General features: G+C 70.1%; 52 protein-coding genes and 1 tRNA gene (2 of these 53 only partly in view). 32 read left to right on the top strand and 21 right to left on the bottom strand.

Translation table 11 applies throughout. From position 1 onward, the window contains the following. The 3 genes in view from JMO03_RS01495 to JMO03_RS01485 are tightly spaced (at most 10 nt apart) and all read right to left on the bottom strand, a layout consistent with a single transcriptional unit that may run on beyond the window. Positions 1-70 carry the start of an EF-hand domain-containing protein gene (locus JMO03_RS01495; protein ID WP_202839504.1) on the bottom strand. 254 nt of this gene lie to the left of the window's left edge, so only the first 70 of its 324 coding nucleotides appear in the window; the start codon lies at positions 68-70; its stop codon lies off the left edge, out of view. A gap of 10 nt (positions 71-80) precedes the next feature. Beyond that, positions 81-1,340, bottom strand: coding sequence for a UDP-N-acetylglucosamine 1-carboxyvinyltransferase (gene murA, locus JMO03_RS01490; protein ID WP_202839501.1), 1,260 nt, complete (start codon positions 1,338-1,340; stop codon positions 81-83). Beyond that, positions 1,340-1,576: a BolA family protein gene (locus JMO03_RS01485; RefSeq protein ID WP_202839499.1), complete on the bottom strand. Its 237-nt coding sequence runs from the start codon at positions 1,574-1,576 to the stop codon at positions 1,340-1,342. Before JMO03_RS01485 ends, murA begins: the two co-directional genes overlap by 1 nt. A 122-nt stretch (positions 1,577-1,698) precedes the next feature. Between JMO03_RS01485 and JMO03_RS01480 the strand changes: the two genes are divergently transcribed. From JMO03_RS01480 to JMO03_RS01405, 16 genes are all read left to right on the top strand, one after another. Then, positions 1,699-2,709 carry a KpsF/GutQ family sugar-phosphate isomerase gene (locus tag JMO03_RS01480; RefSeq protein WP_202839498.1) on the top strand — a complete coding sequence of 337 codons (1,011 nt, stop codon included), beginning with the start codon at positions 1,699-1,701 and terminating at the stop codon, positions 2,707-2,709. Positions 2,710-2,804: 95 nt separating this feature from the next. Then, positions 2,805-3,350 carry a KdsC family phosphatase gene (locus JMO03_RS01475; RefSeq protein WP_337926335.1) on the top strand — a complete coding sequence of 182 codons (546 nt, stop codon included), beginning with the start codon at positions 2,805-2,807 and terminating at the stop codon, positions 3,348-3,350. Beyond that, positions 3,347-3,904 (top strand): LPS export ABC transporter periplasmic protein LptC, encoded by a 558-nt coding sequence (lptC, locus tag JMO03_RS01470; RefSeq protein WP_202839496.1) that lies wholly within the window; start codon positions 3,347-3,349, stop codon positions 3,902-3,904. The genes JMO03_RS01475 and lptC overlap by 4 nt, the downstream gene beginning before the upstream one ends. Continuing rightward, positions 3,888-4,421, top strand: a complete 534-nt coding sequence (gene lptA, locus JMO03_RS01465) for a lipopolysaccharide transport periplasmic protein LptA (RefSeq protein ID WP_202839495.1) — start codon at positions 3,888-3,890, stop codon at positions 4,419-4,421. Before lptC ends, lptA begins: the two co-directional genes overlap by 17 nt. Then, positions 4,421-5,140 carry an LPS export ABC transporter ATP-binding protein gene (gene lptB / locus JMO03_RS01460; RefSeq protein WP_202839494.1) on the top strand — a complete coding sequence of 240 codons (720 nt, stop codon included), beginning with the start codon at positions 4,421-4,423 and terminating at the stop codon, positions 5,138-5,140. The genes lptA and lptB overlap by 1 nt, the downstream gene beginning before the upstream one ends. A 32-nt stretch (positions 5,141-5,172) precedes the next feature. After that, complete coding sequence (locus tag JMO03_RS01455; RefSeq protein ID WP_202839493.1) at positions 5,173-6,630, top strand: RNA polymerase factor sigma-54; 1,458 nt, start codon at positions 5,173-5,175, stop codon at positions 6,628-6,630. A gap of 126 nt (positions 6,631-6,756) precedes the next feature. Beyond that, a complete protein-coding gene (gene hpf, locus JMO03_RS01450; RefSeq protein WP_202839491.1) occupies positions 6,757-7,083 on the top strand; it encodes a ribosome hibernation-promoting factor, HPF/YfiA family in 327 nt (108 codons plus the stop codon). 18 nt (positions 7,084-7,101) lie between these two features. Further along, entirely contained in the window at positions 7,102-7,569 is a 468-nt protein-coding gene (locus JMO03_RS01445) for a PTS sugar transporter subunit IIA (protein ID WP_202839489.1), read from the top strand. Between the two features lie 10 nt (positions 7,570-7,579). After that, positions 7,580-8,548 (top strand): HPr(Ser) kinase/phosphatase, encoded by a 969-nt coding sequence (gene hprK / locus JMO03_RS01440; protein WP_202839488.1) that lies wholly within the window; start codon positions 7,580-7,582, stop codon positions 8,546-8,548. Continuing rightward, the gene (rapZ, locus tag JMO03_RS01435) at positions 8,545-9,450 is read left to right on the top strand and encodes an RNase adapter RapZ (RefSeq protein WP_202839487.1); all 906 of its coding nucleotides are present in this window, start codon (positions 8,545-8,547) and stop codon (positions 9,448-9,450) included. Before hprK ends, rapZ begins: the two co-directional genes overlap by 4 nt. A gap of 132 nt (positions 9,451-9,582) precedes the next feature. Continuing rightward, entirely contained in the window at positions 9,583-9,978 is a 396-nt protein-coding gene (locus JMO03_RS01430; protein WP_202839486.1) for a PTS sugar transporter subunit IIA, read from the top strand. 8 nt (positions 9,979-9,986) lie between these two features. Continuing rightward, a complete protein-coding gene (locus JMO03_RS01425; RefSeq protein WP_149103461.1) occupies positions 9,987-10,256 on the top strand; it encodes an HPr family phosphocarrier protein in 270 nt (89 codons plus the stop codon). A gap of 203 nt (positions 10,257-10,459) precedes the next feature. After that, positions 10,460-12,184 (top strand): phosphoenolpyruvate--protein phosphotransferase, encoded by a 1,725-nt coding sequence (gene ptsP / locus JMO03_RS01420; RefSeq protein ID WP_202839485.1) that lies wholly within the window; start codon positions 10,460-10,462, stop codon positions 12,182-12,184. 184 nt (positions 12,185-12,368) lie between these two features. Next, positions 12,369-13,730 (top strand): magnesium transporter, encoded by a 1,362-nt coding sequence (gene mgtE / locus JMO03_RS01415; RefSeq protein WP_202839484.1) that lies wholly within the window; start codon positions 12,369-12,371, stop codon positions 13,728-13,730. A 19-nt stretch (positions 13,731-13,749) separates the two neighbouring features. Next, the gene (locus tag JMO03_RS01410; RefSeq protein ID WP_202839482.1) at positions 13,750-14,553 is read left to right on the top strand and encodes a carboxylesterase family protein; all 804 of its coding nucleotides are present in this window, start codon (positions 13,750-13,752) and stop codon (positions 14,551-14,553) included. A gap of 87 nt (positions 14,554-14,640) precedes the next feature. Then, entirely contained in the window at positions 14,641-15,117 is a 477-nt protein-coding gene (locus JMO03_RS01405; protein ID WP_202839481.1) for a hypothetical protein, read from the top strand. 2 nt (positions 15,118-15,119) lie between these two features. Here the strand turns inward: JMO03_RS01405 and JMO03_RS01400 are convergent, their stop codons facing one another. The 5 genes from JMO03_RS01400 to JMO03_RS01380 form a co-directional block, all read right to left on the bottom strand. Continuing rightward, positions 15,120-16,055 (bottom strand): aspartate carbamoyltransferase catalytic subunit, encoded by a 936-nt coding sequence (locus tag JMO03_RS01400; RefSeq protein WP_202839480.1) that lies wholly within the window; start codon positions 16,053-16,055, stop codon positions 15,120-15,122. A 96-nt stretch (positions 16,056-16,151) separates the two neighbouring features. Next, positions 16,152-16,613, bottom strand: coding sequence for a Holliday junction resolvase RuvX (gene ruvX / locus JMO03_RS01395; RefSeq protein ID WP_202839479.1), 462 nt, complete (start codon positions 16,611-16,613; stop codon positions 16,152-16,154). Further along, entirely contained in the window at positions 16,610-17,176 is a 567-nt protein-coding gene (locus JMO03_RS01390; protein WP_202839478.1) for a YqgE/AlgH family protein, read from the bottom strand. Before JMO03_RS01390 ends, ruvX begins: the two co-directional genes overlap by 4 nt. Positions 17,177-17,229: 53 nt before the next feature. Continuing rightward, a complete protein-coding gene (locus tag JMO03_RS01385; protein ID WP_202839477.1) occupies positions 17,230-17,688 on the bottom strand; it encodes an FKBP-type peptidyl-prolyl cis-trans isomerase in 459 nt (152 codons plus the stop codon). 480 nt (positions 17,689-18,168) lie between these two features. Beyond that, positions 18,169-18,795, bottom strand: a complete 627-nt coding sequence (locus JMO03_RS01380; RefSeq protein ID WP_202839476.1) for a Fe-Mn family superoxide dismutase — start codon at positions 18,793-18,795, stop codon at positions 18,169-18,171. Between the two features lie 208 nt (positions 18,796-19,003). On the opposite strand from JMO03_RS01380, the gene JMO03_RS01375 reads away from it, so the two are divergent. Further along, a complete protein-coding gene (locus tag JMO03_RS01375; RefSeq protein ID WP_202839474.1) occupies positions 19,004-20,797 on the top strand; it encodes a CehA/McbA family metallohydrolase domain-containing protein in 1,794 nt (597 codons plus the stop codon). A gap of 17 nt (positions 20,798-20,814) precedes the next feature. Here the strand turns inward: JMO03_RS01375 and JMO03_RS01370 are convergent, their stop codons facing one another. After that, positions 20,815-23,388 (bottom strand): glycosyltransferase family 2 protein, encoded by a 2,574-nt coding sequence (locus JMO03_RS01370; protein WP_238345789.1) that lies wholly within the window; start codon positions 23,386-23,388, stop codon positions 20,815-20,817. A 269-nt stretch (positions 23,389-23,657) separates the two neighbouring features. On the opposite strand from JMO03_RS01370, the gene prmA reads away from it, so the two are divergent. From prmA to purD, 6 genes are all read left to right on the top strand, one after another. Beyond that, positions 23,658-24,575: a 50S ribosomal protein L11 methyltransferase gene (gene prmA, locus JMO03_RS01365; RefSeq protein WP_202839473.1), complete on the top strand. Its 918-nt coding sequence runs from the start codon at positions 23,658-23,660 to the stop codon at positions 24,573-24,575. Between the two features lie 300 nt (positions 24,576-24,875). Beyond that, positions 24,876-25,700, top strand: a complete 825-nt coding sequence (locus tag JMO03_RS01360) for a DUF3426 domain-containing protein (RefSeq protein WP_202839472.1) — start codon at positions 24,876-24,878, stop codon at positions 25,698-25,700. Positions 25,701-25,848: 148 nt separating this feature from the next. Then, on the top strand, positions 25,849-26,121 hold the full coding sequence (gene fis / locus JMO03_RS01355; RefSeq protein ID WP_238345788.1) for a DNA-binding transcriptional regulator Fis: 273 nt from the start codon (positions 25,849-25,851) through the stop codon (positions 26,119-26,121). Positions 26,122-26,180: 59 nt separating this feature from the next. Beyond that, positions 26,181-27,767: a bifunctional phosphoribosylaminoimidazolecarboxamide formyltransferase/IMP cyclohydrolase gene (gene purH, locus JMO03_RS01350; protein WP_202839470.1), complete on the top strand. Its 1,587-nt coding sequence runs from the start codon at positions 26,181-26,183 to the stop codon at positions 27,765-27,767. Between the two features lie 22 nt (positions 27,768-27,789). Beyond that, positions 27,790-28,887 (top strand): calcium/sodium antiporter, encoded by a 1,098-nt coding sequence (locus JMO03_RS01345; RefSeq protein WP_202839469.1) that lies wholly within the window; start codon positions 27,790-27,792, stop codon positions 28,885-28,887. Next, complete coding sequence (purD, locus tag JMO03_RS01340) at positions 28,884-30,170, top strand: phosphoribosylamine--glycine ligase (protein ID WP_202839464.1); 1,287 nt, start codon at positions 28,884-28,886, stop codon at positions 30,168-30,170. The genes JMO03_RS01345 and purD overlap by 4 nt, the downstream gene beginning before the upstream one ends. 1 nt (position 30,171) lies before the next feature. Here purD and ygiD read toward each other — a convergent pair whose 3' ends face one another. Further along, positions 30,172-31,035: a 4,5-DOPA-extradiol-dioxygenase gene (ygiD, locus tag JMO03_RS01335; RefSeq protein ID WP_202839462.1), complete on the bottom strand. Its 864-nt coding sequence runs from the start codon at positions 31,033-31,035 to the stop codon at positions 30,172-30,174. Between the two features lie 218 nt (positions 31,036-31,253). Here ygiD and JMO03_RS01330 point away from each other — a divergent pair, with 218 nt between their 5' ends. Next, positions 31,254-33,212 carry an MFS transporter gene (locus tag JMO03_RS01330; protein ID WP_202839460.1) on the top strand — a complete coding sequence of 653 codons (1,959 nt, stop codon included), beginning with the start codon at positions 31,254-31,256 and terminating at the stop codon, positions 33,210-33,212. A 732-nt stretch (positions 33,213-33,944) separates the two neighbouring features. Here JMO03_RS01330 and JMO03_RS01325 read toward each other — a convergent pair. The 4 genes from JMO03_RS01325 to JMO03_RS01310 form a co-directional block, all read right to left on the bottom strand. Beyond that, positions 33,945-34,862, bottom strand: a complete 918-nt coding sequence (locus tag JMO03_RS01325) for a cobalamin biosynthesis protein (protein ID WP_202839458.1) — start codon at positions 34,860-34,862, stop codon at positions 33,945-33,947. Positions 34,863-34,962: 100 nt separating this feature from the next. Then, the gene (gene nudC / locus JMO03_RS01320; protein WP_202839456.1) at positions 34,963-35,865 is read right to left on the bottom strand and encodes an NAD(+) diphosphatase; all 903 of its coding nucleotides are present in this window, start codon (positions 35,863-35,865) and stop codon (positions 34,963-34,965) included. A 5-nt stretch (positions 35,866-35,870) separates the two neighbouring features. Next, positions 35,871-36,233 carry an iron-sulfur cluster insertion protein ErpA gene (gene erpA / locus JMO03_RS01315; protein WP_202839454.1) on the bottom strand — a complete coding sequence of 121 codons (363 nt, stop codon included), beginning with the start codon at positions 36,231-36,233 and terminating at the stop codon, positions 35,871-35,873. A gap of 57 nt (positions 36,234-36,290) precedes the next feature. Then, positions 36,291-37,064 (bottom strand): DUF6776 family protein, encoded by a 774-nt coding sequence (locus tag JMO03_RS01310; RefSeq protein WP_337926334.1) that lies wholly within the window; start codon positions 37,062-37,064, stop codon positions 36,291-36,293. Positions 37,065-37,136: 72 nt separating this feature from the next. Here JMO03_RS01310 and JMO03_RS01305 point away from each other — a divergent pair, with 72 nt between their 5' ends. The 3 genes from JMO03_RS01305 (at position 37,137) to JMO03_RS01295 (ending at position 42,541) form a co-directional block, all read left to right on the top strand. Next, positions 37,137-37,718 (top strand): DUF4126 domain-containing protein, encoded by a 582-nt coding sequence (locus JMO03_RS01305; RefSeq protein ID WP_202839452.1) that lies wholly within the window; start codon positions 37,137-37,139, stop codon positions 37,716-37,718. A gap of 275 nt (positions 37,719-37,993) precedes the next feature. Next, entirely contained in the window at positions 37,994-39,829 is a 1,836-nt protein-coding gene (locus tag JMO03_RS01300; RefSeq protein WP_337926333.1) for an EAL domain-containing protein, read from the top strand. 15 nt (positions 39,830-39,844) lie between these two features. Then, complete coding sequence (locus JMO03_RS01295; protein ID WP_238345787.1) at positions 39,845-42,541, top strand: hybrid sensor histidine kinase/response regulator; 2,697 nt, start codon at positions 39,845-39,847, stop codon at positions 42,539-42,541. A 173-nt stretch (positions 42,542-42,714) separates the two neighbouring features. Here JMO03_RS01295 and bfr read toward each other — a convergent pair whose 3' ends face one another. From bfr to JMO03_RS01280, 3 genes are all read right to left on the bottom strand, one after another. Next, positions 42,715-43,185 carry a bacterioferritin gene (bfr, locus tag JMO03_RS01290; protein WP_202839447.1) on the bottom strand — a complete coding sequence of 157 codons (471 nt, stop codon included), beginning with the start codon at positions 43,183-43,185 and terminating at the stop codon, positions 42,715-42,717. A 114-nt stretch (positions 43,186-43,299) separates the two neighbouring features. Continuing rightward, a complete protein-coding gene (locus JMO03_RS01285; RefSeq protein ID WP_202839445.1) occupies positions 43,300-43,515 on the bottom strand; it encodes a (2Fe-2S)-binding protein in 216 nt (71 codons plus the stop codon). 101 nt (positions 43,516-43,616) lie between these two features. Continuing rightward, positions 43,617-44,198, bottom strand: coding sequence for an RNA pyrophosphohydrolase (locus JMO03_RS01280; RefSeq protein WP_202839442.1), 582 nt, complete (start codon positions 44,196-44,198; stop codon positions 43,617-43,619). Between the two features lie 139 nt (positions 44,199-44,337). Between JMO03_RS01280 and JMO03_RS01275 the strand changes: the two genes are divergently transcribed. From JMO03_RS01275 to JMO03_RS01255, 5 genes are all read left to right on the top strand, one after another. Next, positions 44,338-44,414: transfer RNA gene (locus JMO03_RS01275), tRNA-Met, on the top strand. A 207-nt stretch (positions 44,415-44,621) separates the two neighbouring features. After that, positions 44,622-45,464 carry a hypothetical protein gene (locus tag JMO03_RS01270; RefSeq protein ID WP_202839440.1) on the top strand — a complete coding sequence of 281 codons (843 nt, stop codon included), beginning with the start codon at positions 44,622-44,624 and terminating at the stop codon, positions 45,462-45,464. A 453-nt stretch (positions 45,465-45,917) separates the two neighbouring features. After that, a complete protein-coding gene (locus tag JMO03_RS01265) occupies positions 45,918-46,166 on the top strand; it encodes a helix-turn-helix transcriptional regulator (RefSeq protein WP_202839438.1) in 249 nt (82 codons plus the stop codon). After that, positions 46,163-47,446: a HipA domain-containing protein gene (locus JMO03_RS01260; protein ID WP_202839436.1), complete on the top strand. Its 1,284-nt coding sequence runs from the start codon at positions 46,163-46,165 to the stop codon at positions 47,444-47,446. The genes JMO03_RS01265 and JMO03_RS01260 overlap by 4 nt, the downstream gene beginning before the upstream one ends. Before the next feature lie 105 nt (positions 47,447-47,551). Next, positions 47,552-48,343, top strand: coding sequence for a hypothetical protein (locus tag JMO03_RS01255; protein WP_202839435.1), 792 nt, complete (start codon positions 47,552-47,554; stop codon positions 48,341-48,343). On the opposite strand, the gene JMO03_RS01250 is transcribed toward JMO03_RS01255, so the two are convergent. From JMO03_RS01250 to JMO03_RS01235, 4 genes are all read right to left on the bottom strand, one after another. Then, positions 48,282-49,841 (bottom strand): sodium/sugar symporter, encoded by a 1,560-nt coding sequence (locus tag JMO03_RS01250; RefSeq protein WP_202839434.1) that lies wholly within the window; start codon positions 49,839-49,841, stop codon positions 48,282-48,284. The two genes, JMO03_RS01255 and JMO03_RS01250, sit on opposite strands and share 62 nt — an antisense overlap. A 231-nt stretch (positions 49,842-50,072) precedes the next feature. Next, complete coding sequence (locus tag JMO03_RS01245) at positions 50,073-51,587, bottom strand: sugar porter family MFS transporter (protein ID WP_202839433.1); 1,515 nt, start codon at positions 51,585-51,587, stop codon at positions 50,073-50,075. A gap of 240 nt (positions 51,588-51,827) precedes the next feature. Beyond that, entirely contained in the window at positions 51,828-54,263 is a 2,436-nt protein-coding gene (locus JMO03_RS01240) for a glycosyl hydrolase family 95 catalytic domain-containing protein (RefSeq protein ID WP_202839432.1), read from the bottom strand. 19 nt (positions 54,264-54,282) lie between these two features. Next, positions 54,283-57,046: the 3' portion of a TIM-barrel domain-containing protein gene (locus tag JMO03_RS01235; protein ID WP_202839431.1), read on the bottom strand. The gene runs 95 nt beyond the window's last position; 2,764 of the gene's 2,859 nt are visible here — the last part of the coding sequence; the start codon falls outside the window, past its right edge; its stop codon occupies positions 54,283-54,285.

Raw genomic sequence — 57,046 nt, 5'->3', positions numbered from 1 at the left:
CCAGCAGCAGCACCACGAACGCCAGCAACGCCTTGCGCCTGGGCGAGAATCGCGGCCTCGCGGTGCTCACGCGCGGCGCCTCACGAGATCCGCCGGATCCGCGCGCCCAGGCCCGAGAGCTTGCGCTCGATGCGCTCGTAGCCGCGGTCGAGGTGGTAGATGCGGTCGATCGTGGTGTCGCCCTCGGCGACCAGGCCCGCCAGGATCAGCGACGCCGAGGCCCGCAGGTCGGTCGCCATCACCGGTGCGCCCGTGAGCCTGCCGATGCCCGTCACCGTGGCGCGGTGACCGTCGATCTGGATGTCGGCGCCCAGCCGCATCAGTTCGTTCACGTGCATGAAGCGATTCTCGAAGATCCGCTCGTCGATCGTGCCGGTGCCCTCGGCGATGCAGTCCAGGGCCATGAACTGCGCCTGCATGTCGGTCGGGAAGCCCGGGTGCGGCTCGGTCACGATGTCGACCGCACGCGGGCGCCGGCCGCGCATGTCGACGCCGACCCGGTCGCCCTCGACGCTGATGTCGGCACCGGCCTCGAGCAGTTTCCCGAGCACCGCCTCGAGCGTGTCCGGGCGCGCGTGGGTCGCGACGACGTGACCGCCGGTGATCGCGCCGGCGACCAGGAAGGTGCCGGTTTCGATGCGGTCGGCGATGACGTCGTGGCGTGCGCCTTGCAGCGCATCCACCCCCTGCACCACGATCCGCGAGGTCCCGGCACCCTCGATCCGCGCGCCCATCGCGACCAGGCAGTCGGCCAGGTCCACGATCTCGGGCTCGCGCGCGGCATTGTCGATGGTGGTCGTGCCCTCGGCCAGGGTCGCCGCCATCAGCACGTTCTCGGTCGCGCCGACGCTGACCATCTCGAAGGCGACGTGGCCGCCGCGCAGGCGCCCGGCGCGGGCCTTGATGAAGCCGTGTTCGACCACGATCTCGGCGCCCAGCGCCTCCAGCGCCTTGATGTGCAGGTCGACCGGGCGCGAACCGATCGCGCAGCCGCCGGGCAGCGAGACTTCCGCCGCGCCGTGCTTCGCCAGCAGCGGCCCGAGCACCAGCACCGAGGCGCGCATGGTCCGCACCAGTTCGTACGGCGCCAGGTGGCTGTCCACGGTGCGCGGGTCGACGCGGACGATACCGCCCTCGATGTCGTGGCCGATGCCCGCGCCGAGGCCGCCGAGCAGGCGCGCCGTGGTGCGCACGTCGTGCAGGTGCGGCACGTTGCCGATCTCCATCGGCGCATCGGCCAGCAGGGTCGCGCACAGGATCGGCAGCACCGCGTTCTTGGCGCCGGAGATGCGGACCTCACCTTCCAGCGGCACGCCGCCGGTGACGACGATCTTGTCCATCAGCCGCGCGCCGCCTCGGCCGGGGTGAGCGTCCTCAGCGCGAGCGCATGGATCTCGCCGCCCATGCGCTCGCCGAGCGTGGCGTAGACCATGCGATGGCGCGCGAGCGGCAGCTTGCCGGTGAAGGCCTCGGACACCACCAGGGCCTCGAAATGCACGCCGTCGTCGCCGGACACCTCGACGCGGGCGCCAGGCAGGCCCTGCAGGATCAGATCGCGGATTGAATCGGGGTTCAAGGGGGTCTTCCTGCTGAAGCGCGCATGAGCCGGTCGCCGGCCACCGCCAAGGGGCGGGCCTTTTGCGCCGGGAAGCGCCTAAAATGAACGGCTTAGGTTAACGGAAAGCCTGCCCACCGGATATGGCCACGCAAGCGACATCGTCCCGCGAAGCACCCGCCGGAGCACCGGCCCTCGCCGCCAGCGGTCGGCGCGTGTTCGAGGTCGAGGCGCGCGGTCTGCAGGCGGTGGCCGCACGGCTGGACGGCGCGTTCTCGCGGGCCTGCGAGCGGATCCTCGCCACCCAGGGGCGCGTGGTCTGTACCGGCATGGGCAAGTCCGGCCACGTCGCGCGCAAGATCTCGGCCACGCTCGCCTCGACCGGCACCCCGGCGTTCTACATGCACCCGGGCGAGGCCGGTCACGGCGACCTCGGCATGGTCACCGACGCCGACATCGTGCTGGCGGTGTCGTACTCGGGCGAGTCCGACGAGATCCTGATGCTGCTGCCGGTGCTCAAGCGCCAGGGCAACGCGCTGCTGGCGATGACCGGCCGGCCGCAGTCGACGCTGGCCAGGGCCGCCGACACGCACCTCGACATCAGCGTGCCCGAGGAAGCCTGCCCGCTGCATCTCGCGCCGACCGCCAGCACCACCGCGGCGATGGCGATGGGCGACGCGCTGGCGGTCGCGCTGCTGGAGGCGCGCGGCTTCACCGCCGACGATTTCGCGCGCTCGCACCCGGCCGGCGCGCTCGGCCGGCGCCTGCTGCTGCACATCGCCGACGTGATGCACACCGGCGAGGACGTGCCGCGGGTATCCGGCGACGCCTCGCTGGGCGAGGCGCTGCTCGAGATGAGCCGCAAGCGACTGGGCGTGACGGCGGTGGTCGACGCGCAGGGCGCTCTGCTCGGCCTGTACACGGACGGAGACCTGCGCCGCACCCTCGGCGACCGCCGGGTCGACGTGCATGCCACGCCGATCCGCGACGTGATGACCCGCGACCCGGTCACCATCGGCAGCGACGCGCTCGCGGTCGAAGCCGCGCGGTTGATGGAAACCCGCAAGATCAACGCCCTGCTGGTGCTGGACGCCGACCGCCGCGTGGTCGGCGCGCTCAACGTCCACGACCTGCTGCGGGCGCGGGTGGTATGACCCGCTCCCCGGGCGACGATGCCTGATTCGCCGCAGGTAAAGGCAGGATGCGGTTTCCTGCCTCTGCCGCCTTCTCCCATCCGGACACTCCTCACGTGCCCCACGCCTCCCCCGCCTATTCCGACGAGCTGGTCGCCCGCGCCGCGAAGATCCGGCTGGTCGGCTTCGACGTCGACGGCACGCTCACCGACGGGCGGCTGTGGTTCGACGAGGACGGGCGCGAGTCCAAGGCGTTCCAGGTGCTCGACGGCCAGGGCCTGGTGCAGTTGCGCAAGGCCGGGGTCGCCGTGGCCTTCGTCACCGCGCGCAACAGCACCGTCGCCGCCAACCGCGCACGCGAACTCGGCGCCGAGCCGCACGTCGACTGCAAGGACAAGGTCGCCTGCCTGGGCGCGATCGCCGCGCGCATGGGGCTGACGATGGACGAGGTCGCGTTCATGGGCGACGACCTGCCCGACCTGGAGGTGCTGCGCGGGGTCGGCTTCGCCGTCGCGCCGGCGAACGTGCACCACTGGCTGCGCGGGGAAGTGCACTGGGTCACCCCGTCGCGCGGCGGCGAAGGCGCGGCGCGCGAACTGTGCGACCTGATCCTGCACGCCCAGGGCCGCGTCGAGGCACTGCTTGCCGGGGGCCGTCGATGAACTGGCGCCTCGCGCTCATCCTCGTCCTGTTCGCCGGCGCCCTGCTGAGCGGCTGGTTCGCCTGGCGCGCGCACCAGCCCGACGCGCCGGAGACGGCGGCCGAGGCGCGCTCGGACTTCATCCTGCGCGACTTCGAGGTGGTGACCCTGGACAGCGACGGCCAGGAGTCGTTCTCGCTGCGCGCGCCCGAGCTGCGGCAGACGCCCGGCGCGCGCACGCTGGAGCTGGTGACGCCGCTGTTCCTGATGCCCGACGAGCACGGCAGCCGCTGGGAGGTCCGCTCGCGCACCGGCTGGGTGAACGAGAAGAGCACCCTGGTCAAGCTGCACGGCGATGTCGTCGCCGACAGCCCGATGGGCGCCAGCCGGCCCACCGTGCTGCGGACCGAGCAGCTCGACATCCACCCCGACGACGACCGCGCCACGTCCGCGGCCGCCGTGACCATCACCAGCCCCGGCACTACAATGCGCGGTACCGGGATGGAGGCCGATCTGGCCGGCAAGCGCATCCAGCTCCTGTCCAACGTGAGCCTGACCAATGACCCGAAACGCTGAGCTCGTCCTGGCGATCGCCGCCATCTGCTGCGCAGGCACCGCGATGGCCAAATCCTCCGACCGCCAGCAGACGATGCGGGTGCAGGCCAACAAGAGCGACTGCACGGTCACCGAATCCGGTCCCTGCGTGCTGACCGGCAACGTCCACATCGTGCAGGGCACGCTGGTGATCGACGCCGCGCGCGCCGACATCCGCCAGGGCGACGGCGACATCCAGAGCGCGAAGCTGAGCGGCTCGCCGGTGCGACTGAAGCAGCAGATGGACAACGGCGGAACCATGAACGCCACCGCCGCCCAGGTCGATTACGACCTGCAGCAGGACACCGTGGTGTTCATCGGCGGCGCGGTGGTCCAGCAGCCCGGTCGCGGCAGCATCGCCGGCGAGCGCATCGTCTACAACATGCGCACCGGGCAGGTGCAGGGCGGCGGCGGCACCGACGGCGGGCGCGTGACCCTGCAGTTCGAGCCGCGCAACCGGGCGCCGGCGGCCGAGACCGACAAGGAAGAGCAGGACTGATGCTGGTCGCCGAGGGGTTGCGCAAGCGCTACCGGCAGCGCGAGGTCGTGCGCGACTTCGGGTTGACCCTGGATGCCGGCGAGGTGGTCGGCCTGCTCGGCCCCAACGGCGCCGGCAAGACCACCTGCTTCTACATGATCGTCGGCCTGGTGCCGGCGGACGAGGGCCGGATCGTGCTCGACGGTCGCGACATCACCGCCGAGCCCATGCACCAGCGGGCCAGGCGCGGGGTCGGCTACCTGCCGCAGGAACCCTCGGTGTTCCGCAAGCTCAGCGTCGCCGACAACATCATGTTGGTGCTGGAACTGCGCGAGGACCTCGATCGCGCCGGTCGCCGCCAGGAGCTCGACAGCCTGCTGGACGAACTGCAGGTGTCCCACGTCGCCGACCAGATCGGCGCCAGCCTATCCGGCGGCGAGCGGCGGCGGGTCGAGATCGCCCGCGCGCTGGCGGCACGGCCGCGCCTGATCCTGCTCGACGAACCCTTCGCCGGCGTCGACCCGATCTCGGTGGTCGAGATCCAGCGCATCGTCGAGCACCTCAAGCACCGCGGCATCGGCGTGCTGATCACCGACCACAACGTGCGCGAAACCTTGGGCATTTGCGACCGGGCGTATATCCTCAACGAGGGAAGCGTGCTCGCGCAGGGGGCTCCGGACATGCTTCTCGCCAATCCCGACGTGCGCCGGGTCTACCTCGGAGAGTCCTTCCGTCTGTAGCCGTGCACGTCGTCCAGGGGATCCGCGGGACGATGAAGCCACGCCTCCAGACATCGCTGGGTCAACACCTCGTCCTGACGCCGCAGCTGCGCCAGGCGCTGCACCTGTTGCAACTGCCGGCGATCGAGCTGGAGGCCGAGATCGCCGCGGCGGTCGAAAGCAATCCGCTGCTGGACTGGGCGGAGGACGCGCCGGCGATCGCACTCGACGGCAAGCCGGCGGCGGGCGAATCGAATGCCGAGGCAGACCGGGACCGGGAGAGCGCCGGGGACGACCGCGGCAACGGCGACGACTGGGAGCGGCGGGAGGACGGCTGGCAGGACGGCGGGGGCTTCGAGTACGCCGGATCCGGCGGCCGGGGCGATGACGACGAGAGCGACCCGGCCAACCGCATGGTGCAGTCGGAGACCCTGCGAGACCATCTGAGCTGGCAATTGCATCTGGGCCACCTGTCGCCGCGCGACCGCCGGATCGGCGCCGCCCTGATCGACGCGATCGAGGACGACGGCTACCTGCGGGTGCCCTTCAGCGAGATCGCCGCGGCGCTCGACCCCGAGCCTGCGCCGGGCGACGACGAGGTCCTCGCCGTGCTGCGCCAGATCCAGCGCATGGACCCGGTCGGCGTCGGCGCCCGCGACCTGTCCGAATGCCTGTGGATCCAGCTCGACACCCTGCCGCCCGACACCCCCGGCCGCGCGCTGGCACTGACCATCGCCACCACCCTGATCGACCGCCTGCCCAAGCTCGGCGCGCGCGGCGTGTGCGACCAGCTCGGTTGCAGCGCCGACGAGGCGGATACCGCGCTGCACCTGCTGCGCTCGATGGATCCGCGCCCGGGTTCACAGGTCGGCGACGTGCCGGCGGACAGCTACGTCGTGCCGGACTGCGTGATCGTCCGGCGCAACGGCGTCTGGCAGGCGATGCTGGCCACCAGCTCGCTGCCGAAGCTGACCATCCACCAGGCGTACGAGCGCATGATCCAGCACACCGCCGGCGACGATGCCGGGTATCTCAAGGGTCGCCTGCAGGAGGCGCGCTGGCTGCTGAAGAACCTGGAGGCGCGCGGCGAGACCCTGCTCAAGGTGGTGCGCTGCCTGATCCGGCAGCAGTCGGGCTTCCTCGAGTTCGGTGCGCGCGCACTGCGACCGCTGACCCTGCGCGAGGTCGCGGCCGAGATCGGCATGCACGAATCGACCGTTTCGCGCGCGGTGGCGCGCAAGCACGTGCACACCCCGCGCGGCACGCTGGCGCTGCGCGACTTCTTCGCCTCGGGCATCGACACCGACGGCGGCGGCGAAGCCTCGAGCGTCGCGATCCAGCAGATGATCCGCAGCCTGATCGAGGCCGAGGACCCGCGCAAGCCGCTGTCCGACGCGCGCCTGGCCGAGTCGCTGAAGGCCTCCGGGGTGCCGGTGGCGCGGCGGACCGTGGCCAAGTACCGCGAGGCCCTGCACATCGCCGCGTCGCACGAACGCATAAGAATCGATTGAACGCCTTTTCATGCGACCTGTCCATGATCCGGGCGCTCGCCGGCCCCGTATCCCTGCGTTAACCTGTTTTCAACCCGCAGCGACCCGTTTCGGGCGATGCTGGAGTCCCCAGACAGGAGGCAGCGCATGCAGATCGAAACCTACGGCCACGACATCGACGTGACACCCGCCCTGCGCGAGTACGTGGACAGCAAGCTGCAGCGCCTGTCGCGGCACCTCGACCGTCCGTTCGAGGTGCGCGTGCAGCTCAGCCTGGACAAGCCCAACCACAAGGCCGAGGCCAACCTCACCCTGGCCGGCAAGGCGCTGCACGCCGATGCCAGCGCGATCGACATGTACGCCGCGATCGACCTGCTGACCGACAAGCTCGACCGCCTGCTGATCAAGCACCGCAAGAAGCAGGTCGACCACCATCGCGGCGAGAACGCGGCGCGCGACGGCAGCTTCGGCTGACCGCGAGGCGCCCACTCCATGCCCTGGACCGACCTGCTGAGCGCGGACCGCATCGTGATGCTGGTCGACCCGGGCACGCCGGCGCGGGTGCTCGATGCCGCCGCGCGCCTGCTCTCGGACGGCTCGCCGGCCTCGACCCGCGCCCTCGCCGACGCCCTGCGCCGACGCGAGCGGCTCGGCAGCACCGGCATCGGCCACGGCGTGGCGATCCCGCACGCGCGCAGCGCGGCGTTCCATGCGCCGCGCGGCGCGTTCCTGCGGCTCGGGCGGCCGATCGACTTCGGCGCGCGCGACGGCGAGCCGGTGGACCTGGTGTTCGCGATGAGCGCCACCGACGCCATGCCCGAGCAGCACCTGCAGCACCTGGCCGGCGTCGCCGAGCGCTTCGCCGACGCCGAGTTCCGCGACCGCCTGCGCATGGCGCGCAGCCTGGAGCGACTGCGCCGGGTGCTGCTGGCGCCCGCGCCGACCGCGAGCGCCGCCTGAGCCTTCACCGATGAACCAGAGCCTGACCGCCCTCGACCTGTTCGAACAGCAGCACGAACGCCTGCATCTGCGCTGGCTGGCCGGCCAGCAGGGGCAGTCGCGGATGCTCGAGTCGGTGGAGACCAATGCCCGGCGGCCGTCGCTGGCCGGCTACCTCAACATCATCTATCCCAACAAGGTGCAGATCCTCGGCACCGAGGAACTGCACTGGCTCGACGGGCTCGACTCCCGCCTGCGCTGGGAGACGATCGAGCGCATGATCCAGTACCGGCCGCTGGCGCTGGTGATCAGCAAGAACCAGTCCTGCCCGGAGGATCTGCGCCAGGCCGCCGAGGAGACCCAGACGCCGCTGTGGACTTCGCCCAAGCGCGGCCACGAACTGCTCAACCATCTGCAATACCACCTCGCGCGCGCGCTGGCGCCGCGGGTGACCCTGCATGGCGTGTTCATGGAGGTCTACTCGATCGGCGTGTTGATCACCGGCGAGTCGGGTTCGGGCAAGAGCGAGCTGGCGCTGGAACTGATCACCCGCGGCCACCGCCTGGTGGCCGACGACGCGCCCGAGTTCACCCAGATCGCGCCCGACGTGCTCGACGGCACCTGTCCCGACCTGCTGCAGGACCTGCTGGAGCTGCGCGGCCTGGGCGTGCTCAACATCCGCCAGATGTTCGGCGACACCGCGGTCAAGCGGAACAAGTACCTGCGCCTGATCGTGCACCTGAGCCGGCCCAACGCCGAGCCGCAGCTGCACGAGGACGGTATGGTGCGCCTGACCGGCGACCTCGGCCTGCGCCGCGTGCTCGACCTGGACGTGCCGATGATCACCCTGCCGGTTATGCCCGGCCGCAACTTGGCGGTGCTGACCGAAGCCGCCACGCGCACCCACATCCTGCGCGCCAAGGGCATCGACCCGGCCGCGGCGTTCCTCGCGCGCCACTCTCACTTCCTCGAAAGCGGCGAGGAGTCCACGGCGCCATGAACGCCCGCGCGCAGCCTTCGGCCAACGACGCCAGCGACCGGCCCGCCGCCTCGCTGCTGATCGTCACCGGCATGTCCGGCGGAGGCAAGACGGTCGCGCTCAACACCTTCGAGGATCTCGGCTTCTATTGCGTCGACAACCTCCCGGCGGAGCTGCTGCCCGAGTTCGTGCGCGCCGCGAGCCATCCCGATCGCGCCGAACAGAAACTCGCGGTCGGCATCGACATGCGCAACCGCGGCGACCTGGCCAGCCTGCCCGAATGGCTGTCGGCGGTGGGCGCGATGGGGCTGGAGCCGCAACTGGTGTTCTTCGACGCCGCCGACGCGATCCTGCTCAAGCGTTACGCCGAGACCCGCCGGCGCCACCCGCTGACCCATCTCGGGCTGGCGCTGGCCGATGCGATCGCGCTCGAACGCCAGGCGCTCAAGCCGCTGCGCGCGCTGGCCGACATGGTCGTCGACACCAGCGAGCTCAACGTCCACCAGCTGCGGCACCGGGTGATCACCGAACTGGGGCTGGGCCACGACTCGTCGCTGTCGCTGCTGTTCGAGTCCTTCGCCTACCGGCGCGGCCTGCCCGCCGACGCCGACTTCGTGTTCGACGCGCGCAGCCTGCCCAACCCGCACTGGGACCCGCGGCTCAAGCCGCTGTCGGGCCGAGACGCATCGGTGCGCGCATACCTGGAGGCGCGGGCCGAGGTCAACGAGTACGTCGCCCAGGTATCGGCGTTCCTCGACACCTGGCTGCCGCGGATGCAGTCCGGTACGCGCAGCTACGTGACCGTCGCCTTCGGCTGCACCGGGGGCCGGCACCGGTCGGTGTACCTCGCCGAAACCCTCGCCGAGCACGCGCGCGAACGCGGCTGGACCGAGGTCGCCACGTTCCACCGCGAGCTGGACTGAATCCGCCGCAGGCCGGCACCATCCCGGCACGGCAGGTCGACCGACACGGGAACGGCCGCGCGGATGACGCCGGTACGCAACGTCCGACCTTCGCCGCCAACGGGGGTCGCCGCCGTCTGCTAAGTTGGCGGCATGGCCGTCGGCATCCTCCTTCTCACCCACTCCGGCATCGGCAGCGCGATCGTCGCGGTCGCCACCGGCATGCTGCGCGGCAACCTGCCGCTGCGGCTCGAATCGTTCGAGGTGCCGTTCGAGGCGGATCCCGAGGCGCTGCTGCCGCAGGCGAGCGCGGCGATGCGCCGGGTCGACGGCGGCGACGGCGTGCTGATCCTGACCGACCTCTACGGCGCCAGCCCGAGCAACCTCGCCGCGCGTCTGTCCAGACTGGGCACACCGTCACGCCGGGTCTCGGCGCTGAGCTTGCCGATGCTGCTGCGGGTGATGAATTATGCTGAACTCCCCCTTGAGGAACTCCCCGCCGTCGCCGCCGCGGGCGCGCGCAACGGGGTGATCCTCGACGACGCCTGAGGCCGACGATGACCGAACGCGAACTGCTCATCGCCAACAAGCTCGGCCTGCACGCGCGCGCGACCGCCAAGCTGGTCCAGGTGCTGTCCGGCTACCGCAGCAACGCGACCCTGGTCGCCAAGGGTCGCGAGGTCAACGCCAAGAGCATCATGGGGGTGATGCTGCTCGCCGCCGGGTACGGCACCAGCGTGGTGCTGCGCATCGAGGGCGAGGACGAGGCCGCCGCGATGGAGGCGGCCGCCGCGCTGTTCGAACGCAAGTTCGACGAGGGCGGCTAGGGACTGCCGCCGCCATCGGCACCGGCCACGCCACGACCGGACGTGGGTGGACAAGGAAGAGTGAGGAACGTATGTCGCAACATGCCCGAATGACGACGCGGTTCCACCTACGTCCGGCTGCATCCGGCCGGCTTGCCGCGTCCGGACGCCCGGCAGCCGGGCCCGGAAACATGGCCCGTCCCGGCACCGACGGTCGGCGCTAGATGCGTCACGCGCTCGCCGGCCATGGCGCGTCGCGGGGCAACGCCCTCGGACGCGCCCGGGTCCGCCTGCCGCACGCCCTCGAGGTCGCAGAGGAGCATGTCGCCGCCGAAGCGGTCGAGGCGGAACTGCGGCGGTTGCACACCGCGATCGACGCGGTGCGCGTGGAAATGCGCAACATGCGCGAGCGCCTGCACGGCGCGCTCGCCCACGAAGTCGGCGAATTCCTCGACCTGCACAGCCTGCTGCTCGACGACCCGGAACTGCTGCAGGGCCTGGACGACCTGGTGCGCAAGGGGCGATACGGCGCCGACTACGCCCTGCGCCTGCAGCGCGACCGGCTGGCGGCCGTGTTCGAAGGCATGGACGATCCCTACTTCCGCAGCCGCGTCGAGGACATCGACCACGTGGTCGGCCGCGTGCACGCCATGCTGCACAAGCGCGACGCGGACCTGCAGGGCGTGGCCGGCGAGATCCTGGTCACCGACGCGATCGCGCCTGCCGAGCTGAGCCAGCTGCAGGCGCAAGGGGTGATGGCGGTGGTCACCGCGGGCGGCAGCGCGCTGTCGCACAGCGCCATCCTCGCCCGCAGCCTGCACCTGCCGCTGGTGGTCGGCGCCCCGCTCGCCCTGCAGCAGGTCAACGATGGCGACGTGCTGCTGGTCGACGGCAGCAGCGGCCAGATCATCGTCGAACCCAATGCCGCCGACCTGCGCGACTACCGTGCGCGGCTGCGCGACGAGAAGCGCGAACGCAAGCAGCTGCACCGGCTGCGCAGGGAGCCCTCGCGCACGCTCGACGGGGTCGACATCCGGCTCTGGGCCAATGCCGAGTCGCGCGAGGACGTCACCGGCGCACACGCGCTCGGCGCCGCCGGCGTCGGCCTGTACCGGACCGAGTTCCTGTTCCTGCAGCGCAGCGAGCTGCCGGACGAGGAGGAACAGTTCCGCGCCTACCGCGACGTGGTGCTGGGCATGACCGGGCGCGCGGTGACCATCCGCACCATGGACATCGGTGCCGACAAGGCGGATCGCACCGGCCTGGCGCTGAGCGACGAACCCAATCCCGCGCTCGGCCTGCGCGGCGTGCGCCTGTCGCTGGCGCGCGCGGACGTGTTCGAGACCCAGTTGCGCGCGATCCTGCGAGCCTCGGGCTACGGACCGCTGCGGGTGCTGGTGCCGATGATCAGCGGCCGCGAGGAGGTGCTTGCGGTGGCCTCCCTGCTCAGGCGCATCGCCCGAGACCTGCGCAGCGAAGGCCACGAGATCGCCGAGCACGTTCCGTTCGGCGCGATGATCGAGGTTCCCGCCGCCGCGCTGGCGCTGCCCTGTTTCATCGCCGACGTCGATTTCATCTCCATCGGCACCAACGACCTGACCCAGTACCTGCTCGCCGCCGACCGCGGCAACGACGCCCTGGGCGAGCTCTACTCGCCGCTGCACCCGGCGATGCTCCGGCTGCTGCACCAGGTGATCCGCACCGCGCGGTCGCGGGCCAAGCCGGTCGCGGTGTGCGGCGAGATGGCCGGCGACGCGATGCTCACACCGCTGCTGCTGGCGCTGGGGCTCGAGGAATTCAGCCTGCACCCGGCGACGATGCTGGAGGTAAGGCGCGCCGTGCGCGCACAGCGGCTCGACGCGTTGCGTGCGTCGGCACCGGCGCTGCTGCGCTGCCGCGACCGCGACGCGATCGAGCGTTGGCTGCAGCGTACGCCGGCAGCCGCGTAGGAGCGCCTTCAGGCGCGATGCCTTGCCCGGAAGATGGCGGCGCGCCAAAGCGGTCGCGCCTGAAGGCGCTCCTACGTGAGGACGGGGTGGGCAACCGGGAAGCGCCGGGCGATAATGCCGCCATGAACGCCTGATCCGCCGCGTCTTCCGGCGCGGCAGCCCTTCGCCCACCGGAGCCGCGCGCATGGCCGAAGCCGTCCGCCACGACAAGACCGCGCGCCAGCTGCGCCTGCTGTCGGACGCGCTCGACAGCGGCCGCCTCGGTCCCGTGCGACGCCTGGTCAACACCCTGGCGCCGGCCGAGATCGGCAACCTGCTCGAATCGCTGCCGCCCGACAAGCGCATGGTCGTGTGGGGGCTGGTCGATCCCGAGGACGACGGCGAGGTGCTGGTGCACGTCGGCGACGAGGTGCGCGAAAGCCTGATCGCGGACATGGACCAGGACGAACTGGTCGCCGCGGCGTCGGACCTCGACATCGACGACCTCGCCGACCTGGTCGAGGACCTGCCCGACGCGGTGATCGACGAGCTGCTGCGCTCGATGGACCGCGACAACCGCGAGCGCCTCGAGCAGGTGCTGTCCTACCCCGAGGACACCGCCGGCCGCCTGATGAATCCGGACGTGGTGACGGTGCGCGCCGACACCACGGTCGACGTGGTGCTGCGCTTCCTGCGCCTGCGCGGCGAACTGCCCGAGCACACCGACCACCTGTACGTGGTCAACCGCCGCCACCAGCTGATCGGCTGGGTTGCGCTGCAGGACCTGGTCACCCGCGACCCGGGCACGCCGATCAACCGGCTGATGGACGACGAGCTCGAATCGCTGCACGTCGACGCCTCGGCCGAACAGGTCGCGCGCCAGTTCTCCGACAACGACTGGGTCTCCGCGCCGGTGGTCGACGACGGCAACGTGCTGCTCGGCCGCATCACCGTCGACGACGTGGTCGACATCATCCGCGAGCAGGCCGAGCACCAGGCGCTGGGCGCCGCCGGCCTGGACGAGGACGAGGACCTGTTCTCGCCGATCCGGCGCGCGGTCCGCGGCCGCGTGGTGTGGCTGGGCATCAACCTGCTGACCGCGTTCCTGGCCGCCGGCGTGATCGGCCAGTTCGACGCCACCATCGAGCAGATCGTCGCGCTCGCGGTGCTGATGCCGATCGTCGCCGGCATCGGCGGCAACGCGGCGGTGCAGGTGCTGACGCTGATGGTGCGCGGTATCGCGCTGGGCCAGGTCGGCGCCAGCAACGCCAGCATCCTGCTGTGGAAGGAGCTGCGCGTGGCGCTGATCAACGGACTGCTGATCGGTGGTCTGGTCGGCGTGGTGGCCCTGGTGTGGTTCCGCTCCTGGCCGCTGTCTCTGGTGATCGCCGCGGCGCTGGTGATCAACTTCTGCTCGGCCGCGCTGGCCGGGGTGCTGCTGCCGCTGCTGCTCAAGCGCATGCACGTCGACCCGGCGGTCGCCGGCACGGTGGTGGTGACGGCAGTCACCGACGTGATCGGATTCTTCAGCTTCCTCGGGCTGGCCACGGTTATCCTGCTGCACTGATGCCAACCGGAGCACGCCCATGCGCCTGGGTTCCCTCGGAGGTCTGATGCTGGCCGCCATGCTCGCCGGCTGCGCTTCTGCGCCACAGCGCGGAGAGAGGGGCGAATTTTTCGAGCGCGAACTGGCGGTCGACGGCCGCGTGCATCGCTACCAGGTCTTCGTGCCCGCACGCGCGGCCGCGCCGGGCAAGGCGCCGGTGGTCCTGTTCCTGCACGGATCCGGCGAGCGCGGCGACGACAACCGGCGCCAGGTCGCGGTCGGGCTGGGACCGTACGTGCGGTCCCGGACCGACGATTTCCCGGCGATCGTCGTGTTTCCGCAGGCCCCCGAAGGCAGCGAGTGGAACCAGCTCGCCGACGTCGCGTTCGCGCAGTTGGACGCGGCCACGCGCGAGTTCGGCGGCGACCCCGACCGCACTTACCTCACAGGCCTGTCGATGGGCGGCTACGGCGCCTGGGAGCTGGCGTTGCGGCAGTCCTACCGGTTCGCTGCAGTGGTACCCGTCTGCGGTGGGCTGGTGCATCCGCGACGGCCGTCGATGGCGGTCACCGGGCTGGCCGACGAAGCCGATCCCTACGCCGCGGTCGCGCAGCGGCTGCGCGCGATGCCGGTCTGGATCTTCCACGGCGCGCAGGACGACCTGGTGTCGCCGGAGTATTCGCGACGGCTCGACGCCGCGTTCCGCGCCGCCGGCGCGCGCAACGTGCGCTACACCGAATTCCCCGATGCCAACCACAACAGCTGGGACCCTGCCTACGCCACGCCGGAGCTGTGGACCTGGCTGTTCGCGCAGCGCCAGCTCGACGCCTTCCGGCAGCAGTGACGGCACCCCCGCATCGTCGCTCGTGAATCCGGGATTCATGGCGGGCTGGCGACGATACGGTGCCCCGGTTCCGCAGGATTCCCGACCATGCCCAGATTTCCGTTCCTCGCCACCGCCGTGATCGCACTGGCACTGTCGGCGGTTCCGACCGCCTCCGCCGCTGGCCCGGACGCGTTCGATCAGCGCGCGCGGGTGGCCAACTACGCCGTTCGCGGCGAAGAATTCCCCGGCGCCGGCTATGAGGCACTGCGCCTGTGGGCGGACGAGGCCGGCGGCACCCGCGTGCGCTATGCCTGGGGCGCCGACGCCAGGGAGTTGTCGCTGGAAGTGCTCGGCCCCGCCGCGACGGGCGAGGGCTTCGCCCTGCGCTTCCGCAATGGCCTGGTGCTCGACGTGGTCCCCCAGGGCGACAGCCTGCGCGTGCGCAGCCGCGACGGTCGATACGACAAGGTCTTCGACTGGCAGTACGAAGGCCCGGTGGACGGTCGCGGCACGTTCTGTACGCCCTGCGTCGACCAGCCCGACGCCGCCGCCTTCGTGCGCCGGCATTTCATCGAGCGCTAGCGTTAGCGCACCAGCAGCGCCTCCAGTACCGCCATCCGCACCGCCACGCCGTTCGCCACCTGACGCAGGACCAGCGACTGCGCGCCGTCGGCGACCTCGTCGGTGATCTCGACGCCGCGGTTCATCGGCCCCGGATGCAGCACCACCGCGGCGGGCGAAGCGCGTCGCAGGCGTTCGCGGGTCAGGCCGTAGTCGCGATGGTAGTCGTCGAGCGAGGCGACCAGGCCTTCCTCCATCCGCTCGCGCTGCAGGCGCAGCATCATCACCGCGTCGACGCCGTCGAGCGCCGCATCCAGGTCGTGGCCGACGATGCAGCCGTCCAGCGTGGCGCCGGCGGGCAGCAGCGCGGCCGGGCCGCAGACGCGGATCTCGCCGGCACCGAGCGTGCGCAGCGCATGCAGGTCCGAGCGCGCGACCCGCGAGTGGCGCACGTCACCGACGATCAGGAAGCGACGCGCGGAAAAATCCTCGCCCAGTGCCTGGCGCAGGGTCAGCATGTCGAGCAGGCCCTGGGTCGGATGCGCGCTGCGGCCGTCGCCGGCGTTGACCAGCGCGGTGCCGGGATTGGCCGCCGCGGCGAGCTCCGCGACCGCGCCGTCGGCGGCGTGACGCACCACGAAGCCGCGCACGCCCATCGCCTCGATGTTCTTCAGGGTGTCGCGCGCGGTCTCGCCCTTGGTGGTCGACGAGGTCGCGGCATCGAAACCGAGCACGTCCGCGCCGAGCCGCTGGCTGGCGCGCTGGAAACTCAGGCGGGTGCGCGTGGACGGTTCGAAGAACAGGGTGCACACCGCGCTGCCGGCCAGTGCGCCGCGCGCGTCGGCGCCCTCGGCGAAGCCGCTGGCGCGGTCGAGCAGCGCGCACAGGGTCGTGCGCGGCAGGCCCTCGAGGGTCAGGAGGTGGCGGAGGCGGCCGTCGGCATCGATCTGGTCGGTCATGGCCGTATTGTCGGGTAAATCGCCGGTGTTGTAGGAGCGCCTTCAGGCGCGACCGGCATTCACGGGGGGGCTGGCTTGTCGCGCCTGAAGGCGCTCCTACAAAGGGGTGGCGTCGCCGGGCGCGGCGACCCAGCGCTCGACGATCACCGCAGCCGCCACCGCATCGAGCGCCGCCGCGTCGCGACGCCGGCGTCGGCCCTGCGCACGGTCCAGCGCGAAGCGCTGGGCGGCCTCGACCGAGCTGGCGCGTTCGTCCATCAGCACCACCGGCAGACGGTAACGCGCCTTCAACTCGCCGGCGAAGGCGCGCGCGCGGTCGCGGATCGGCTGGTCGCCGCCGTCGAGGGTCATCGGGTCGCCCACCACCAGGCCGTCCGGGCGCCATTCCCTGTGCAGCCGGTCGATCGCCGCCCAGTCCACCTGCTCGCCATGGACGTCGATCACCGCCAGCGCGCGCGCGCCGTGGCCGTAGGCGCTGCCGACCGCCACCCCGATCCGGCGCGCGCCCACGTCGAAGCCCAGCACCGTGCCGTCGGCGCGGATCGTGTCCGCGCTCATGCGTGCCCCACGTGCCCTGCGATCCGCATCAGGTCGACGCCGATCTCGCCGGCCGCCGCCTGCCAGCGTTGGTCCAGCGGCAGCGAGAACAGGATCTCCTGTCGCACCGGCGCGGTCAGCCAGCTGTTCTCGGTCAGCTCGAACTCCAGCTGGCCCGCGCCCCAGCCGGCGCAGCCGAGCGCGACCGTGGCGTTCGCCGGCCCTTCGCCGGATGCGATCGCCTCGAGGATGTCGCGCGAGGTGGTCACCGACAGGTCCGCGGCGACGGCGAGCGTGGAATCCCAGGTACGTGCGCCGTCGTGCAGCACGAAGCCGCGCTCCGGATGCACCGGGCCGCCCGCGAGCACGCGCTGCTCCACCAGCTCCGGATCGTCCGACGCGATGCCCATCTGCCGCAGCACCTCGCCCAGGGTGAAGTCGGAGGCGCGGTTGACCACCACGCCCATCGCGCCGTCGTCGTCGTGCTGGCAGATCAGCGCGACCGTGCGCGCGAAGCCGGGATCCGCCAGCGTCGGCAGGGCGATCAGCAGCTGGTTCGCGAAGGAGGACGAGAGCGCGGGCATGGGGGCATTCTAGGCCTTGCGCCGCGGCCGCGCGCCGCCGGCCGGGCAGGTGTTCAGCCGAGGCCGAACTGTTGTTCCTCGGGCGTGGCCAGGCGCACGTCCACCACCTCCACCAGCGCCTCGACCGTGCGCCCGGCCAGCGGGTGGTTGCCGTCGACGGTGATCGCATCGCCGTCGACCGCGGTCACCACCACGTCCAGCGGCCCGCGCGCGGTCTGCGCGGTCAGCTTCGCGCCGACCGCCGGTTCCACCGAGGCCTGCAGCTTGCCGCGCGAAAGCGTCTGCACCAGCGCATCGTGGCGCGGGCCGAAACCGGCTTCCGGCGCGATCGTCACCCGGAAGGTGTCGCCCGGCGCCTTGCCGGCCAGCGCCTGCTCCAGTCCCGGCATGATGCTGCCGGTGCCGTGCATGTACACCAGCGGCGCATGGCCGTGGGTGGACGTGATGGCCTGGCCCTGCTCGTCCTGCAGCGTGAAGTGGACGGTAGCGATGCGGCGGTCTGCGATTTCCATGGCGAAGCCCGTGATGCGCGGAGCCTGCATGTTGGCGCGGACCCCCGACCCGGGGCAACCCGGTGCGGTCCCGGGGTCGCAAGCCAGTCGCCATCGTCTGCAGTGAAACTCAAACTCTTCGCCCATCCGCGGGGCCGTATTCCGTCGACGGCGGACACGGATTACTCGCGCCATCGCCTCTGGGCCACTCTTCGCGATGTGACGGGCCCGCCGAGGCCGGGAGGCATTACGCGGCGAATCTCCTCCGGCATCGGCCCGCAAGCGGATGTCTGCGTGATGTCACCCCGCTGGACGCCACCGGTCACGACGCGGCCCGGCTGCGGCGGCCAGGCGCCGAACGGGCAAGCCGTCATGGCGGTCGCCCTTGCGGAATCGCCGGCCCTCGCGACGCGCTGAGCGGGAGGACGGCGAAAGACCACGCCCCGCAACGCATTCCGGCCGCTCGCGCGGCCGGAATCGAAGCGGGACGACGGGCCTGGATCAGCCCTTCACCGCTTCCTGGTAGCGCCGTTCGACTTCGTTCCAGTCGACCACGTTGTAGAACGCGGCGATGTAGTCCGGGCGGCGATTCTGGTACTTCAGGTAGTAGGCGTGTTCCCACACGTCCAGGCCCAGGATCGGCGTGTTTCCGGAACCGATCCCCTTCATCAGCGGGTTGTCCTGGTTGGCGCTGCTCTCGACCGAGAGCTTGCCGGACTTGTCGACCGACAGCCACGCCCAGCCGCTGCCGAAGCGGGTCAGCGCGGCCTTGGTGAAGGCTTCCTTGAAGGCGTCGAAGCCGCCGAGGTCGCTTTCGATTCGCTTGGCGACGTCGCCGGTCGGCTGGCCGCCGCCCTTGGGCGACATCACCGTCCAGAACAGGGAGTGGTTGGCATGGCCGCCGGCGTTGTTGCGCAGCGGGCCGCGCTTGTCCTCGGGCAGCGCGTCGAGGTCGGCGATGATCTCCTCGGCCGACTTGTCCGCCCACTGGGTGCCTTCCAGCGCGGCATTGGCGTTGTTGATGTAGGTCTGGTGGTGTTTGGTGTGGTGGATCTCCATCGTCTGCGCATCGATGTGCGGCTCGAGCGCGTCGTAGGCATACGGCAGCTTGGGGAGGGTGAAGGCCACGGGGGATCTCCGTTCGGTCGGGATTCGGACCCCATTGTGCCGCGTGCAGGGTAAAAACGGGATCAACCGGTCCGCAATGCTGCATTCCGGCGAACCTCGAGTGCGCTCGACGATCGACTCTCGCAGCCGCAGGTACGGCATGATGCCGGCGTCGAAACCCGACGTGCGCCCCGGACGCCCACGGTGCGCGCCGACCGAGCCCGCATCCATGCCCCTTTTCGCGACCCTCCGCCCAGCCATCGTCGCCGCCTGTGTCGCGCTGGGCGGCGTTGCCGCCTGCACGCCGACAGATCCGCCGCCCACGCCAACGCAGATCATCGCCGCCGGCAACGGACTGACGTGGTATCGCGGCAACCTGCACACGCATACGCTGTGGAGCGACGGCCAGGCCCTGCCGGACACGGTCGTCGCCTGGTATCGCGGGAACGGCTACCAGTTCCTCGCGCTGTCCGAGCATGACCTGTTGCCGGAAGGCGACCGCTGGATCGCCGTCGACCAGTTGCCCGCTGGCGCGCACACCGCCTTGCCGCAGGTGTACGCGGACGGCGACGGCCTGCGCGAACAGGACGGTCGTCGCGAGGTCAGGCTCCGCCGCCAGGACGAACTCGAGGCGCGCTACGCGCAGCCGGGACAGTTCCTGCTGCTGCAGGCCGAGGAGATCTCGGACAACGTCGGTCCGGTTTCGATCCACGTCAACGCGGTGAATCTGCCGACGCGCGTGTCGCCGGCGAGGGGCAGTGACGTGAACGGGACGATCGAGGCGGATTTCGACGCCGCGGCAAGCGCCGGTCGCGCGGCGGGACAGGACGTGCTGCTGCAGCTCAACCACCCGAACTTCACCCATTCAGTGACCGCCGAACAGCTGATGGATCTGCGTGGCAGTCCATTCTTCGAGGTCTACAACGGCCACCCGTTGTCCGACAACCTCAACGACGGCCTGCGTCCTTCGGTCGAGCGGATGTGGGACATCGCCCTCGCATGGCGACTGGACGTGCTCGGCCTGCCGCCGCTCTACGCCACGGCCACCGACGACAGCCACAGCGATCCGGCCGGTGGCGATGCGCCTCCCGGCCGCGGCTGGATCATGGTGCTGGCCGATGCACTGGAGCCGGCATCGCTGTTCGGCGCGATGCGCGAGGGTCGGTTTTACGCCTCGACCGGTGTCCGCCTGCGTCGGATCGTCGCCACCGGCGACCGCATGGAAGTCGAGGTCGACGCCGAGCCCGGCATCGACTACCGCATCGAGTTCATCGGCACCCGATCCCGGTTCGACGTGGCGTCGGCGCCGGCGACGTCCGCGACCGGGCGGCCGCTCTACGCCAGTCGACGGCACCACGACGCGATTGGCGAAGTGTTCGCCGAGCATGCGGCCACCCGCGCCGTGTACCGCTTCCAGGCCGACGACCTGTATGTGCGTGCCCGGGTCACCGCCAGCCGCCGCCACCCGAGGCCCTCGCAGCCGCTGCAGTTCGAGCAGGCCTGGGTGCAGCCGTTGGTGGGTCCCGCGGGCCGCGAGCCGGGTCGGCGCGGACTTGCCGCGCCGGAATCCGCCGACGTGTCCCTGCACTGGGGCGTCACCCGCAGAATGCAGCCGATGGTGCCGGGCGAAGCCGATGCGCTGCTTGGTGCCCGCGCACGAGGCGCCGGATGCGCGCTGGACGCACTGGGAGACGGCACGGGGCGCGCGACCACGACGTTCCGGTCGGGCGATTCCGCGCTGTTCAGCGGCTGGATCGGCAATCCCGCGCGGGGCGAAGCCGCGGACTGGCTCGCGGTCGTGTTGCAGGGCGCCTCGGGCAGCTACCTCGGCGAAGGCGCGCCCACGCGCGCGCGCCCGGATGTGGCGCAGGCCTTCGGCAAGCCCTCGATGGAAGCCAGCGGGTACACGCTCGGCTTCGAGCTCGCGAACGTCGAACCGGGCGAATATCGAATCCGGCTGGTGGGGTATCGCAAAGGCCGCGCCGAGGCCTGCGACAGCGGCAAGGCGCTGAAAGTGCGGTGAGTCACGGAGCGAACGCCTCAACCGCGCGGCGGGAACGCGTACTCGGAATTGAGGCTGGAAAGCGACAGGTTCTGGTTGTAGGCGGGGTCGCTGAGCAACTGCGGCCCCCAGCGCTGCAGCATCGCCTCGACCTCGCCGACGAAGCGCGCGCGCTTTTCCTCGGTGTCCTCCGAGCCGCGCGAAGCCGACTCATGGTGGTACAGCTCCGCGAACGGGGTCCAGAGATTGCGGTAGCCTGCCGCGCGCACGCGCAGGCAGAAGTCGATGTCGTTGAAAGCGACCCGCAACGACTCGTCCAGGCCTCCGACTTCCTCGAACACGCTGCGGCGCACCATCAGGCAAGCGCCGGTGACGGCGGACAGCTGCTGCGCGACGCGCACGCGTCCGCCGTGTCCCGGATAGCCGCGCGGCATGCCGCAGTAGACGTGCGCGGCGACGCCGTGGATGCCGAGCACCACGCCGGCGTGCTGGATGGTGTCGTCCGGGTAGTACAGCATCGCGCCGACCGCGCCGACCTCGGGCCGCACGGCATGCGAGACCATTTCCCGCAGCCAGTCGGGCGACACAACCTCGATGTCGTTGTTGACCAGCCCCAGGATCTCGCCATCGCACTGCCCGGCGGCCCGGTTGTTGATCGCCGAGTAGTTGAACGGCGCATCGAAGCGCAGCACGCGCACGCGCGCCCGCAGGCGCAGCTCATCCAGATAGGCCAGCGCGTCCGGTTCGCTCGACTGGTTGTCGATCACCACCACCTCGAAATCGGGGTAGTCGGTGCGCTCGAAGACGCTTTCGACGCAGGTCCTGAGCAGGCAGGCGCGGTCGCGTGTCGGGACCAGCAGGCTGACCCTGGGGGCTGGCGTGGGCAACGGCCAGCGTACGCGGTAGTGGCCGTGGGAGAGTTCCTCCGCCCGTGCGCCCGGGTAGCAGCGGGCCAGATGTTCGTCCACCGCGCGCACGCCGGCCGCGGCGGCATAGTCCTTGGCATCGCGGCTGAGCGCGGTCGAGCCCTCGATCGCCCGCCAGTGGTACAGCACCTTCGGGATGTGGCGTATGCGGGACGGCTCGACGCGCTCGCTGCAGCGCAGGACGAGATCGTGGTCCTGGCTGCCCTCGAAGCCGGGCCGGAATCCGCCGACCGCGCGCACGAGCGAGGTGCGGATCACGCTCAGGTGGCAGACATAGTTCTGGCTGCGCAGCAGGTCCGGGTTCCAGTCCGGCTTGAAGTACGGATCGAAACGACGGCCCTCGCCGTCGATCTTGTCCTCGTCGGAGTAGAGCAGATCCAGGGTCGGGTCGTCCACGATCGCCTGCGCCATCTCGAGCAGCGCGTGCGGCCGCAACTCGTCGTCATGATCCAGCAACGCGACATAGGCGCCGGTCGCCATCTCCAACGCGGTGTTCGATGCGCGGGCGATATGCCCGTTGCTCTCGCGCCGGACGACGCGGATGCGCGGATCCTTCGCCGCATATTCCTCCAGCACGCGGGATACGGCGGGATCGCTGGAGGCGTCGTCGGCGATGCACAGCTGCCAGCGCGGGTACACCTGCGCGAGCACGCTGTCGATACAGCGGCGCAGCCACGGTTCGGGCGTGTTGTAGACCGGCACCAGGACCGAAAACTCCGGCCCCTGCCCGAATGCCGCCGCCCGCAGGCGCAACTGCGCCAGATCGGATCCGCGCAGCGTATCGAAGCACAGGGTCCACGCGGCGTAGGGTTCCGGGCCGATGTCGTGCAGGCGGTTGTACCGTCGCAACAGGGCATCGGCTGCGGCCGACAATCCCGCTGTCCTGGATTCACGCAGGAAGCGCAGCGTTTCCCCGGGCAGGGTGCCGGTGCCCGGAACGCTTCCCCGCAACATTTCCCACAGCGCGCGCAGGCGGCCGATACGGATCAATTGCATCGATTCGACCGCCAGTTCCGCATGCCGCCATGCGGTCCTCAGCCACAACGACAGGGCCGGGCTGTCGAACATCACCAGGAGCTGACCGCCTTCGGCCTGCGCGTCGGCTGAGAGGAACACGCCACGGTCGGGTACCGGGCCGTGACCGTGATCGGGCTGGAGCAGCAGGGGCTGCGGATCGCCATCGACGCCGCGGCACGACAGGCGCAGCAGGTACCAGCCGGCTTCGATGGGCAGCCAAGGCAGCGCGCGTTGCAGCATCAGGCCGCCGCCCGCGTCATCTCCGTGTCGTGGAACGTCCGCGAGCCGTCCCGCATCCCGCACCGGCGGCACCAGCAACGCGTCTTCGGAGAGTGCAGGCCACGGCGCGGGCCGGTAGCTGGCCGTGGCGCGACCGAGTAGCGCGTGTCCGCGCAGGAACAGGCGCCGGCGATACGCCTCGACCAGCGCATTGGTCAGGCCGCGGGGGCCACGCCGAAGGCCCGACATGAGCCGCAGCACGCCGGTGGGCCAGCGTGGCCCGCGTGCGTCGTCAGCCGGCGCGGACGCTGCCCTCCACATCGCACGCAGTGCCGCCGTTCGCCCGATGGGCTCGATCACCACGTCGCCGGCAGGCGGCGCCAGCCGCAGTCGGTAGTGCCCCTGCGCGATCGCGACGATCCCCTCGGCCGTTCCCGCGACGAGGCCCATTGGATACACCCCTTCGCCTTCGCCGTCCCCCTCGCGCGCCAGCAGGATCCGGGGAGCCGGACCGGCGTCCCCGGGCCATGTCGTCGCGATCCGGTACCAACCGGACTCTAACCATCGGGGCTGGCCTGCCGGCAGCGGGGCGTGCTCTCGCATCTGGGAGATCATCGTCGTGAGGGCGCGGTGCCTGGGGGCCGGGCCCGACGCGATGGCGCATTATACGGGAGGGCCTCTCCACCGAGCCTGGGGGCGGTGGCGGCTAGACTGTCGCCATGCCCTTCCTCGAACTGACCATCCGCTGCCGCGTGGACGAACAGCCGCGCCGCGAACATGCGCTGGAGGATATCGGCGCGCTGGCGGTGACCATGCTCGACGCCGCCGCGGATACCGACGACGAACAGGCGATCCTGGAGCCGGGGGTGGGCGAGACCCCGCTGTGGGATTCGATCGCGCTCACCGCGCTGTTCCCGCACGATGCGGATGCGCTGCTGCTGCTGGCCGCACTCGATGCGTTCGACCCGGCGCTGAACTGGACCGCGGCGACGTTCCGCCACGTCGCCGACCAGGATTGGGAGCGCGCCTGGATGGACCAGTACCGGCCACTGCGGTTCGGCGCGCGCACCTGGATCGTGCCGTGGAACCACGCGCTCCCGCCGGAAGCGGAGGCGCCCGGTGCGGCCGTGGTCCGGCTCGACCCTGGGCTCGCCTTCGGCTCGGGCACGCACCCGACCACGTCGCTGTGCCTGCAATGGCTCGACGCGCTGGCTGCGGACGGGCTGCTGCGCGACGCGACGGTACTGGACTTCGGCTGCGGCAGCGGCATCCTCGCGCTCGCGGCGCTCAAGCTCGGCGCGGCGCGCGCCGACGGCGTCGACAACGATCCGCAGGCGCTGCTGGCGACCGGCGACAACGCGGCGCGCAACGGCGTGGGCGACGCACTCTCGGTGTTCGAACCGGCCGTGGCACCCGCCGGCCCCTATCCGGTCGTCGTCGCCAACATCCTGGCCTCCGCACTCGACGCGCTCGCCGAGGTGCTGGCCGCGCATACCGCGCCGGGCGGCCGCATCGCGCTGTCGGGGATCCTGGACGGGCAGCAGGAACCGCTGCTCCAGCGCTATGGGCGATGGTTCGATGCGCTGTCGGTCGCACACGAAGGCGACTGGGTGCGCATCGACGGCCTCCGCCGGTGACGCGCGGCACGGCGGGGCCGCGGTCGCGCGTGATTGAATAGCGCCATGTTCATCAACTGCCGGCATTGCAATGCCCTGGTCGCCACCGATCCGGCGACCGACCTGCCGCCGGAACGCTGTCCGCGGTGCGCGGGGGTACTGCGGCGTCCCGAGTCGCCCGCAACGCCGTCGATGGCCGCCGGGGAGGCGTCGGCCGCACCGGCTGCCGTCGTGGAGGCGGCAACAGCCGCTTCGACAATCGCGGCAGCGGCACCGGTTGCGAACGCGCCGCCACCCGGGACGGCGTCCGAGGCGAAGAGTGTGGCGGATCCAGCAGGCGGCTCGCCGCCCGCGACGAGACCGGCACGGGGAGCCGGCGACGCGGACCGCGCCCGCGAGCCGGTCACCGCGCCAGCGGACATTGCCTCGCCACCCGCGGCACCGCCGGCGGAAACCGCGCCCGCCAAGGACGCAGGGCCGGACGCAGCGGACCCGCTGCCGCCCCTGCCGGCGGACATCGACCCTTCGCCGTCCGGGGACGCCGCGCCGGCGCCCGCCCCGGCCACGGCACCGGACGCACCGGACGCGGCGGGCAGGGACACGCCCGCTATCCCGACGGCAACGGAGCCCGGCCCGGGATTCCTGTCGAGCCCGGCCCCTGCGGCGACGAGCGCCGGCCGCGCGCGGCGGCTGTGGCGTGCGGCCGCGATCGCCGCGCTGGCGCTGCTGCTGGGCCTGCAGGTCCTGCTCGCCGACCGCGCGCGGCTCGCGGCAGACGCGCGCTGGCGCCCGTTCGTCGCCGCGACCTGCGGCGTGTTCGGATGCAGCCTTCCGCCCTGGCGCGAGCCGGCCGCATTCGTACTGGTCGCGCGCGAGGTCCGCCCGCATCCCGATGTTCCCGGCGCGCTGCGCGTGCGCGCGACGTTCCGCAACGACGCCCGCTGGCCACAGGCCTGGCCGACGCTGCTGCTCACGCTTTCCGACGTCGACGGACGCCCCGTGGCCGCGCGCGCCTTCGGCGTGGACGAGTACCTCGGCGAGACGGCGCCGACGCTTGTCGCGCCGGGCCAGACTGCGGACATCGCACTGGACATCCGCGAGCCATCCGTCGCCACGGTCTCGTTCGCGTTCGAATTCGTCCGGTAGCAGGGCCCCGAGCGCCGACGATCCGGGCCCGCCGCGCACGACGGGTCGAATTCGCATTGTCCATTGCGACCGCATGGCGCTAGACTCGTTCGCCCGCGAGGGCCGGCCGCGACGCGCCGGTCGTCGCCAGGCTGCGCCGAGCGTCCAATTGAACACCGCTGAACACACCGAAGCCACTCCACGAAGCCTGCCGCGGGCGCCGCTGCGCGAGCATGTCGCCAACTCGGTGCGCCGCTACCTCGGCGATCTCAACGGCAGCGATGCGGCAGACCTCTACCAGATCGCGCTGCGCGAGCTGGAGATTCCGCTGTTCCTCGAAGTACTCGAGCATTGCGACGGCAACCAGAGCCGCGCGGCCATCATGCTCGGCATCCATCGCGCAACGTTGCGCAAGAAACTTCGCGAATACGGCATCGCCTGAGCCGTGCCCGCACGCAGGCGGCCTATAATTCCGCCTTCGCTTCCAGCCCCGTCCCCGCGATGACCTCCGACCTCCTGCCCGTGCGCCGGGCACTGCTGTCCGTGTCCGACAAGACCGGGCTGATCGAACTCGCCACCGCGCTGGCCGCGCGCGGCGTCGAACTGCTGTCCACCGGCGGCACCGCGAAGGCGATCCGCGATTCGGGCCTGTCGGTACGGGACGTGTCGGAGGCCACCGGCTTCCCGGAGATGATGGACGGGCGGGTCAAGACCCTGCATCCGGTGGTCCACGGGGGACTGCTCGGCCGCGCCGGCATCGACGACGCGATCATGGCGCAGCACTCGATCGCGCCGATCGACCTGCTGGTGCTGAACCTGTATCCGTTCGAATCGGTCACCGCGAAGGCGGACTGCACGCTGGTCGATGCGGTCGAGAACATCGACATCGGCGGCCCGGCGATGCTGCGCTCGGCGGCGAAGAACTTCGCACGCGTGGCGGTGGCGACCGATCCATCGCAATATGCCGGTCTGGCGGCCGAAATCGAGGCGAACGATGGCGCGCTGTCGTCGCGGACGCGTTTCGCGCTGTCGGTCGCGGCGTTCAACCGCGTGGCGCAGTACGACGCCGCGATCAGCAATTACCTGTCGTCGATCAACGACGCCTCGGGACCCGTCCCGGCGCGCGACCGGTACCCCGCACAGATCAACGGCACCTTCCACAAGGTGATGGACCTGCGTTACGGCGAGAATCCGCACCAGAGCGCCGCGTTCTACCAGGACCTGTACCCCGCCCCCGGCTCGCTGGCGACCTTCGTGCAGTTGCAGGGCAAGGAGCTGAGCTACAACAACATCGCCGACAGCGACGCTGCCTGGGAATGCGTGCGCCAGTTCGACGCGCCGGCCTGCGTGATCGTCAAGCACGCCAATCCCTGCGGGGTCGCGGTCGGCGCGGCCTGCGGCGATGCCTACGAGCTGGCGTACGCCACCGATCCGACCAGCGCCTTCGGCGGCATCATCGCCTTCAACCGCAAGCTCGACGCGGCGACCGCGAAGGCGATCCTGGAGCGCCAGTTCGTCGAGGTGCTGATCGCACCGGACTACGAGGACGGCGCGCTCGAGGTCGCCGGGAAGAAGGCCAACGTGCGCGTGCTGCGCATTCCCCTCGCACCCGCCTCGAAGGGCTTCATCGACAGCAAGCGCGTCGGCTCCGGCATGCTGATGCAGACCGCCGACGACCGCGTGGTGACGCGCGACGAGCTCAAGGTGGCGACGAAGCTCGCGCCGACCGATGCGCAGTTCACCGACCTGCTGTTCGCGTGGAAGGTGGCGAAGTTCGTCAAGTCCAACGCCATCGTCTACGCCAGGGACAATCGCACCATCGGCGTCGGCGCCGGGCAGATGAGCCGGGTGTATTCCGCGCGTATCGCCGGGATCAAGGCCGGCGACGCGGGACTGCAGGTCGAGGGCTCGGTGATGGCCAGCGACGCGTTCTTCCCGTTCCGCGACGGCATCGACGCCGCGGCCGACGCCGGCATCAAGGCGGTGATCCAGCCCGGCGGCTCGATGCGCGACAACGAGGTGATCGCCGCGGCCGACGAACATGGCATCGCGATGGTGTTCACCGGCGTGCGCCACTTCCGCCACTGACTGCGCGCGGCGACGCCGGATGATGCTCCTGTTGCTCTTCGCCGCTGGCCTCGGCCTGTTGCTGATGGGTGCCGAAGCGCTGGTGCGCGGCGCATCGCGGCTGGCGTTGGGGTTGGGGCTGGCCCCGGTCATCGTCGGCCTGACCGTGGTCTCCATCGGCACCAGCATGCCGGAGCTGGCGATCAGCGTCGGCGGCGCGCTGGGCGGTTCGCCGGACCTGGCGCTGGGCAACGTGGTCGGCAGCAACATCGCCAACGTGCTGCTGGTGCTCGGCGTGGTGGCGCTGGTGACGCCGCTGGTGGTGCAGCGGCAACTGGTGTGGTTGGACGTGCCGATCATGATCGGCGCCTCGGTGTTGTGTCTGGTGATGGCGCTCGACGGCCGCATCGCGCGCTGGGAGGGCGCGCTGCTGCTGGCGGGTGCGGTGACCTACACGCTGTTCCTGATCCGGCTGGCGCGTCGCAGTCCCGAGCAGGTGCCCGAGCGCCCCGGCGTTTCGGATGGTGGCGTCTTGCAGAAATCCGGCGTGCTTCGCCAGGCGGCGCTGATCGCCGTGGGCCTGGTCCTGCTGGTGGTCGGCGCGCGGCTGCTGGTGCGCGCCGCGACCGGCATGGCCACCATGCTCGGCCTGAGCGAACTCGTGATCGGACTCACCGTCGTCGCGGTGGGCACGTCGCTGCCGGAGATCGCCACCTCGATCCTGTTCGCGCTGCGCGGCGAACGCGACCTCGCCGTCGGCAACATCGTCGGCAGCAGCATCTTCAACCTGCTGCTGGTGCTGGGCGCGACCGCGCTGATCGCCGCCGACGGCGTGGCGGTCAGTCCCTCGGCGCTGCGCTTCGACTTGCCGGTGATGACCGCGGTCGCCGTCGCCTGCCTGCCGATCTTCTTCACCGGCCACTGCATCGCACGCTGGGAAGGCGCGGTGTTCGTCGGATACTACGTCGCGTACACCGCCTACCTGCTGATGGCGGCGTCGCGGCATGCCGCACTCGAGGACTTCCGCTTCGGCATGGTGTTCGTGGTGATTCCGCTGACGGTGATCACCCTCGGCGCCGTGGCCTTCGACGGCCTGAAGGCGCGTCGCCAAGCTTCCCAACGCAAGGACATCCCCCAGTGAAGATCCTCGTCATCGGTTCCGGCGGTCGCGAGCACGCCCTGGCCTGGAAGCTGGCGCAGTCGCCGCGCGTCGAGGAAGTGATCGTCGCGCCCGGCAACGCCGGGACCGCCACCGAAACGAAGTGTCGCAACGCATCGGTCAAGGTCGCGGACATCGAAGGCCTGCTGCGGCTGGCGCGCGACGAGGACGTCGCACTGACCGTGGTCGGCCCCGAATTACCGCTGGTGACCGGCGTGGTCGACCGCTTCCGCGCAGCCGGCCTGCGCATCTTCGGTCCGACCGCCGCCGCGGCCCGGCTCGAGGGCAGCAAGGCCTACGCCAAGGATTTCCTCGCGCGCCACGGCATCCCGACCGCGTTCTATTCCGTGTTCACCGAAGTCGCGCCGGCACTGGCCTACCTGCGCGACAAGGGCGCGCCGATCGTGGTCAAGGCCGACGGCCTGGCCGCCGGCAAGGGCGTGATCGTGGCGACGACGCTGGCCGAGGCCGAAGCCGCGGTGCGCGACATGCTGTCGGGCAATGCGTTCGGCGAAGCCGGCGCGCGGGTGGTGATCGAGGAGTTCCTCGACGGCGAGGAAGCCAGCTTCATCTCGATGGTCGACGGCACCACCGCACTGCCGATGGCGACTTCGCAGGACCACAAGCGCGTCGGCGACGGCGACACCGGCCCCAACACCGGCGGCATGGGCGCGTATTCGCCCGCACCTGTCGTGACGGCCGAGGTGCACGCACGGGTGATGCGCGAGGTGGTGGAACCGACCGTCGCCGGCATGGCCGCCGACGGCGTGCCGTTCACCGGCTTCCTGTACGCCGGGCTGATGATCGATGCGACCGGTGCGCCGAAGGTGATCGAGTTCAACGTGCGCTTCGGCGACCCGGAGACGCAGCCGGTGATGTTGCGCCTGCGCTCCGACCTCGTCGACCTGGTGGAGGCGGCGATCGACGGCAAGCTCGAGGGCGTGGAAGCGCAGTGGGATCCGCGCCCGTCGCTGGGCGTGGTGATGGCGGCGCGGCCGTACCCGGAGGCGCCGGTGACCGGCGAGCCGATCTCCGGCCTCGATGCGGTGCCCGCAGGCGCCAAGGTGTTCCACGCCGGTACTGCGCTCGATGCGGACGGGACGGTGGTGAGCGCCGGCGGCCGCGTGCTGTGCGTCGCCGCGCTCGGCGATTCGGTCGCCGATGCGCAGCGCAACGCCCATGCCGGCGTCGATGCGATCTCCTGGCCGAGCGCCTTCCACCGCCGGGACATCGGCTGGCGCGCGATCGCGCGCGAGCGCGGCTGAGTCAGACGTTCGCATCCTCCGGCGGCAGGCGGGTGTCGATCGGGGCCGAGCCCGCGCCCTGCGACGCGGCGTCCGGGCAGTGCGCGTCCAGCGTGAACGCGGTCATCGACAGCGAACCGTAGGCGTATCCGTCCACCAGCGTTCGCGTCGGACGCTGCGCGACCGATGCCAGGCCTGCGATGTACAGTAGCGGCAGGAAATGATCCGGCGTGGGTACCGCCCGCCGGTAATCCGGATGCGAGGCCAGCGACGGCACGTCGTGCGGCCGCTCCAGCATCAGTTCGCGCGCGCGCTCGTCGAAGCGGCGCGACCAGTCGAATGCGCCGTCGGGCTGCTGCCAGTCGATCGCACGCAGGTTGTGCACCACGTTGCCGCTGCCGAGCACCAGGACGCCGCGCTCGCGTAGTGCCGCCAGCTTCGCGCCGAGCGCAAAATGCCAGTCGAACGCCTTGCGCGCGTCGATCGACAGCTGCACCACCGGCACGTCGGCCTCGGGGAACGCATGCACCAGCACCGACCAGGTGCCGTGGTCGATGCCCCATCCGTCGATGTCGGCGCCGACGTGGTCGGGCTTCACCAGTTCGGCGATCTCGCCGACCAGATCGGGCAGGCCGGACGCCGGGTACTGCACGTCGAACAGGGCCTGCGGGAAGCCGTAGAAGTCGTGGATCGTGCGCGGCCTCGGCATCGCCGTCACCGCCAGCGCATTGACGTACCAGTGCGCGGACACCGCGAGGATCGCGCGCGGACGCGGCACGGAAGCGCCGAACGCGCGCCACGCCGCCGTGTAGCGGTTGCGCTCGAGTGCGTTCATCGGGCTGCCGTGGCCGAGGAAGGCGGCGGGCATCGGCGACGGTGCCGTCATGTTCGGTCCCCGGGAACGCGGAAGCGGGCACTCTAGCAGCCGCCTGCCGCCGCGACGGCCATGGCGACGGCACGCATCGTTCGATCCGTCGCCATCCGGCCCGTCAACCGCGACGCGACCGCCGGTCGCCGGTCGCGCTACCCGGCCGGCACCTGCGCGCGCAGCGCACGAATCGACGCGGCCAGCCGCTACACTCGCCGCCAACCGTTGGAGGCCGCATGGCGAGTTCCCCCGAGCATCCCGTCACCGACCACCACTCGCAGTTCGACCTGCTGCGCCAGCGCCGCTTCCTGCCCTACTTCGCCGTGCAGGCGCTGGGCGCGTTCAACGACAACGTCTATCGCCAGGCGATCATCGGCCTGCTCGGGGCGATGATGCTGGCCGGCACGATGGCCCCCGAGACGCGGGCGCTCTATACCCAGCTCGCGCCCGCGATCTTCATCCTGCCCTACTTCCTGTTTTCCGCCACCGCCGGGCAGATCGCCGAGAAGCTCGAGAAGCAGCGGCTGATCGTGATCACCACCACGATGGAGATCGCGATCATGTCGCTGGCCGCGATCGGCTTCGTGCTGCAGGAGATGACGATCCTGCTGGTGGCGCTGTTCTGCACCGGCCTGCAGTCGACCCTGTTCGGGCCGGTGAAGTACTCGATCCTGCCCTCGGTACTCAAGCCCGAGGAGCTCACCGGCGGCAACGGCCTGGTCGAGATGGGCACCTCGCTGGCGATCCTGCTGGGCATGATCTGCGGCGGCTCGATCTTCCTGCTGGCCGGCGCCGCAGGACCCTACGTGGCGGCGGTGTCGATCATCGCGCTCGCGATCGCCGGCAACCTCGTCGCCCGCCGCATCCCGCGCGTGGACGCGGGCGAGCCCGGGTTGCGGGTGGACTGGAACATCGCGCGCCAGTCCTGGCGCATCTGGCAGCTCACGCGGCGCCAGCCGGCGGTGCGCAACGCGGTGCTCGGCGTGTCCTGGTTCTGGTTCATCGGCACGGTGCTGACCGCGCAACTGCCGGTCTATGCGGAAACCAACCTCGGCGGTACCCAGGCGTTGTACATCTTCGCGCTGGCGCTGTTCTCGATCGGTGTCGGCGCAGGATCGCTGCTGTGCGAGAAGCTCTCCGGGCGCACGGTGGAGATCGGCCTGGTACCGCTGGGCGCATTCGGCGTCAGCGCCTTCATGCTCGACCTGTACTTCGCGCGCCCGGGGCAGGCGCTGGCCGAGGGGCTGTCGGTGTCGCAGTTCGTCGCCGCGCCCGGCAGCTGGCGGATCATCCTCGACCTGACCGGCATCGGCCTGTTCACCGGGTTCTTCGTGGTGCCGTTGTTCGCGCTGATCCAGAGCCGCACGCCCAGGGCCGAACTGGCGCGGGTGATCGCCGGCATGAACATCCAGAACGCGGCCTTCATCGTCGCCGCCGCGGTGATCGGCATCGCCCTGCAGCGCTTCCTCGGCTGGTCGATCCCGCAGGTGTTCCTGGCGCTGGCGATCGCCAACGCGCTGGTCGCGGTGTGGATCTTCAGCATCGTGCCGGAGTTCTTCATGCGCTTCGTCAGCTGGCTGATGGTGCGCACGCTCTACCGGCTGGAACTGCACGGCATCGAGAAGCACGTGCCGGACGAGGGCCCGGCCGTGCTGGTCTGCAACCACGTCAGCTACATGGACGCCCTGATCCTGTCGGCCACGGTGCCGCGTCCGGTGCGGTTCGTCATGTACTATCGGATCTTCGATATCCCGGTGATGCGCTGGATCTTCCGCACCGCCAGGGCGATCCCGATCGCAAGCCCCAGGGAAGACGCCGCGCTGATGCAGCGCGCGTTCGACGAGATCGACGCGGCCCTGGCCGACGGCCAGCTGGTCGGCATCTTCCCCGAGGGCAGGCTGACCGGCGACGGCGAGATCGCGGCGTTCAAGTCCGGAGTCGAGAAGATCCTCGAGCGCGCCGCGGCCGCGGGCCGCCCGGTGCCGGTGGTGCCGATGGCGCTGCGCGGGATGTGGAGCAGCATGTGGAGTCGCCGCAGCGCGACTGCCGGCGCCGGCCGCCTCGGCCGGATGCGCGTCCCGCGGCGCTTCCGCGCGCACGTCCAAGTGATGGCGCAGGCGCCGATCCGCGACCCGGGCGTGACCGCGCAGCAGCTGGAGGCGCAGGTGCGGGAACTGCGGGGCGACGCGGCCTGAGCGGTGCGTGCGCAAGCGCCGGGCTTGCTGCCCGTCCATGACGCAGTCATCGCGGCCTCGGACCCGCGGCCCGCACGTCCATGTGCGGGCGTTCGCTGACGCTGCGCGGCATAACGCGCAGAGCTCATTCGCTCAACCACCAGTTGGGCGCCATCCATGGCGCAACCGTTTCGCTTCGGACACCCCGGCCCGCACATCCGTGTGCGGGCGTTCGCTGAAGCTGCGCGGCATGCCGCGCGGAGCTCGCATTCGCTCAACCGCCACTTCAGTGTCATCCATGGCGCAACCGTTTCGCTCCGGATAGCCCGGCCCGCACATCCATGTGCGGGCGTTCGCTGACGCGCGAGGCTATGCCTCGCAAGCGTGGTTCGCTCCACGGGGAATCCGAGTGCCGTCCATGGCGGAACCGTTTCGGCTCCGGATAGCCCGGCCCGCACATCCATGTGCGGGCGTTCGCTGACGCGCGAGGCTATGCCTCGCAAGCGTGGTTCGCTCCACGGGGAATCCGAGTGCCGTCCATGGCGGAACCGTTTCGGCTCCGGATACCCCCGGCCCGCACATCCATGTGCGGGCGTTCGCTGACGCGCGAGGCATGCCTCGCAAGCGTGGTTCGCTCCACGGGGAATCCGAATGCCGTCCATGGCGGAACCGTTTCGGCTCCGGATACCCCGGCCCGCACATCCATGTGCGGGCGTTCGCTGAAGCTGCGCGGCATGCCGCGCAAAGCTCGCTTCAGCTCACCCATCCCCCGATGACGAACAGGGCGATCACGGCCAGCCACACCAGCAGGCTGCGCCAGACCAGGCTCATCGCATCGCGCAACTCGGGCAGCGGGCCGAGTTCGTGCACCAGGGCGCTGCCCGTGGGCACGCCGGCGTCGGCGTATTCCTCCGCTTCGTCGGCGATGTCGCTGCGCACGCTCGCGCGCGCCGCCGCGCGCAGGAATCCGGTGTCGAGCCGTGGCGACGCGCCACCGGCGTCCTTCCACGCGCCGACCACCACGTCGAAATTCCCCACCAGCGCGAGCGCCAGCGTCGCCAGCTGCGCGACCGGCCAGTCGAGCAGCGCCAGCAGCCGACGGGTGCCGGCAACGGTGCCGGACGGCAGCGCCGCCGCAATCCCGTCTTCCGCGGCGATCGCCGTCAGCCGGTAGGCCAGCGCACCGACTGGCCCCAGCAGCAGGAACCAGAACAGCACGCCGAACCAGCGCCGCAGCGCCGCGTCGAACACGGCGCAGACCAGTGCGGACGGATTCAGGCTGGTTTCGTCGCGGCGCGCTTGAGGCCAAAGCCACGACGCCGCGACGCGGCGCTCGTCGCCGCTGGCGGCATCGAGCACGGCGTCGGCATCGCGGTCGAGGTCGCGCGGCCCCCAGGCATGGAACAGCACGGCCACGCCGAACAGCAGCGACGGCAGCCCGAACAGCGCGTCGTGCAGCAGCCACTGGACGAGCGCGACCAGAAGCAGCACCGGCACCAGCGCCAGCGCGATGCCGTAGCGTCCGTGCCAGGCGCCGTCCTCGGGAAAGCGCGAGTCGAGCCAGCGCAGCCAGGCGCGATACCAGCCGTGACTGCGCAGCGCTGCGGTGACGTCCCGCGCGAAATGGCCCAGCACCAGGGCGACGACGACCGCGAGCAGGGTGGCGAACATGGTCCGATTCTAGGCGCTGGTGCCCGGGTGCGGAATCCGCCGGCACGCTTGCCCGCCGGACGACGGCCACCACGGCCCGCATCGGGGACCGGGGACTCCCTCAACCGTCCTGTCGCTGCGCCGCGCCGTCTCCGGCGTACCAGCACTCGACCAGCCAGCGCGAGATCGACAACCGCGGCGAAAGCAGCAGCCCGGCCTCGCGCGTTTCCCCGCGCAGTGCCGCGCCGACCTCGTCGCGACTGAACCAGCGCGCGTCCTCCAGCTCCTCGTCGCTCGCATGCGGCTCGTCTGGCTCGGCGTCCGCGACGAAACCCAGCATCAGCGAGGAAGGGAACGGCCACGGCTGCGAGGCGAGATAGCGGCAGCTGCGCACGCGCACCGCCGATTCCTCGAACACTTCCCGGGCCACGGTCTGCTCCAGCGTTTCACCCGGCTCGACGAAACCGGCCAGCGTCGAATAGCGCCTTGGCGGCCAGTTCGCCTGGCGGCCGAGCAGCAGGCGCTCGCCGTCGCTCACCGCCACGATCACCGCGGGGTCCGTGCGCGGATAGTGTTCCAGCGCGCAGCCGTCGCAGCGGCCCAGCCAGCCGGCGCGCTGGTAATGCAGCGCCCCGCCGCAGGCGCCGCAGTAGCGATGCCGCGCGCGCCAGTGCAGCACCGCGCGCGCCTGGGCGAAGGCGGTCGCCTCGCGCACCGGCCACGCGGCTGCGGCGCTGCGCAGGTCGATCCGCGGCGCCTGTGCGTCGTCGTCCCGAGACGCGAACCAGGCCTGTCCATCCGCGAGCCCCAGCAGCACGGCGTCGTCACGCAGTGCGGGGTACGCCGCGCCGGCGATCGCGGGCGGTCCGGCGTCGGCGTCGCCGCGCGCGCGCCCTTCGCCGTCGAGCAGCAGCAGCCGCGCCTGCGGCCACAGCGCGGCCAGGCGTCCGGGTTCGTTGCGCAGGTATTCGGCACGGTCCAGCGCGCCGTCGATGAAGGCGAACGGCGAAGCCGCGTCGGCCATGACGCTCAGACTGTGAACGACGACCCGCAGCCGCAGGTCGATTTCGCGTTCGGATTGCGGATGGTGAACTGCGCGCCGTGCAAGCTCTCGGCGTAGTCCACCGAGGCGCCCATCAGGTACTGCAGGCTGAGCGGATCGACCACCAGGGTCACGCCGTCGGTGGTGATCGCGAGATCCTCGTCGGCCTGCTGTTCGTCGAACTCGAAGCCGTACTGGAAGCCCGAGCAGCCGCCGCCCTGGATGTAGACCCGCAGCTTCAGCGCCGGGTTGCCCTCCTCGGCGATCAGTTCGCGCACCTTGACCGCCGCGGCCGGGGTGAATTCCAGCGGACGATCGAGCGATTGGTAGTCGGGGGCGAGCAGTTCCATGCCGTCAGGATGGGGGGGCGCGGTGTCGACTTCAAGCGCGGCGGCGCGATGGGCCGTTCACCCGGCGGCGGCACGGGGCGCGACTTCGCTCCACGGCAGGGTCTGCTCGACCGGCGCGCCCGATGCCGGCACCAGCCGCACGCTGATCCGCAGCGGCTGGAACCCGGGTGGCAGCATGATCTCGCCCTCGACCTGCTGGAAGTACTTGAACGAGTACTCGACGCCCGATGCGTCGGGCTGCTGGCGAAGCGCCGCCCAGTCCAGTTGCTCCAGTTGGCCGTCGCGGGTGCCCTCGACCGCCAGCACCAGCCGTCCGGAGCTCACCGCGCCGCGGTTCAGGTTCTGGGTGAGGGTGACGGTGTAATGCCAGGCCTGGCCGGCCTGTGGCGTGAGGACGAGCTCGTGCACCGCCAGCCCGCGCCGCTGCGCGGTGGAGCCGACGAAGCGCTCGTAGAACGCGACATCGGCGCGCAACGCGGAGATTTCCTCGTCGCGCTCGGCCAGGGTGCCCTGCAGGTCGCGATTGGCCTCGCGACTGATCTGGTCGGAGCGGGTCAGTGTCGCCACCTGCTGCTCCAGCGACTCGATCCGCGCCTGCCCGGCCGCCAGTTCCGCGCCCGACGCACCGCCCGGGCCCGCAACCGTCCTCCAGACGCCCCACAGGCCGAACAGCAACGACGCGACGAACAAGCCCAGGACCACGTAGGTCGCCCGGACGGGGGGCGGGGCGGGGACCGCCGCAGGTCCGGTGTCTTCCGGCTGGGCGGAAACGGGATCGGTCATCGCACCGGTATAGCGACGCGGCCGCGCCGGCGTCAAGGCGGATGCCACCTATACTCCCGGGGCGCAGGCCGAGGCCTGTCGCAACGTTCAGCCGCCGTCCGGCTTGCGAGGAGTGCCGCCATGACCGAAGCCCACCTGTTCGCCGTCGGCGTGCTGCTGGCATGGCTGGCGGGGATCCGCGCCTACCTGACCGTGTTCGGCGTCGGCCTGGCCGGGGCCATGGGCTGGCTGGACCTGCCGCCGGCGCTGGAGGCGACCACCTCGCCCTGGGTGCTGGGCGTGTCCGGCGTGCTGGCGGTTGCCGAGTTCTTCGCCGACAAGATCCCCGGCGTGGATTCGGCCTGGGACCTGCTGCAGACCCTGGCGAGGGTGCCCGCCGGCGCGTTCCTGGCCGCTGCGGCGCTCTCCCCCGACGGGGAACTGGGCGCCGGCATGCTTGCCGCCGGCGCCGGCGTGGCCCTGACCAGCCATGCGGTCAAGGCCGGATCGCGCGCGTTGCTCAATACTTCGCCCGAGCCATTCAGCAACTGGACCGCGTCCAGCGCCGAGGACGTGGTGGTGGTGGGCGCGCTCGGGCTGGCGTGGTCGTATCCCTGGGCGATCCTGGGGCTCGTGGTGGCGATCGGCGTCGGCCTGCTGCTGGTGCTGTGGTGGGTCTGGCGCCGGTTGTTCCGCCGCGCGCCCCGCCCCGCCACAGGCTGAGCGCACGGTCACACTTCCGCCCTCGCCGCCCCGTGACCTCCTCCGTCTGGCCGCGCGCCGGAGTATTTGCCGTGCAATAGTCGCACTGCCGCATTGTCGACATAATGCCGGCCTCAGGGGGATTGGAATGGACCGCGTGGCTGCGCAGGCAGGCTCCTCGCTCTTTCGGCTGTTGTCGCCGCGACGGCGGTGTGTTGCCGCGTACGCGCGGCACGCCGCGCCCACGAGCGCGCGAGCGGTTGCCCGTGCCGCCGCTTTCCGGCAAGGTTCCTGCGGTGTCTGACGCCGACAATCGCCAACGCGCGGAATTTCCGCCCACCGGTTTCTGGCGCCGCTGGTGCGAGGACGCGGCGGCGGCGGTCATGCCGCGCGCGGAACCGGCCGCGGACGCGGAAGCGCTTGCGCCGCAGCCGGTGCAGCCCACCAGCCCGTCGCCGTCGCAGCCTGGCGAGGACGCCGCGCCCTGGCGCGTGCTGATCGTCGAGGACGATCCCAGCCAGGCCCTGTTCGCCGAGAGCGTGCTGCACGGCGCCGGCATGCAGGCCCAGGTGGTGTCCGTCACCAGCGAGGTGATGGCCGCGATGGAACAGTTGCGCCCCGACCTGGTGCTGATGGACCTGCACATGCCCGGCCTGGATGGCGCGGAGCTGACCGGAATGATCCGCGCGCACGCCGACTTCGCGCTCACACCGGTGGTGTTCCTCACCGGCGACGAGGACCCGGAGCGCCGCTTCGAGGCGCTCGACCTCGGAGCCGACGACTTCCTGCGCAAGCCGGTGCGCCCCAAGCATCTGATCTCCGCGGTGCAGAACCGGATCGTGCGCGCGCGCGCGTTGCAGGGGCCGGCCGCCGCCGCGCACCGGCACCCGGCGACCGGCCTGCACACCCGCCCGCAGATGCTCCAGCTGCTGTCGTCCACGGTGCCTGGCGCCCGCGACGGCGCCACGTTCTTCGTCGAGATCGCAGGCTCGGCCGCGCTGCGCGACCGCTTCGGCTATGCCGCGCTGGAAACGCTGCTCACCGACGCCGGGCGCCGGCTCGGGGAAGTCGCGGACGACCATGCCGCGGCACGCCTGAACGACAACACCTTCCTGGTCCTCGCGACCGGGCTGGCGGCCGACGCGCTGCCGCCTTTCGCGCGACAGCTGCGCGACGGGCTCGGCGAACACCCCTTCACCGTGGGCGGGGAGCGCGTGCGCCTGCGGGCGGTGGTCGGCTACGCCGAGCTGGCGCTGGGCTTCGAGGATCCGGGCGCCGCCCTGTCCGCCGCGGAGGAGGCGCTGCGCGCCGCCCGCGGCCATACCCACGGCGTCGCCGCCTGGGAGCGGCCGGTATCGGTCGAAGACCAGGCCCAGTCCGAGCTGGCACGAACCCTGCGCGAGTCCCTCGCGTCGGGCGAACTGCAGGTCGCGTTCCAGCCGATCGTCGCGGTCGCCGGCGGCAACGATGCCCAGTACCAGGTCCTGCTGCGGCTGCGCGACGCCAGCGGCGAGGTGCATGCCGCCGGCCAGGTGCTGGCGGCGGCCTCGCGTATCGGCGCGACCGTCGAGGTCGACCGTCGCGTGCTGGAGATCGCGATCGGCGCGCTGCGCCGGCAGCGGACGGAGAACCGCGCGCTACGCCTGTTCGTGACCCAGTCGCCGTCGACCCTGTCGCACGATGGCCACGCGCAGTGGCTGCTGCAGTCGCTGGCGGAGGCCGGCGTGGACGGTGCGTCGCTGGTGGTGGACGTGCGCCAGGAAGACGCCCTGGTCCACGCGCTGTCGCTGCAGGAATTCTGCAGCGCGATGGTCTCGGCCGGGGTGCAGCTGTGCCTGAGCCAGTACCACTTCGGACCCGAAGCCAACGCCCTGCTCGGCCAGCTGCCGCTGGGCTACGTGCGGCTGGCCGCGCGCTATTCCAGCCAGCTGCACGAACCGGCCGTGCGCGACGAGATGCGCAGCGCGATCGACTTCGCGCACCGACTCGGCCTGCAGGTGATCGGCCAGCAGGTCGAGGATGCGCAGTCGGCGGCCACGCTGTGGATGACGGGCGTCGACTTCATCCAGGGCAACCTGGTGCAGCGCCCGGCCGGCGAACTCGAATTCGACTTCCAGAGCTCGGTGCTGTAGGGCCCGCCGATGGCGATGATCAGCAACGCCCGTCCTTCCAGCGCGATGCTGCGCTGGTTCACGCTCGGCGCCGCCGGCGGCGCCGCGGTGACCATGGCCCTGCACGTGCTCGGCATGGAGGGACCGTGGCAGGGTTTCGCCCTGGTGCTGGCGCTGCTCGCGGTGTTCGCCTCGATCGCGGTGTTCTACAACATGCGGACCCGCGAGCAGGAGCTGCTCGAGGCGCAGGAACGCGCGCAGCGCGACGAACAACTGCTGGGCGAGCTGCAGCGCGAACTGGAGCGCCACTCCCAGCTGGAGCAGGAACTGCGCCTCGCCAAGCAGGGCGCCGAATCGGCGGTGATGGCCAAGGGAGAATTCCTGGCGACCATGAGCCACGAGATCCGCACGCCGCTCAACGGCATCGTGCCCATGCTCGACCTGCTGATGCACGCCAGGCTCGCATCCGACCATGCCGAGCTGGTGCGCACGGCATACCTCTCGTCGCAGCAGATGCTGCGCATCGTCGACGACATCCTCGACTACTCCAAGCTCGAGGCCGACAAGCTCGAGCTCGAGACCACCACGTTCAACCTGCGCGAGCTGCTCGAGGGCGTGCTGCAGCTGATGGAGCGCCCGGCGCAGAGCAAGGGCCTGCGCCTGCACATGCAGATCGACCCGGGCGTGCGCCTGCCGGTGCGCGGCGACCCGGTGCGCCTGCGCCAGGTGCTGGGCAACTTGGTCAGCAACGCGGTCAAGTTCACCGAACGCGGCTCGATCACGGTGTCGCTGCGCAAGACCGGCGAGACGGCGGCGCAGCACCAGCTGCGTTTCGAGGTGCGCGATACCGGCATCGGCATTTCGCAGGCGGCGCAGTCGCGCCTGTTCCAGGCCTTCAGCCAGGCCGACGCCTCGACCACGCGCCTGTACGGCGGCACCGGGCTGGGGCTGGCGATCTCCAAGCGCATCGTCGACCTGATGGGCGGGCGCATCGGCGTGGAGTCCGAACCGGGGCTCGGCGCCACGTTCTGGTTCGAGATTCCGCTGCTCAAGGTGCAGGGCGACATGCAGGCCGAAGACAAGACGCCGCAGGGCGGGCGCCTGCTCCTGCTCAGCGCCGACCCGCGGCTGCGCCTGCGGCTGAGCATGCTGCTGCCGAACTGGGGCCTGCGCGTGACCTCGGTGGAGACCACGCAGGAGGCGCTGGACCGGTTGCGCACCGCGGCCAACCAGGGCCAGCCGTGGGCCTATTCGATCGTGCTCGCCGACCTGGCCGGCATGCGCAATACCGCGCTCGCACTGCACCGCAACCTGGGCCGCCAGAGCGTCTACGGCGAACTGCGCCTGGTGTGCCTGTACGGAGACGACCCGGTGGCCGACGAACTGCAGCGCAGCGTCACCTTGCTCAGCCGCCAGGCCCCGGATCCCGACCTGCGCGCCGCACTGTTCGAATCGACCGTCGACACGCCCGCCGCCGAGGCAGCCGAGGAGGAATCCGTGACCATGGCGCCCACCCCCGCACCGCCGCCGAGCACGAACCTCGACAAGTTCGCGGTGCGCAAGCCGCGCGTGCTGCTGGTCGAGGACAACCCGGTCAACCTGATGGTCGGCCAGCGCCTGCTCGGCGTGCTTGGCATCACCTGCGACACCGCCAGCAACGGCGAGGCCGCGCTGCTGCGGATGTCGGCTTCTCGCTACGACATCGTCCTGATGGACTGCCAGATGCCGGTGATGGACGGCTACACCGCCACCCAGCGCTGGCGCGAGAACGAGGAGGCCAGCGGCGACGGCCGCCGCCTGCCGATCATCGCGATGACCGCCAACGCCATGGCCGGCGATCGCCAGAAGTGCCTCGACGCCGGCATGGACGACTACCTGCCCAAGCCCGTCACCCGCAGCGAACTCGAGCGCTGCCTGCACCGCTGGTGGGATCCGGACCAGGTCACGATGCCCGCCGAATTCGGCGGCCCCCTCGCGACGGACGCCGCGCCGGAGGCGATCACCGCGACCGACCTGGACCCGCAGCTGCTGGGCCTGCCCACTGCGATGGCGTCACCGCTGGCGGCGCCGACCGTTTCCCTGCCCGTCGGCAACGCTGCCGGACCCACGATCGCGACGCCCGACATGCCGGCGGCGCCAGTGGCGGCGCCGAGCGTCGCCGCGATGCCGCCGCCCCCCCCTGCTCAGCCGTCGCCCGCGCCGACGGCGGGCCCGGGCCCGGGCACGATGCCTGCGCTGGCCGCGGCTGCTCCACGGGCGCCTGCGCCTCCTCCTCTGCCGTCCGCGGCGCCCACGCCACGCGCGCCCGCGCCCGTGCCGGCATCCGTCGCGGCGCCGCCCGCGCAGCCGCCCGCGGTGGCTCCGGAGGCGCCGAAACGTCCACTCGCCGCGGTCCTCGACACCGAGATCCTGGACGACCTGCAGGCCATGCTCGGCGAGGAAGTGGACCGTCTGGTCGACATCTTCCTCGACGACACGCCGCGCCTGATCCGCGCGCTGGAGAACGCGGCCTCGGGGCCGGATTACGAGGCGATGCGCGACGCCGCCCACTCGCTCAAGTCCTCCAGCGCCAACCTCGGGGCGCTGTCGCTGTCGGCGGCGGCCAAGCGGGTCGAGCTCGCTGCGCGCGAGAAGTCGCTGGAGCGGCCCGCGGTGGCAGTCGCGCTGATCGCCAACGAGTTCGCCCGCGCGAAGCAGCAGTTGCTGGCGCGGCGGCCGGCGCAGCAGGCCTGATCGCCTGCGGCGGGCGCGGTCCCCACGCCTGGCTCAAGCAAGCGGGCGTCATCGATGCGGTATATGCCGCGACACCCGCCACCACGGCCACCCGCCCCCCCTGCGGGGGCCCGCGTCCGCGCCGCGGGCTGAGAGCTACCCAAGCGGGGTGAGGAACACCCCGACTTCTTCGCTCAGTCGTCGATCTTGCTCTGCAGGTAGTTCTGTTCGCCGATGCGCGCGACCAGGTCGAGCTGGGTCTCGAGCCAGTCGACGTGCCCTTCCTCGTTCTCGAGGATGTCGGCGAAGAGCTTGCGGCTGACGAAGTCGTTGGCGCTTTCGCAGTAGGCGATCGCCTCGCGCAGCAGCGGGATCCCCTCCATTTCCAGCGCCAGGTCGCAGCGCAGGATCTCGACCGGGTTCTCGCCGATCCTGAGCTTGCCCAGCGCCTGGAAGTTCGGCAGCCCCTCGAGGAACAGGATGCGCTCGGACAGCAGGTCCGCGTGCTTCATCTCGTCGATGGACTCGGCGTACTCGTGCTTGGCGAGCTCCTCCAGGCCCCAGTTCTTCAGCATCTTGGCGTGCAGGAAGTACTGGTTGATCGCGGTCAGCTCGTTGTAGAGCGCCTGGTTGAGATAGCGGATGACCTGCGTGTCGCCCTTCATTGCCGGGGTTCCGTGGAGCGAAGACGCGGGAACTCTACCGTCCCCGGCGCGCAAATGGCGGAACACGAATAGGGCGCATTTGTATCCGCGCCGGTTCCGGCGGCGGGTATGGCGTCAGGCCGCGCGCGAGAGGACCGGCAAAGCCACCAGACCACAAGCGGCCGTAATGGGGCGCGACTGCTCGAGCAGCGCGCTGGCGGTCTCGACGCAGGTGCCGCAGCAGGCGCCGACGCCGGTGCGCATGGTCAACTCCGGCAGGGAGCCGCAGCCGGCTTCGGCCGCGCGGCGGATGTCGAGTTCGGTGACCCCGTTGCAGATGCAGACGTACAAGGCGCGCGACCGGTTCGCGGGATGGACGCCTATTCCGCCACACATGAGAATGAGTGTCAATGCCGCTAGGGCTCGTATTCACGCGGTGCGTGGCGGGCGGGCTAGTCCCGCTCGCCGCTCGAGGGCTGCCGCAGGGCCCCGCCGCGGGACCGCGGGCGGCGACGCACCCGCTCCCGCTCGATGCTGGCCGCCGGGATCGCGTTCGGGGCGATCTGGCGCGCGAACGGAGCCAGATGGCGCAGTGCGCTGGCATAGACCCCGCGCTTGAACATCACCACGTGATCGACCGGATACCAGAAATCCACCCAGCGCCAGTGGTCGAACTCGGGCTTGGGGGTCAGGTCCAGCTGCAGGTCGCTCTCCTGACCGGTGAGCTGCAGCAGGAACCAGACCTGCTTCTGGCCGATGCACACCATGCGGTCGTTGCGACGGATCGCGTTGTGCGGCAGCCGGTAGCGCAGCCAGCCGGGGGTGACGCCGAGGACCGCGACATGCTCGGGCAGCAGCCCGGTTTCCTCGCGCAGTTCGCGATACATCGCCTCGATCGGCGTCTCGTCGCTGTTCATCCCGCCCTGCGGGAACTGCCAGCCATCGCGCCGCACCCGCCGCGCCCAGAAGACGCGACCGTCGGTGTGCATCAGGACGATGCCGACATTGGGCCGATACCCGTCCGGATCGATCACGATGCGGACTCCAAGATCTACTGTCCCCGACTCTGCCACGACCGCCGCGAAAGTGCCAACCCGGGCGCCACGGCGTTGACGCCGGCCCACGGCGCCCCGACAATACGCGGCTCGCCGCCCTGCGCGCGCGATCGATATTGGCTATGTAGCTCAGCCGGTTAGAGCACAGCACTCATAATGCTGGGGTCGGTGGTTCGAGTCCACCCATAGCCACCAGATTCCCCAGCGGAATCAACGCGTTGAAGAGAACCTGCCGCGAGGCGGGTTTTTTGTTGGTGTGGGTCCGGGAAGCTGGGAGGGATTCAGGCCGGCGTAGGGGCGGCTTAGGGGAAACAGGAGCCGATGAGGCACAGCCCTTGCGGCCGGTCGAGCCGAGCCCATCCATCAAGGCAACGCACCCCTCCCGGCGCAGATGGTGAATGTATGCACGGGGACATTCCTCAGCAAGCACCTCACTTTTTCACTCAGGTCGATATGGGCCTGTTTCCTGAGGCCGACTACCGGAGCTTCGAAGAGATAAGCCAACTCGCGAGAGCGAACGGAAACGTCCATACCTATGACGGACTGCGGGAAGCAGTGCGCAAGTTTGCCTGGTCGGTTCTTGCTGCGCGCCAACTAAATGGCGTCAATCAGTATTTTACAAGCCACGACGGTGGGCATGCGGAAGGAAAGGTCCACAACGATTTCTCGGCGCACGCCGAGTACGAGCGCAACCTGACGGAGTTCTCGAGCTACGCGAAAGCAACGCTCGATGCACTTGCACTGTTTCTGAATGCTTTTTTTCAGTTCGAAGAGAAGAATCAGGGCGCCGACTTCAAGTGGGTCAAGTTTCGTGAGCGAGTGGCATCCATGATTCCCGAGGCGGCGGCGTTCTTCGCTGCTAACGCCGAATGGCTTGACAAGGACGCAGCTCGCACTACAAGTGCGTTCACGACTCGCGATGAGTGGGTACATCGTGAAGCTCCGTCAATTGTTCGACACTTCCCCGCACAGGACTTAGGCCCCCTGCCTATCCCACGTGCGTTGAAGCTGACCAAAGAACAGGCCTCCAGACAGGAGGAACTACGGGCGGTAGGAGCGTTCACGGACTATCACCTGTCAAGGCTTCATCGTCTGCTACAACTTTGCGTTCGCACTGCCATTACGACGGAGAGGTTTAAGTCGCCCGATCCGCCTATCGACCGCATGCCAGGACCAACCACGTTCTTCCCCGTCCGCCTCACAGTCGGCATGACGTTGAAGAGCATGGCGATGTACGTTCCCTAGCGTCAAGCTGCGGCCAGGTGCGGACGATCCGCATCCACTCATGAACCTCCGGCCCTTCCTGTCGTTGGCTTACGCCAACCACGGAAGCAGCCCGAATGTCGGTCACCACCCTCGCCAAGCGCGTAGTCGCGCAGCCCAGCCCAGGGATCGCGCCTATGAGCGCAGGTACGCGGCCTCCTCCTGCGCGGGTGCAGCCCAGCAGCGGGCATAAAGCCTGGGGCGTCACCTGGAGCATGGGAGGCGTCGCACGCTGGGGTCCGTAGCCATGCAGGGTGGCCCGATCAAGGAGGATTTCGGATCGCACCCCATCCTCCCTGCAGACCGCGGATGTCAACTGCTTGCCGGTGGCTTTGGGAATTATTATTGAAATTCCCGCACGGGAACAATTCATTCCTGAATACCAAATAGTCAGGGAATTATCCCGACCGGTAAAATACGCTAGTATTCGACCCTATGACTCCCCTTCGTTCCCGGCCGGGACAATCCCCCGCTGCCTCTGATGCCGCGGCGCTCGGCGGCGCCGTTCGCCGGGCACGCAAGGCTTACGGTCTGACCCAATCTCAGCTAGCCGGCTTAGCCGGTACCGGCCTGCGCTTCATCAGTGAACTGGAGCGCGGCAAGCCGAATGTGGCCCTGGACAAGGTGCTGGCCGTGCTGGCGGTACTCGGCCTGCGGCTGCAGGCCGTCGAGGCCGAATCGTGAACGACCGGCTCGAGGTTGAACTCTTCGACCGGCCGGTGGGGGAGCTCGCGATTTCCGGCCCGCTGCGCAGTCCCGAGGACTGGACGTTCGCCTACCGCGAGGACTACCTCGCCTCGGACACGCCGGTGGCGCTCTCGGTCTCCCTCCCGCTCCGCGCGGCGCCCTACGCCGGCGCATCGGTGCGCAATTGGTTCTGCAACCTGCTCCCGGAAGGCGCGGTGCGCGAAGCGGTCTCCGCTCGATTGCGGATCCCCGACCGCGACGATTTCGCCCTGCTCGCCGCGATCGGGGGCGAGTGCGCGGGCGCGGTCAGCATCCGCGCTCCTGACACCGCCCCCATCCAGCGGCAGGACGAGGAAACCGATTTGGAAACCCTGCTCTACTTGCAGGGTAGCGACGCTGGCGAAGGGTCCTGGGCGCTGGTCGGCACGCCGCTGCGCCTGTCGCTGGCCGGCGCGCAGGACAAGATCGCCGTGATCGCGGAACCGGGCGGCCGCCTGTGCCTGCCGCGATCCGACGAGTCCAGTACGCACATCCTGAAACCGGATAGCCGCCGGTTTCGCGGACTGCGCGATCTCGAGGCCCTGGGATTGGCGCTCGCCCGCGCGATCGGCCTCGATGCAGCTCACGCCCGCCCGGTCGAGGTGGCGAACCACCCGGCGCTTCTGATCGAACGCTACGACCGGACGAGCGGCGCCGACGGCGCCACACTGCGCCTGCACCAGGAGGATTTCTGCCAAGCGCTGGGCTACCCGGGCGAACTCAAATACGAGGGTCAGGGCGGCCCCGGCCTGGTCGCGTGCTCCCAACTCGTACGGCGACTAGGACTTGGGCCGGTTGCGGTGCAGGGTCTGCTGGATTGGGTGGTGTTCAATGCGCTGATTGGTAACGCCGATGCCCACGCCAAGAACTTGGCGCTGCTCTGCGACCATAAGGGACGTCGCCGGCTGGCGCCGCTCTACGACCTGGTACCGACTCTCGTCCTGCCGGAGAGCCTGATTGACCGCGCGCCTGCGCTGCGTATCGGCACCACGCAACGCATCGACGACATCAGTGCTGACGACTGGCGCATGTTTGCCCGCCAAACGGGCTACGCGCCTCGCTTCGTTCTCGGCCGAATCGCGGAGTTGGCCGACAGCCTCCTCGCCCATCTACCATCCGTGGGCGCCGACATCGTGACGCATGGCGGTAACGAAACGCGCGTGCAGCATGCGACGGATATCATCATGAACAATGCTCTCCGGATGCTCGGAAAGATCACCCACCCCGGGAGAGGCTGACTCATCGACTCGCATCCCCGCGGCGACGAGGACGTGCACCTGAGCAAGCCCCTGTTCCGCCTCATCTAACATCTCCGAACTACCACTCGCTGCGTGGAGCGCCCCATGGAACAACGTTTCCGGCGCCGAGAACTCCACGATCTGGTCTGGTCCGAGCCACTCGCCAAGCTTGCGCCCAGATTCGGCATGTCCGATGTAGCGCTGGCCAAGACCTGCAAGCGCCACGGCATTCCGATTCCCGGACGCAGCCATTGGGCCAAACTCAAAGCCGGCAAGCCGTCTCCACAGTTCCCGCTGCCACCTCGTGGTCTGGGAGTCGAGGAGACGATCACTATCGGCCACACACCGTGGAATGAAACCGACGCCGCGAGGCAAGCCTTGACGGCAGAGGATGTTCCTCCGCCTCCGGAGTTCATCGAACCGCTGTCCGATGTGCTTATTCGCATCGAGAAACTGGTCGAACGCGTGCCACAAAGCCGTAATCTAAAGTCTCCTCATCGCGAAATCGCCAAACTGCTGGAAGTCGACGACGAGCGACGCGGGAAATGGCGCCAATCTTCCTATCCGTCGAGCTACGACCAGCCGTTCTTCATCGCGCCGTACGAGCAGCGGCGACTGAAGCTCTTGGACGCCATCTTCAATGCAACGTCGCGCTTGGGCATGACGCCATCGGCCCAACGCCGGAAGAATCCAGATTCGTTCTCCGTAAAGATAGGCGACGTCCACGTAGGATTCAAATTGGACAAGCCGAAGGAAGAGCGTTCCACTTGGACTTCAACGTCGGAACCTCGCCGCCCTGCGCCCGTTCCGGTTCGGCCAGCGCGACTGGCGCCGATCACCAGAACACGGCGTACAGCGCCGCCAGGATCGCGAGCACGGCCACGGCGCCGGCATTGAACGAAGTACCGGTGCGATAGTCGACATCGTCGGTGCGGATGACGTCCTTCTCCGGCGCGCCTCGGGTCGCCAGCGAGACGACGACGGCCAGCGCCAGCGCCGACAAGAACACCAGCCCGACGCGATCGATGAACGGCAACGCCGGCCACGCCAGCTTGAGCACGATCGACAGTACGAACGAACCGATCGCCGCGGCCAGCGCGCCGGCCTCGTTGGCGCGCTTCCAGAACAGGCCGAGCACGAAGATCACCACGATACCCGGGGTGAAGAAGCCGGTGTATTCCTGGATGTACTGGAAGGCCTGGTCGAAGCTGCCCAGCAGCGGGCGCGCGGCGAGCACCGCCAGCGCCATCGCCACCACCGTGACGATGCGGCCGGTGCGCACCAGGCGGCGCTGGTCGCCCTGCTCGCGTGGCCGGTACAGGTCGAGGGTGAAGATGGTCGAGATCGAGTTGGTCATCGACGCCAGCGACGAGACGATCGCCGCAATCAGCGCCGCGAACACGACGCCGAGGATGCCCGCCGGCAGCAGCGACATCATCGCCGGGTAGGCCGCATCCGGGCGGCCGATGTCCGGTGCCAGCAGTACCGCGGCCAGGCCCGGCACCACCACGATCACCGGCATCAGCAGCTTGAGGAAGGCAGCGAACAGCACGCCCTTCTGCGCCTCGGCCAGGTCCTTCGCCGCCAGCGCGCGCTGGATGATGTACTGGTTGAAGCCCCAGTAGCTCAGATTCATGATCCACATGCCGCCGATCAGCACGCTGATGCCGGGCAGGTCCTTGTAGAACGGATTGTCGGGCGACAGGATCATGTGGAAATGCCCGGGCACCTCAGCGCGCAGGCGCTCGAACCCGGCCCAGATCCCGGCGCCCTCGCCGATGCGGTCGAGCGAGATGCCCGCCAGCAGCAGGCCGCCGGCCACCAGCAGCACCACCTGCACGATGTCGGTCAGCGCCACCGCCTTGAGCCCGCCGTACAGCTGGAAGGCGAGCGCGAACACCGCCAGTCCCAGCAGCGCCGCCATCTGGTCGATGCCCGCCACGTGCGCGATCGCCAGCGAACCCAGCCACAGGATCGAGGTGAGGTTGACGAACACGTACAGCCCCAGCCAGAACACCGCCATCACCGTGCGGATGCGTGTGCCGTAGCGACGCTCCAGGAACTGCGGCATGGTGTAGATGCGGTTGCGCAGGAACACCGGCAGGAACCACTTGCCGACGATCAGCAGCGTCGCCGCCGCCATCCATTCGTAGGAGGCGATCGCCAGGCCGATGGCGAAGCCCGAGCCGGACATGCCGATGATCTGCTCGGCCGAGATGTTGGCCGCGATCAGCGAGGCGCCGATCGCCCACCACGGCAGCGACTTGCTGGCCAGGAAGTAGTCGTCGGCGTCCTTGGCATGCCCCGCCTTCTCGCGCGAGACCCATTGCGCCAGCACGAACACGCCGGCGAGATACGCCAGCACGATCGCGATATCCAGGCCCGACAGTTGCATGGTCAGTTCCTCATGAATTGCGGCAAGGCTGGGGCGGCATGCGCCTCATGCAGGCTTCCCGGTGGTCCCTGGAGCGTGGATGCACGTCGTCGACGAAGGGAGGCGATGCACGTCCGGATCGGTTGCCTGCCCTCGCGCGACGCGTCTTCGACCTGCCCCCCATCCGCCTTCGGCACCTTCCACCCGTGAAAGGCGCAATGCCCCGCAAGCGGGTGGAAGGCACCGAGCCCGTCAGCCCTCCATCTGCTCCAGCTCGCGACCCTTGGTCTCGTGCACGAACCTGAGCACGAAGAACACCGACAGCACCGCGGCCACCGTGTAGATGCCGTATGCACCGGCCAGGCCGATGCCCGCAAGCAGCATGGGGAAGGTCCAGGTGATCAGGAAGTTGGCCGACCACTGCGCCAGCCCTGCCACCGCCAGGCCCGAGCCGCGGATCTGGTTCGGGAACATCTCGCCCAGCATCACCCACATCACCGGGCCCCAGGAGACGTTGAAGAAGATCACGTAGAGGTTGGCCGCGACCAGCGCCAGCACGCCCATCGAATCGGACAGCACCAGCCTGCCGGCGGCGTCCAGGTCCGCGCTGCTGGCGAAGGCGAACGCCACCAGCCCCAGCGTCACCGCCATGCCCGCCGAGCCGACCCACAGCAGCGGCTTGCGGCCGACCTTGTCGATCAGCAGCACGGTGACGATGCAGGCGCCGATGCTCAATGCGCCCGAGATCACGTTGATCAGCAGCGCGTCGCTCTCGGAGAAGCCCACCGCCTGCCACAACACCGCACCGTAGTAGAACACCACGTTGATGCCGACGAACTGCTGGAACGTCGCCAGGCCCACGCCCACCCACACGATCGGGCGGATCCTGCCGGTGGTCTTGCTGATCAGGTCGGACAGCCGCGGTCGGTGGTGGTCGGCCGCCAGCGAATCGTCGATCTCGACCAGCTTGCGCGCGCCCTGCGCCGCGCCATACAGCCGCACCAGCACCCGCTCCGCGCGCTCGCGCAGGCCGCGCGCGACCAGGTAGCGCGGGCTTTCGGGGATGAAGAACAGCAGCACGAAGAACAGCGCCGCCGGGACCAGTTCCGCCCAGAACATCCAGCGCCAGGCCTCGTAGCCCAGCCACAGCGCCGACATCGACGAGGTGGCGATCCTGGCCAGCAGGTAGTTGCTCAGGAACGCGGCGAACAGGCCGGAGATGATCGCGATCTGCTGGATCGTCGCCAGGCGTCCGCGGTAGCGCGCCGGCGACACCTCGCTGATGTAGGCGGGCGACATCACGCTCGCCGCGCCCACCGCCAGGCCGCCGATGACGCGGTACACCACGAATTCGGCCGACGAGGTCGAGATCCCCGAGCCCCAGGCCGAGACGATGAAGAACACCGCCGCCCACAGCAGCATCGTGCGCCGCCCGTAGCGGTCGGCCAGGGTGCCGGCGAACCATGCGCCGATCGCGCAGCCCAGCAGCATCGAGGCGACGTTGAAGCCGGTCACCGCCGCGTCCGACTGGAACGCCGTCTTCAGCCCGTCGACGGTGCCGTTGATCACGCCGCTGTCGAAACCGAACAGGAAACCGCCGATCGTCGCCACCAGGCTGATCAGGATGATGAAGCGGGTGTTCTCGCCTGACGCGTTGGGATTGCTCATGTATTCCCTCCCGGGATGTACGTCTGCTTCTGCTGGTGGTTCTACTGGTGGTTCTGGTGGTGCTTCTACTGGATCCGACCGGTTGCACGGGCGCCGCATCCACCGCCGCCGTCCGTCCCGCGCCAGCGGACCCGGCCTGGCATCACGGAGGACCCGTCGCCGCGGAAACCATGCCTGCGTCGAGCGACAGCAAGGCCACGTCCGTCACGGCCCCGGATGACTGCGCTGTCATCCGACGCATAGGGTAGCCGGAGTGGCGTGTCGCGGTTCCTGCATTGCAGCAATCGCAGGGAACGGTGTCCCGTGAAACCAGTCCGCTGCCTCGCCCCGCTGCCGGATTCATGTGCGCTGCAATCCGCCGCGGCCCGGTCGGAGCAGCGCCTGCTCGCCAGCCGCCAGGGTCAGCACCAGCTCGCGGCCACGGTAGTCCACGCGGTACTCGCCGCCCTTGTCGCTGCGCAGGGCCGCGCTGGCCAGCACGCCCCCGCGCCAGGCCAGGTCCACGGAGGCCGCGTTGCGCACGCGGACACCGCGCAGTTCGCCCGTCGGCCAGTCCCGCGGCAGCGCCGGCAGCAGGAACACCGTGCCGCCCCAGCTCTGCAGCAGCATCTCGGTGATGCCGGCGGTGCCGCCGAAATTGCCGTCGATCTGGAACGGCGGATGCGCATCGAACAGGTTGGGATAGGTGCGCGAGGGACTGATCAGCATGCGCAGGATCTGCATCGCATGCGCGCCGTCGCGCAGCCGCGCCCACAGGTTCAGGCGCCAGCCGATGCCCCAGCCGGTGGCGTCGTCGCCGCGGATCTCGAGCGAGCGGCGCGCCGCGGCCGCCAGTTGCGGCGTGTCGCGCAGGTTGATCTGGCTCGACGGATGCAGCGCGTACAGGTGCGAGACGTGGCGGTGGTGGATCTCTGGTACGTCCATGTCCCAGTCGTCCTGCCATTCCTGCAATTGCCCGGCCTGGCCGATGCGGTGCGGCGGCAGGCGCTCGCGCAACGCTCCGAGCCGCCGCGCGAACGTCTCGTCCACACCCAGCAACGCGGCCGCCTCGATACATTGGCCGAACAGGTCGCGCAGCAACTGCGCGTCCATCGAGGGTCCGGCGCACAGCGCGGCGCCGAAGGGATGCACGTTCTCCGGCGAGATCGACGGCGCCGTCACCATCGCCCCGTTGTGGGGATCCTCGACCAGGGTGGCGGCGAAGAACTCGGCCGCACCCCGGAACAGCGGGTACACCTTGCGCAGGTACTCCGGGTCGCGGCCATAATCCCAGCGGTCCCACAGGTGCTGCAGCAGCCAGGCGCCACCCAGCGGCCACAGGCCCCACTGCGCACCGTCGATCGGCGCGGTCGCGCGCCACAGGTCGGTGTTGTGGTGGGCCACCCAGCCCGGCGCGCCGTACATGCGCCGGGCGGTCTCGCGTCCGCGTTCGGCGAGTTCGAAGACCATTCGTTCCAGCGGCTCCGCGCATTCGTGCAGTGCGCCCGCCTCCGCCGGCCAGTAGTTCATCTCGGTGTTGATGTTGATCGTGTACTTGCTTTCCCACGGCGGCTGCAGCAGGTCGTTCCAGATGCCCTGCAGGTTCGCCGGCTGGCTGCCGGCGCGCGAACTGGCGATCAGCAGGTAGCGGCCGAACTGGTGGTAGAGCGCGGCCAGCTGCGGATCGTTCGCCTGGGCGAAGCGCGCGACGCGCGCGTCGGTGGGCAGCGCGGCCTGCTCCGCCGGCGTGCGGCCGAGATCGATCGAAACGCGGCGAAACAGTGCACGATGCGCCGCGACGTGGTCGTCGAGCATCTCCGGCCAGGAACGGCGTGCGGCTGCGGCAAGCTGATCGCGGGTGATGGCGTCCGGATCGCCGGAAACATCGTCGAAGCGGCGGAAGCTGGTCGCGGCGGCGAGCAGCAGCAGCACCTCGTCGGCTTCGCGCACCTCGATGCGGTCGTCATGGTGGCGCAGCGTGCCGCCGGTCGGCAGCACCTGCAGGCGCAGCGCGAAGCGCAGCCGCCCCTCGATCCCGAACGCCACCTGGTTGCGGCCGCGCAACTGCAGGCCGGCCTCGCCGTCGGCCTCGAGGTTCGCGGCCGGCTGGTCGCTGTCGAGCGCGATGCGCAGGGAGATGCGGCCCGGCTTGTCGCCCGACAGCCGCATCGCGATGCACTGGTCGACCGGCGAGACGAACACCTCGCGCAGGTGCTGCAGGCCGCGCGCCTCGAAGGTGGACGTGGCCAGCGCACGGTCGAGGTCGAGTTCGCGGCGATAGCCGTTGGTCTCGGCAATCTCGAAGAAATCCAGCACCAGGTCGCCGAGCGGCTGATAGGGCATCTGCTTGAGGGGGCGCCCCATCAGGTGCTCGTTGGCCAGCGCCTCTGCTTCCGCGTAGTGGCGCGCGAACAAGAGGCGGCGCACCTCCGGCAGCGCCCCGAGCGCATCCGGCGGAGTCGGGTCGTAGGGGCCGCCGGCGTAGAGCGTGTCCTCGTTGAGCTGCAGGCGCTCGTGCTTGCCGCCCCCCCAGACCATCGCCCCGAGCCGGCCGTTGCCCAGCGGCAGCGCCTCCACCCACTGCGTCGCCGGGCGCGGATACCACAGGCGCAGCGCGTCCCATGCGCTGGCATCGGTGTCGCCGCCAGCCGCGGCCGCGGCCACGCCCATCGCTGGCGTGGACGCTGCGGCATGCGCGTCCGCACCCCGGCCGAAACCGGCCGCTCCTGCGCCGCCGGCCACCGCGGCGAGCGCCGCGGCCTTCAGCGCATCGCGCCGGCGCCGATCGAAGTTCATGCGCTGTGCCCCGCTGGCCTCATGTCGCCGGGCGCGTCACGACCTGCGCCGTGCCGTCGTAGCGCAGGCTGACGTCGGCCGCCGGCTCCAGCGTGTCGTTGTCCCCACGCGGACCATCGATCCAGCGCACGCGGAACTCGCGCTCCGCCGGCATGCCCGGCCAGCTGCCCTGGCGTTCGCCGATGGTCAGCTCGCCGCTGGCCTCGTTCCACGACAGCGGGATGCGGCTGGATTCGCCACGCTCGTAGCCGTAGTTGCGGCCGTCATCCTCGTACAGCGAGAACGTGCCGTCGGCGCCGGTGTAGACCTCGAACGTCACCGGCGCATCGCGCTGCTCATCGACGTACTGCTGCACGATGCTGCGCGGCACGATCGAACCGACCCGCACGAACAGCGGCATCCGCGCCAGCGGCGCATCGGCCTGGATCGCCTGCCCGCCTTCGTGGCGGCGACCGGTCGCGAACTCGATCCAGCTGGTGCCGGCGGGCAGGTAGACCTCGCGGCTGGTCGCACCGAACGTCGTCACCGGGGCGACGAGGAACGCCGGGCCGAACAGGTACTGGTCGTTGATCGAGGCCACCCGCGGATCGGCGCCGAAATCCATGCCCAGCGCGCGCAGGATGCTGCCATCCCTGTGCCAGGTATCGCCGGCCAGCGTGTAGATGTACGGCAGCAGCGTGTAACGCAGCTTCAGGTAGTGGGTGAAGCTGTCGTAGTGCGGCGTGCCCTGCGGCGCGATGTTCCAGATCTCGCGCAGCGGGTACTGGCCGTGCGAGCGCATCAGCGGCACGAAGGTGCCGAACTGGAACCAGCGCAGGTTGAGTTCGCGCCATTCCGGCAGGTGCGCCGGGTCGTGGGTTTCGTAGCGGCGCTCGGGCGAGAAGCCGCCGATGTCGAAGGTGTTGTTGGGCACCCCGGCCATCGAGCCGTTGACCAGGGCGGCGACCTGCTCGCGCATGTCGTCCCAGCGCGGCACAACGTCGCCGGTCCACAGCGCGGACGCGGTGCGTTGCTGTCCGGCGAAGCCCGACCTGGTCAGGATGAACACGCGCTTGTCGGGATCGACTTCGCGCGAGCCGCGGTACACGCCTTCGGCATTGGGCAGTGCGTAGGAGTTGAAGTACTCGACGGACGGCCCCAGCGCCGTCGGCGTGGTCCGCGCCTTGCGCTCGCCGATGTCGATGTTGCTGTGCAGGTCAGGCTCGACCGCGTCCAGCCACCAGGCATCGATGCCCTTGCTGTTGAGCTTGTCGTCGATCTGGCGCCAGAAGATGCCCTGCGCTTCCTCCGAGTAGGGATCGTAGAACGAGCTCAGGTAGCCCTCGCCGATCCAGTCGCGTTCGCCGACCTCGATGTTGCGCTTGTACATATGGCCCTTGGCATCGAGTTCCTTGAAGTGGTCGGTGGTCGGGTAGAACTTCGGCCAGACCGAGATCATGATCTGCGCGTTGCGGTCGTGCACGTGCCTGATCATGCCTTCCGGGTCCGGGAAGTGCTGCGGGTCGAAGTCATGCGAGCCCCAGGCGTCCTCCGGCCAGTACGACCAGTCGAGCACGATGTTGTCGATCGGCAGGCCGCGGCGGCGGTACTCGTCGAGCGTGTCGGTGAGTTCCTTCTGGGTCTTGTAACGCTCGCGGCTTTGCCAGAAGCCGTAGGCCCACTTCGGCAGCAGCACGGATTTGCCGGTGAGTTCGCGATAACCGGCGATCACCTCGTCGGCGTCGTCGCCGGCGACGACGTAGTAATCCACGACGTGCGCGGCTTCGGACCAGATCGACAGGTCGTTCGCCTCTTGCGCAGGCAGCGGGTCACGCGCGAGCAGCGCGATATACGCCGGCTCGATCCGATCCCACTCCAGCCGCAGCTTGCGGCGCTCTCCGGCCTTGAGGTCCAGCGCGAACTCGTGGTGCCACGGGTTCCAGTTCTGGCGCCAGCGATCCATGACCAGCTCGCCGTCGATGTAAACCTTCGCGTACTCGCTGTTGAACAGCGAGAAGGTGTGCTGGCCGTCGGTCTTCGCGGCGATCTCGCCCTCCCACACCACTTCGCTGCGGCCGCCTTCGGCCAGGTTCTTGCCTTCTTCCGGGAACTTCTCGAGGTTGGCGATGTACTGGTAGTTGACCTCCTCCTCTCGGCGGACGACCTTCGCCTCGCCATCGACCGCATAGGTCGCGGTCAACGCGCCTTCGACTCCGTCCTTGTCGTAGAGCGTCAGGGTGTCGAGCAGCGGACGCAGACCGCGCGGGTCGCCGTAGCGGGTGATCGAGTTGTTGTCCCAGAGGATGCCGTAGTTGCGGCTCGAGGTCAGGAACGGGATCGCGATGTCGATGTTGTGCTGCAGCAGCTCGACGTTGCGACCCTTCAGGTTCACCCAGCCCTGCTGGTGCATGCCGGTGCCATGGAACGCCTCGTCGTCGGGCGACTCGAAACGCTGGCGGATGCTGTAGTAGGGCTTGCCCTCGAACTCGACCGCCTCGAAACTGCGGCCGCCTGCGATCTCGGACACCAGTGGCTCGCCCGAGGCGTCGAAGAACGCGACGTGGCCATCACTTGTGGAGACCTCGGCGGAGATCGCGGCGGCAGTGATACGCAGCTTGCCGTCGACCTCGGCGACCTCGAACGCGGGCGCATCGCCGGCGCGTGGCGCGCGCATCAGGCTTTCGCTGCGCTCGAACTTGCCGTCCGGCGCCGCGGTGACGCGGATGATGTCGTCGGCGACGACCTGCAGGCGCACATCGGCGGCGCCATCGGCACCCGGGCGCACGACGACGCTGTCGCCGGTG

Source organism: Luteimonas saliphila (assembly GCF_016774335.1).
GTDB classification, from domain to species: domain Bacteria; phylum Pseudomonadota; class Gammaproteobacteria; order Xanthomonadales; family Xanthomonadaceae; genus Luteimonas; species Luteimonas saliphila.
This window is presented reverse-complemented; position numbering and strand designations above follow the sequence as displayed.

Excerpts from the sequence above, each read along its gene's own strand:
- murA (WP_202839501.1), bottom strand. The coding sequence starts at position 1,340 with ATGGACAAGATCGTCGTCACCGGCGGCGTGCCGCTGGAAGGTGAGGTC.
- JMO03_RS01480 (WP_202839498.1), top strand. The coding sequence starts at position 1,699 with ATGGCCACGCAAGCGACATCGTCCCGCGAAGCACCCGCCGGAGCACCG.
- lptC (WP_202839496.1), top strand. The coding sequence starts at position 3,347 with ATGAACTGGCGCCTCGCGCTCATCCTCGTCCTGTTCGCCGGCGCCCTG.
- lptA (WP_202839495.1), top strand. The coding sequence starts at position 3,888 with ATGACCCGAAACGCTGAGCTCGTCCTGGCGATCGCCGCCATCTGCTGC.
- lptB (WP_202839494.1), top strand. The coding sequence starts at position 4,421 with ATGCTGGTCGCCGAGGGGTTGCGCAAGCGCTACCGGCAGCGCGAGGTC.
- JMO03_RS01455 (WP_202839493.1), top strand. The coding sequence starts at position 5,173 with ATGAAGCCACGCCTCCAGACATCGCTGGGTCAACACCTCGTCCTGACG.
- hpf (WP_202839491.1), top strand. The coding sequence starts at position 6,757 with ATGCAGATCGAAACCTACGGCCACGACATCGACGTGACACCCGCCCTG.
- JMO03_RS01445 (WP_202839489.1), top strand. The coding sequence starts at position 7,102 with ATGCCCTGGACCGACCTGCTGAGCGCGGACCGCATCGTGATGCTGGTC.
- hprK (WP_202839488.1), top strand. The coding sequence starts at position 7,580 with ATGAACCAGAGCCTGACCGCCCTCGACCTGTTCGAACAGCAGCACGAA.
- rapZ (WP_202839487.1), top strand. The coding sequence starts at position 8,545 with ATGAACGCCCGCGCGCAGCCTTCGGCCAACGACGCCAGCGACCGGCCC.
- JMO03_RS01430 (WP_202839486.1), top strand. The coding sequence starts at position 9,583 with ATGGCCGTCGGCATCCTCCTTCTCACCCACTCCGGCATCGGCAGCGCG.
- JMO03_RS01425 (WP_149103461.1), top strand. The coding sequence starts at position 9,987 with ATGACCGAACGCGAACTGCTCATCGCCAACAAGCTCGGCCTGCACGCG.
- ptsP (WP_202839485.1), top strand. The coding sequence starts at position 10,460 with ATGCGTCACGCGCTCGCCGGCCATGGCGCGTCGCGGGGCAACGCCCTC.
- mgtE (WP_202839484.1), top strand. The coding sequence starts at position 12,369 with ATGGCCGAAGCCGTCCGCCACGACAAGACCGCGCGCCAGCTGCGCCTG.
- JMO03_RS01410 (WP_202839482.1), top strand. The coding sequence starts at position 13,750 with ATGCGCCTGGGTTCCCTCGGAGGTCTGATGCTGGCCGCCATGCTCGCC.
- JMO03_RS01405 (WP_202839481.1), top strand. The coding sequence starts at position 14,641 with ATGCCCAGATTTCCGTTCCTCGCCACCGCCGTGATCGCACTGGCACTG.
- JMO03_RS01400 (WP_202839480.1), bottom strand. The coding sequence starts at position 16,055 with ATGACCGACCAGATCGATGCCGACGGCCGCCTCCGCCACCTCCTGACC.
- ruvX (WP_202839479.1), bottom strand. The coding sequence starts at position 16,613 with ATGAGCGCGGACACGATCCGCGCCGACGGCACGGTGCTGGGCTTCGAC.
- JMO03_RS01390 (WP_202839478.1), bottom strand. The coding sequence starts at position 17,176 with ATGCCCGCGCTCTCGTCCTCCTTCGCGAACCAGCTGCTGATCGCCCTG.
- JMO03_RS01385 (WP_202839477.1), bottom strand. The coding sequence starts at position 17,688 with ATGGAAATCGCAGACCGCCGCATCGCTACCGTCCACTTCACGCTGCAG.
- JMO03_RS01375 (WP_202839474.1), top strand. The coding sequence starts at position 19,004 with ATGCCCCTTTTCGCGACCCTCCGCCCAGCCATCGTCGCCGCCTGTGTC.
- JMO03_RS01370 (WP_238345789.1), bottom strand. The coding sequence starts at position 23,388 with ATGGGCCTCGTCGCGGGAACGGCCGAGGGGATCGTCGCGATCGCGCAG.
- prmA (WP_202839473.1), top strand. The coding sequence starts at position 23,658 with ATGCCCTTCCTCGAACTGACCATCCGCTGCCGCGTGGACGAACAGCCG.
- purH (WP_202839470.1), top strand. The coding sequence starts at position 26,181 with ATGACCTCCGACCTCCTGCCCGTGCGCCGGGCACTGCTGTCCGTGTCC.
- JMO03_RS01345 (WP_202839469.1), top strand. The coding sequence starts at position 27,790 with ATGCTCCTGTTGCTCTTCGCCGCTGGCCTCGGCCTGTTGCTGATGGGT.
- ygiD (WP_202839462.1), bottom strand. The coding sequence starts at position 31,035 with ATGACGGCACCGTCGCCGATGCCCGCCGCCTTCCTCGGCCACGGCAGC.
- JMO03_RS01330 (WP_202839460.1), top strand. The coding sequence starts at position 31,254 with ATGGCGAGTTCCCCCGAGCATCCCGTCACCGACCACCACTCGCAGTTC.
- JMO03_RS01325 (WP_202839458.1), bottom strand. The coding sequence starts at position 34,862 with ATGTTCGCCACCCTGCTCGCGGTCGTCGTCGCCCTGGTGCTGGGCCAT.
- nudC (WP_202839456.1), bottom strand. The coding sequence starts at position 35,865 with ATGGCCGACGCGGCTTCGCCGTTCGCCTTCATCGACGGCGCGCTGGAC.
- erpA (WP_202839454.1), bottom strand. The coding sequence starts at position 36,233 with ATGGAACTGCTCGCCCCCGACTACCAATCGCTCGATCGTCCGCTGGAA.
- JMO03_RS01305 (WP_202839452.1), top strand. The coding sequence starts at position 37,137 with ATGACCGAAGCCCACCTGTTCGCCGTCGGCGTGCTGCTGGCATGGCTG.
- JMO03_RS01295 (WP_238345787.1), top strand. The coding sequence starts at position 39,845 with ATGATCAGCAACGCCCGTCCTTCCAGCGCGATGCTGCGCTGGTTCACG.
- bfr (WP_202839447.1), bottom strand. The coding sequence starts at position 43,185 with ATGAAGGGCGACACGCAGGTCATCCGCTATCTCAACCAGGCGCTCTAC.
- JMO03_RS01270 (WP_202839440.1), top strand. The coding sequence starts at position 44,622 with ATGCACGGGGACATTCCTCAGCAAGCACCTCACTTTTTCACTCAGGTC.
- JMO03_RS01265 (WP_202839438.1), top strand. The coding sequence starts at position 45,918 with ATGACTCCCCTTCGTTCCCGGCCGGGACAATCCCCCGCTGCCTCTGAT.
- JMO03_RS01255 (WP_202839435.1), top strand. The coding sequence starts at position 47,552 with ATGGAACAACGTTTCCGGCGCCGAGAACTCCACGATCTGGTCTGGTCC.
- JMO03_RS01250 (WP_202839434.1), bottom strand. The coding sequence starts at position 49,841 with ATGCAACTGTCGGGCCTGGATATCGCGATCGTGCTGGCGTATCTCGCC.
- JMO03_RS01245 (WP_202839433.1), bottom strand. The coding sequence starts at position 51,587 with ATGCGGCGCCCGTGCAACCGGTCGGATCCAGTAGAAGCACCACCAGAA.
- JMO03_RS01240 (WP_202839432.1), bottom strand. The coding sequence starts at position 54,263 with ATGAACTTCGATCGGCGCCGGCGCGATGCGCTGAAGGCCGCGGCGCTC.